Annotated in this window: 43 protein-coding genes, 5 pseudogenes and 1 riboswitch; of the genes and pseudogenes, 34 read left to right on the top strand and 14 right to left on the bottom strand. The window is 40.3% G+C overall.

The window, feature by feature from the left end; genetic code table 11:
* Nucleotides 1-84, top strand: a pseudogene (locus QM959_RS07900) (IS200/IS605 family transposase); the annotation flags it as partial.
* Between the two features lie 460 nt (nt 85-544).
* Here QM959_RS07900 and QM959_RS07905 read toward each other — a convergent pair.
* From QM959_RS07905 to QM959_RS07930, 6 genes and pseudogenes are all read right to left on the bottom strand, one after another.
* Nucleotides 545-1747, bottom strand: coding sequence for an IS110 family transposase (locus tag QM959_RS07905; RefSeq protein WP_414372563.1), 1203 nt, complete (start codon nt 1745-1747; stop codon nt 545-547).
* 154 nt (nt 1748-1901) lie between these two features.
* Nucleotides 1902-3295, bottom strand: a protein-coding gene (locus QM959_RS07910; protein ID WP_414372564.1) for an IS3 family transposase whose coding sequence is annotated in 2 segments (ribosomal slippage) — nt 1902-2854 and nt 2854-3295 — 1395 coding nt in all. Because the reading frame shifts where the segments join, the coding sequence is not laid out codon by codon here.
* 33 nt (nt 3296-3328) lie between these two features.
* Nucleotides 3329-3562, bottom strand: a complete 234-nt coding sequence (locus QM959_RS07915) for a transposase (RefSeq protein WP_414372566.1) — start codon at nt 3560-3562, stop codon at nt 3329-3331.
* A gap of 176 nt (nt 3563-3738) precedes the next feature.
* On the bottom strand, nt 3739-4287 hold the full coding sequence (locus QM959_RS07920) for an IS110 family transposase (protein WP_414372568.1): 549 nt from the start codon (nt 4285-4287) through the stop codon (nt 3739-3741).
* 240 nt (nt 4288-4527) lie between these two features.
* Nucleotides 4528-4992, bottom strand: coding sequence for a DUF3021 domain-containing protein (locus QM959_RS07925; protein WP_414372569.1), 465 nt, complete (start codon nt 4990-4992; stop codon nt 4528-4530).
* A pseudogene (locus QM959_RS07930) lies at nt 4989-5430 on the bottom strand (LytTR family DNA-binding domain-containing protein). Before QM959_RS07930 ends, QM959_RS07925 begins: the two are co-directional and overlap by 4 nt.
* 342 nt (nt 5431-5772) lie before the next feature.
* Between QM959_RS07930 and rpsL the strand changes: the two are divergent.
* The 8 genes from rpsL (at nt 5773) to QM959_RS07970 (ending at nt 15030) form a co-directional block, all read left to right on the top strand.
* Nucleotides 5773-6186: a 30S ribosomal protein S12 gene (rpsL, locus tag QM959_RS07935; RefSeq protein ID WP_001142332.1), complete on the top strand. Its 414-nt coding sequence runs from the start codon at nt 5773-5775 to the stop codon at nt 6184-6186.
* A 19-nt stretch (nt 6187-6205) separates the two neighbouring features.
* Nucleotides 6206-6676 (top strand): 30S ribosomal protein S7, encoded by a 471-nt coding sequence (gene rpsG / locus QM959_RS07940; protein WP_000087873.1) that lies wholly within the window; start codon nt 6206-6208, stop codon nt 6674-6676.
* A 277-nt stretch (nt 6677-6953) separates the two neighbouring features.
* Entirely contained in the window at nt 6954-9035 is a 2082-nt protein-coding gene (fusA, locus tag QM959_RS07945) for an elongation factor G (RefSeq protein WP_414372571.1), read from the top strand.
* Nucleotides 9036-9359: 324 nt separating this feature from the next.
* Nucleotides 9360-11060, top strand: coding sequence for an acetolactate synthase large subunit (locus QM959_RS07950; RefSeq protein WP_414372573.1), 1701 nt, complete (start codon nt 9360-9362; stop codon nt 11058-11060).
* Nucleotides 11053-11529 (top strand): acetolactate synthase small subunit, encoded by a 477-nt coding sequence (ilvN, locus tag QM959_RS07955; RefSeq protein ID WP_001253803.1) that lies wholly within the window; start codon nt 11053-11055, stop codon nt 11527-11529. Before QM959_RS07950 ends, ilvN begins: the two co-directional genes overlap by 8 nt.
* A 65-nt stretch (nt 11530-11594) precedes the next feature.
* Nucleotides 11595-12617 carry a ketol-acid reductoisomerase gene (gene ilvC / locus QM959_RS07960; protein WP_000290683.1) on the top strand — a complete coding sequence of 341 codons (1023 nt, stop codon included), beginning with the start codon at nt 11595-11597 and terminating at the stop codon, nt 12615-12617.
* Nucleotides 12618-12729: 112 nt separating this feature from the next.
* Complete coding sequence (ilvA, locus tag QM959_RS07965; RefSeq protein WP_414372575.1) at nt 12730-13980, top strand: threonine ammonia-lyase IlvA; 1251 nt, start codon at nt 12730-12732, stop codon at nt 13978-13980.
* Between the two features lie 834 nt (nt 13981-14814).
* On the top strand, nt 14815-15030 hold the full coding sequence (locus QM959_RS07970; RefSeq protein WP_001130036.1) for a hypothetical protein: 216 nt from the start codon (nt 14815-14817) through the stop codon (nt 15028-15030).
* 174 nt (nt 15031-15204) lie between these two features.
* On the opposite strand, the gene QM959_RS07975 is transcribed toward QM959_RS07970, so the two are convergent.
* Nucleotides 15205-15969, bottom strand: a complete 765-nt coding sequence (locus tag QM959_RS07975) for an amino acid ABC transporter ATP-binding protein (protein ID WP_414372577.1) — start codon at nt 15967-15969, stop codon at nt 15205-15207.
* Nucleotides 15969-17534: an ABC transporter substrate-binding protein/permease gene (locus QM959_RS07980; protein ID WP_414372579.1), complete on the bottom strand. Its 1566-nt coding sequence runs from the start codon at nt 17532-17534 to the stop codon at nt 15969-15971. Before QM959_RS07980 ends, QM959_RS07975 begins: the two co-directional genes overlap by 1 nt.
* A 138-nt stretch (nt 17535-17672) precedes the next feature.
* Here QM959_RS07980 and QM959_RS07985 point away from each other — a divergent pair, with 138 nt between their 5' ends.
* The gene (locus tag QM959_RS07985) at nt 17673-19562 is read left to right on the top strand and encodes a DUF2207 family protein (RefSeq protein ID WP_414372581.1); all 1890 of its coding nucleotides are present in this window, start codon (nt 17673-17675) and stop codon (nt 19560-19562) included.
* A gap of 60 nt (nt 19563-19622) precedes the next feature.
* A complete protein-coding gene (locus tag QM959_RS07990; protein WP_414372583.1) occupies nt 19623-20468 on the top strand; it encodes an undecaprenyl-diphosphate phosphatase in 846 nt (281 codons plus the stop codon).
* 147 nt (nt 20469-20615) lie between these two features.
* On the opposite strand, the gene dinB is transcribed toward QM959_RS07990, so the two are convergent.
* Nucleotides 20616-21677, bottom strand: coding sequence for a DNA polymerase IV (gene dinB / locus QM959_RS07995; RefSeq protein ID WP_414372584.1), 1062 nt, complete (start codon nt 21675-21677; stop codon nt 20616-20618).
* A gap of 237 nt (nt 21678-21914) precedes the next feature.
* Here dinB and pflB point away from each other — a divergent pair, with 237 nt between their 5' ends.
* Nucleotides 21915-24239: a formate C-acetyltransferase gene (gene pflB / locus QM959_RS08000; RefSeq protein WP_414372586.1), complete on the top strand. Its 2325-nt coding sequence runs from the start codon at nt 21915-21917 to the stop codon at nt 24237-24239.
* A 332-nt stretch (nt 24240-24571) separates the two neighbouring features.
* Here the strand turns inward: pflB and QM959_RS08005 are convergent, their stop codons facing one another.
* Entirely contained in the window at nt 24572-26011 is a 1440-nt protein-coding gene (locus tag QM959_RS08005) for a TrkH family potassium uptake protein (protein WP_414372588.1), read from the bottom strand.
* A 3-nt stretch (nt 26012-26014) separates the two neighbouring features.
* A complete protein-coding gene (gene trkA, locus QM959_RS08010; protein ID WP_414372590.1) occupies nt 26015-27364 on the bottom strand; it encodes a Trk system potassium transporter TrkA in 1350 nt (449 codons plus the stop codon).
* 339 nt (nt 27365-27703) lie between these two features.
* Here trkA and QM959_RS08015 point away from each other — a divergent pair, with 339 nt between their 5' ends.
* The 14 genes from QM959_RS08015 (at nt 27704) to rpsI (ending at nt 41530) form a co-directional block, all read left to right on the top strand.
* A complete protein-coding gene (locus QM959_RS08015; protein ID WP_414372592.1) occupies nt 27704-28552 on the top strand; it encodes an S-adenosyl-l-methionine hydroxide adenosyltransferase family protein in 849 nt (282 codons plus the stop codon).
* Between the two features lie 15 nt (nt 28553-28567).
* Entirely contained in the window at nt 28568-29113 is a 546-nt protein-coding gene (locus QM959_RS08020; RefSeq protein WP_000795927.1) for an ECF-type riboflavin transporter substrate-binding protein, read from the top strand.
* 103 nt (nt 29114-29216) lie between these two features.
* Nucleotides 29217-29453, top strand: a complete 237-nt coding sequence (locus tag QM959_RS08025; protein WP_414372594.1) for a hypothetical protein — start codon at nt 29217-29219, stop codon at nt 29451-29453.
* 70 nt (nt 29454-29523) lie between these two features.
* Complete coding sequence (locus tag QM959_RS08030; RefSeq protein WP_414372596.1) at nt 29524-31206, top strand: ABC transporter ATP-binding protein; 1683 nt, start codon at nt 29524-29526, stop codon at nt 31204-31206.
* Nucleotides 31191-32021, top strand: a complete 831-nt coding sequence (locus tag QM959_RS08035; RefSeq protein ID WP_414372598.1) for an energy-coupling factor transporter transmembrane component T family protein — start codon at nt 31191-31193, stop codon at nt 32019-32021. Before QM959_RS08030 ends, QM959_RS08035 begins: the two co-directional genes overlap by 16 nt.
* A 192-nt stretch (nt 32022-32213) precedes the next feature.
* Nucleotides 32214-32717: a tRNA (cytidine(34)-2'-O)-methyltransferase gene (locus tag QM959_RS08040; protein ID WP_050207395.1), complete on the top strand. Its 504-nt coding sequence runs from the start codon at nt 32214-32216 to the stop codon at nt 32715-32717.
* 53 nt (nt 32718-32770) lie between these two features.
* A riboswitch (FMN riboswitch) is annotated at nt 32771-32908 on the top strand.
* Between the two features lie 154 nt (nt 32909-33062).
* Nucleotides 33063-33626, top strand: a complete 564-nt coding sequence (locus tag QM959_RS08045; protein ID WP_247935478.1) for an ECF transporter S component — start codon at nt 33063-33065, stop codon at nt 33624-33626.
* Nucleotides 33616-34266, top strand: a complete 651-nt coding sequence (locus QM959_RS08050; RefSeq protein WP_247935479.1) for a phosphatase PAP2 family protein — start codon at nt 33616-33618, stop codon at nt 34264-34266. The genes QM959_RS08045 and QM959_RS08050 overlap by 11 nt, the downstream gene beginning before the upstream one ends.
* Before the next feature lie 272 nt (nt 34267-34538).
* The gene (gene pheS, locus QM959_RS08055) at nt 34539-35585 is read left to right on the top strand and encodes a phenylalanine--tRNA ligase subunit alpha (RefSeq protein ID WP_247935480.1); all 1047 of its coding nucleotides are present in this window, start codon (nt 34539-34541) and stop codon (nt 35583-35585) included.
* 131 nt (nt 35586-35716) lie between these two features.
* Nucleotides 35717-38122, top strand: coding sequence for a phenylalanine--tRNA ligase subunit beta (gene pheT, locus QM959_RS08060; protein ID WP_414372607.1), 2406 nt, complete (start codon nt 35717-35719; stop codon nt 38120-38122).
* A gap of 245 nt (nt 38123-38367) precedes the next feature.
* Nucleotides 38368-39261, top strand: a complete 894-nt coding sequence (locus tag QM959_RS08065; protein WP_084925866.1) for an ABC transporter ATP-binding protein — start codon at nt 38368-38370, stop codon at nt 39259-39261.
* Entirely contained in the window at nt 39258-40457 is a 1200-nt protein-coding gene (locus QM959_RS08070; protein ID WP_414372601.1) for an ABC transporter permease, read from the top strand. The genes QM959_RS08065 and QM959_RS08070 overlap by 4 nt, the downstream gene beginning before the upstream one ends.
* A 215-nt stretch (nt 40458-40672) precedes the next feature.
* Nucleotides 40673-41119, top strand: a complete 447-nt coding sequence (rplM, locus tag QM959_RS08075; protein WP_001044624.1) for a 50S ribosomal protein L13 — start codon at nt 40673-40675, stop codon at nt 41117-41119.
* An 18-nt stretch (nt 41120-41137) separates the two neighbouring features.
* Nucleotides 41138-41530: a 30S ribosomal protein S9 gene (gene rpsI, locus QM959_RS08080; protein ID WP_000075973.1), complete on the top strand. Its 393-nt coding sequence runs from the start codon at nt 41138-41140 to the stop codon at nt 41528-41530.
* A gap of 109 nt (nt 41531-41639) precedes the next feature.
* Here the strand turns inward: rpsI and QM959_RS08085 are convergent.
* Nucleotides 41640-41863 (bottom strand): annotated as a pseudogene (locus QM959_RS08085) (tyrosine-type recombinase/integrase); the annotation flags it as partial.
* A 241-nt stretch (nt 41864-42104) separates the two neighbouring features.
* Nucleotides 42105-42713, bottom strand: a complete 609-nt coding sequence (locus QM959_RS08090) for a DUF1269 domain-containing protein (protein ID WP_000429535.1) — start codon at nt 42711-42713, stop codon at nt 42105-42107.
* A gap of 350 nt (nt 42714-43063) precedes the next feature.
* Here QM959_RS08090 and QM959_RS08095 point away from each other — a divergent pair.
* Both QM959_RS08095 and QM959_RS08100 read left to right on the top strand, forming a co-directional pair.
* A pseudogene (locus tag QM959_RS08095) lies at nt 43064-43207 on the top strand (IS982 family transposase); the annotation flags it as partial.
* Nucleotides 43208-43210: 3 nt separating this feature from the next.
* A pseudogene (locus tag QM959_RS08100) lies at nt 43211-43484 on the top strand (diacylglycerol kinase family lipid kinase); the annotation flags it as partial.
* A 376-nt stretch (nt 43485-43860) separates the two neighbouring features.
* Here the strand turns inward: QM959_RS08100 and QM959_RS08105 are convergent.
* The gene (locus QM959_RS08105; protein WP_414372603.1) at nt 43861-44040 is read right to left on the bottom strand and encodes a site-specific integrase; all 180 of its coding nucleotides are present in this window, start codon (nt 44038-44040) and stop codon (nt 43861-43863) included.
* A 125-nt stretch (nt 44041-44165) separates the two neighbouring features.
* Here QM959_RS08105 and QM959_RS08110 point away from each other — a divergent pair, with 125 nt between their 5' ends.
* From QM959_RS08110 to QM959_RS08135, 6 genes are all read left to right on the top strand, one after another.
* Nucleotides 44166-44678 carry a GNAT family N-acetyltransferase gene (locus tag QM959_RS08110; RefSeq protein WP_049473333.1) on the top strand — a complete coding sequence of 171 codons (513 nt, stop codon included), beginning with the start codon at nt 44166-44168 and terminating at the stop codon, nt 44676-44678.
* A gap of 182 nt (nt 44679-44860) precedes the next feature.
* Nucleotides 44861-45451, top strand: coding sequence for a hypothetical protein (locus QM959_RS08115; RefSeq protein WP_021154426.1), 591 nt, complete (start codon nt 44861-44863; stop codon nt 45449-45451).
* Between the two features lie 559 nt (nt 45452-46010).
* The gene (locus QM959_RS08120) at nt 46011-46313 is read left to right on the top strand and encodes a TMEM175 family protein (protein WP_004240734.1); all 303 of its coding nucleotides are present in this window, start codon (nt 46011-46013) and stop codon (nt 46311-46313) included.
* Nucleotides 46238-46579 carry a hypothetical protein gene (locus QM959_RS08125; RefSeq protein ID WP_000397556.1) on the top strand — a complete coding sequence of 114 codons (342 nt, stop codon included), beginning with the start codon at nt 46238-46240 and terminating at the stop codon, nt 46577-46579. The genes QM959_RS08120 and QM959_RS08125 overlap by 76 nt, the downstream gene beginning before the upstream one ends.
* A 13-nt stretch (nt 46580-46592) precedes the next feature.
* Nucleotides 46593-46916, top strand: coding sequence for a potassium channel family protein (locus QM959_RS08130; RefSeq protein WP_001253404.1), 324 nt, complete (start codon nt 46593-46595; stop codon nt 46914-46916).
* A complete protein-coding gene (locus QM959_RS08135) occupies nt 46913-47962 on the top strand; it encodes a TIGR00341 family protein (protein WP_414372605.1) in 1050 nt (349 codons plus the stop codon). Before QM959_RS08130 ends, QM959_RS08135 begins: the two co-directional genes overlap by 4 nt.
* Nucleotides 47963-48507 lie beyond the last annotated feature (545 nt).

Below are 48507 nucleotides of genomic sequence, written 5' to 3' on the forward strand. Positions count from 1 at the left end.
TGAGAACGAGTAAAGCATGATATAGCACTAGATAAATTAAGTGTAAAAGAATATGAGGATCCCTTTAGGGATAGTGGTAAGTAATACCAAAGCCTCTTTGAGAGGCAAGTGACGAGTCAAGAGCAATGAGGCTTGAACAACGTGAAAGCCAGCGTCTTTAGGCGCTGGCTGGTAATTTGGGCTTATAGCCCTGGTTCAAACTACCCGTTAGACGGGTGGTTATGATTGGCTTTGTTGAGCTGTTTGTAGAGGGTTAGGTGAGGGTGTTCTTCCTGAAGGTCATTTATTTGGATTGTACTGACCCCAAAAAGTTAGACAAATAATTATTGAAAGGATTTAGTTCTGTACTGCACAGGACTAAGTCCTTTTCTACCATTTGTCAAGTATATCAAGGTATTTGATGAAAAATAGTTTGATTTCCATAGTCAAACTAAGGAAATTGTCTTTTTCTGAACTAAAGTTTAGTGAAAAAGTGTACACTAAACCAACACCTTATCTGGTGATTTTTTTGATAAAGCGTTACAATAATATGGCATAAACAATTTTACCGATTTTGGGTAGAAGTATAATCGTAAAGTTTGTTATGCGTTATAAGGTAATACATTGTTCTAATGAGACGATGTATAGAGGCAATCGTGTGTGGTTTGGTTGAAGTCACTTGCGATTGTCTTTTCCGTTTCTCATAGAAGTCTGCGATATGACAAGGATTGGTGTGGCTAGCTGAAGCTATGTTATGAATGCACTTAAAGAGAATCTTTCTGGCATAGGGATTCCCACGTTTAGTGATATGTTCCTTGGCTAGAAAGTTTCCAGATTCATAGTGTCTGAGGTCAATGCCGATAAAAGCATTGATTTGATTGGCAGAGTGAAATCGACGAATGTCACCAAGTTCGCCAATAATACTTGTCGCTGTGGTTTCAGCTATTCCAGAAATAGAGAGAAGAATCTCGTATTCTGGCAAAGATTGAGCCAATGCTACCATCTCCTCTAAAACACCTTGTCTGTGTTCAGAAAGCCTAAGTAACTCCCCTGCATAGTATTTGACCTCTTCTATCACTGGAGAGGTTTTTTTGACCGCACAATAAGACTGATTAGCTAGTTTTGTAAGCTTATCTACTAAGTAAGTCACACGTTTTTCAGAGATGCGTTTCGCCGTAGACTGACGGATGATAGCTGTTAATGTGGCGTCATCTGACTCCAGTACAAAACTATTACATGGAAAAGTCATGACCAAGTTCCAATATTGTTCCCCAGTTGGTGCCGACAAGATGTTTTCCAATTCAGGAAAAGTGACCTGTAAAACCTTGTGCAGACGGTTTTTAGTGCAGACGATATCCTCAGTAAGATTCTGATAGAAACGGCTGAGATCGCGTAATTCTTGATAAAGCGCTTCTTGGACATAGCTTGGTTTACGATTGAGGATGAACTGAGACGCAGCTAGTTTTTCAGCGTCAATCCTATCGGTTTTACGTACTCTTAAGCTATCTAGTTGTTTTTTGGATTCTAAGGGATTGAGCCGTGTATAAGCGTAACTATTATCCTCAAAGAAGGCCTGAAGACGACGAGAATAGACACCAGTCGCCTCGAAGACAATCTCTGGCTCGTGAACAGTCTTCAAGTCCCCAAGTAGTCGATTAAATCCGATGGCATCATTGGGTATGGTATAGCCATGTACTTTTTCTCCATTGACCAAGATGGCCACTTCTGAATTTGCTTTACTCACGTCAATTCCAAAAACTACTCGCATGATATTACCTCTTTGTCTTGAATGATTCCTTGCTTTAGTGATGTCATTTTCAATACTCGACGTTTTTCGTCCCACATACTTTGATAACATTCTTCCTAAAACAGGTGTCTTGTCAGTTTTAGTTACGACGTCTAGCGCCAAAGGACTTATCGACTTAACAAGACACCACTACTTTAACATAACGAAAAAGTAGTGAGTACTTTCTCCCGTCGGAGATTTCCTCACTACTAATCTTAGTATGTTTTAGTTTTACCTTAATTCGTTTGTTGTTGTAATAATCAATATAGTCTACAATAGCCTGTTCCAATTGGTTAAGTGATTGGAAGGTCTTCTCATAGCCATAAAACATTTCGGATTTCAAAATGCCAAAGAAAGATTCCATCATGCCATTGTCTGTGCTGTTACCCTTACGTGACATGGATGGCTGAATCCCCCTACTCTCTAAGAACTGATGATAAGAATTGTGTTGGTATTGAAAGCCTTGGTCACTATGGAGAATAGTATTCTCGTAGTATTCCTCTGAGAAGGCTTGTTCTAACATCGTCTTTACTTGTGCTAAGTTCGGTGACCTAGAAAGATTATAGGCGATAATTTCGCTATTAAAGTCATCTAAAACTGGCGATAAATAGAGCTTTTGACTGCTTGATGGAATGGCAAACTCTGTCACATCTGTGTAGCACTTTTCCATTGGTTTAGAGCCTTCAAATTGACGTTGAATGAGGTTATCTGCTTTCTTGCCAACGTCTCCTTTATGAGAAGAATACTTGCGTTTCTGTCGCATTTTAGCTTGTAAATTGAGTACTTTCATCAAGCGTTGAACTCTTTTATGATTGACCAGATAACCACGATTTCTTAGTTCTAAATGAATCCGACGATAACCATAATTTCCCTTGTGTTCGGTAAAAATGGATTGAATTTCATCTTTAAGCTCTTGGTCCTTATCTGGTTTGTTTAGCTGTTTCAAGTGATAGTAGTAGGTAGAACGAGCGAGTTTAATGGCTTTTAGAAGAATATCTAACGAAAAATCAGCGATTAATTCTCGAACAATTTCCGTCTTTCTTCTTTCTCTTTTTCCTCCTTCAATCGGAGTTCTCTCAACTTTTTTAGAATGGCATTCTCCGCTCTTAGGTATTGCAGCTCTTCTTGTAGACGCTCTAACTCTGTCAATTCCTCAGGCTTTTTCTTCGGTTTACGTCCCATTTTAGATGGTCTCCCTCTTGTTTTCTCAACAATAGTATACCCATTTTTCTTATATTGTGCCAGCCAATTTGAAAGTATTCCTTGGTTTGGGAGAGCATAATCAAGGCTGACACTTCTACGTGAACGACCTTCAAGTAAGACTTTATCAATCATTTCTTGTTTTAGTTCTGGAGAATAATAACAATTCTTACCTTTCTTGACAATCTCTATTCCATAACGGTCAATTAATTTCACCATGTACTTTAGCCCAGAAAAATCTACATCAAATCTTTTTGAAAGCTCCTTGAAGCTATGACCTTGATTCCTAAGTGAATAGATCTGAACTTTATCCTCATAAGTTAATTTCATAATAAAATACCCCCAAAGTTAGATTTTTTCTGTCTAACTTTGGGGGTGCAGTTCAGATGTGGAGGATTTTTTAATGCCAGCACTTTCATAAGACCCTGGGCAGAGTCCAGCCCATGATGCTAAGTGTGCATCGGACGGAAAGGATGTAACAGTTGGTCCAATCTCAGCTAGAATAGTGGCAGCACAGTTTTCATTCACACTGGGAATGGTTTGAAGTATCCTATTTTCCTCAGGGGAACTCCTTTTCGATGTAGTGTTGAATCTCATCGGTCAGTTTTTCAATGAGTTCCTGATACATCTGACATTCCTCTAAACTCTGGTCTAAGAGAAAGAGGTCTTCTAATGACAACTTTCCTTCCATCGCTTCAACGAGTTCTTCTGGACTTGCTTTCACTCGCTTTTGGATACAAGGGATAACAGATTCTACATTAATTGTTTCTCCGTTAATGAAATAATTTTAAAAGTCCTTGCCCCGTCTTAGAAAAAATATCAGAAAGATAACTGGTTAGCTTGATATTGGCCCGTTGTAAGAGATTGTGAATTTCATTTTTAACTTGAGTTTGACGTTGTTTATAAGAACGTAGTCTACGAATCAGTAAACGAAGCTGTACCACTTCAGGGGCAGGAATATAGGAAGGTTCAATTAGTCGGCAACGGCCGAGTTGAGCAATCCATTCAGCGTCCTTCATGTCTGTTTTTCGACCAGGCACATTCTTGATATGTTGAGGATTGGCAAGTACTAAGACGAGATTAGAATCTGAAAAGATATTAAAGAGAGGGAGCCAATATTGCCCAGTACTTTCAAAAAAGACATGTGTGACGTGATTTTCTACCATCCAAGCTAAGGCATTTTGAAGAGCTAGAGTAGTTGTCCCAAATTTCTTCTGAATTTTCTTTGGCTTATTGGTATCTAGTGGACCATCTAGAATACAACAAACGATAGACTTTTGGTGGACATCAATTCCACAATATGTTTCAATCATGACTTCCATTATAAAAACCTCCTGTTAACTATTTGAACAATAGAACAAGAGGCTAATTGTAAGATATTTTCATGCTCAAGGCATATTCGAGTTTTCTCATGAATCTTGTTCATCCAGTTTTTTATACAGGCTAAGAAAAGCCCTATTAAACACCACGGATTTGTATTGTTCACCTTCATTATAAGCTAAGCTTCTTTTTCTGCCTGCTTAGAGTTTTTGTAGCTGAGATACTTTTTGTCTCAGACTCTTTTAGATACTATTTTTCTGAGCCAATAGTTGGTTGATGTGGGCCACTTTCTTGGCATCTCTCTTGTAGAGGATAAACCAGATGATCAGGTAGAGGATGACAAATTCGGGGATGAGTTGAAGGATGAAAGTCCAGCTAAGTGGAAACCAACCTGCCAGAATTGCTAGAGGAACAAAACCTAATAGCATGAGGAAGAAGTGAGTGACAGTCGCACGAAGAAGGCTCCAGTCTTTGGCAAAGAGACGGCTACCAAAACTAAAGAGGACTCCGATAGCTGCCCAGATAATCGTAGAGTAGAGCAAGACCAGAGAACCATGGGCTTGATGCTCTCTCATGAATTGACCAACGGGAGATTCAGGGCTGAGAGGTGCGTAGTTGCTTGGTGAATAGATAAAAGAAAAGATGATAGATAGGATGAGGCCGATGAGGATACCAGTTGAGGCATCGTGAAATACTTGTTTTTTCATAGTTCTAATTTCTCCTTAATAGTTTTGAGGTAACGGCGAGATGAGTAGGTGAAACTTTCGTTTTTAAGATAAATTTCAATCAAGCCGTTAGAGGTTAGTTTTAGATGACTAATAGCATCGATATTGACAATTTCCGATTGGGAAATTTGGATAAAGGAAGCAGGTAGAATTTCACTTGCTTGGTAAAGACGAATGTCAAGCGCATAGGTTTGGCTATCCGTTTCAGCTAAAACTTTGCGATTTTCAATAATATATACGTTGAATCTTACTAATCTGAATTAAGTAATCCTGATCTTGAAACTTCCCTTTGATGGTTCCTTTTTGATCCAGGGATTGGACAAAGTCTTGGACTTTTTGAACTCGGGTGGAAAAGGTTGGCGCTCCGATTATGATTTGTTCTTCAGTATGTTGTGCATCAATGTCAAGTCTGACTTTCATATTTTCTCCTTTGTAAAGTTGTAGTAGAGATCTCTTACTTACAAATCTATTAAACACCATTTTTTAGACAATTACAAGAAGCTTTGTCTATGTGGTCGGTTGAAGAGTCTATCTGGTAGGAGAGCGTTTTCAACTAAATTTAAGAGCAAAGAAGTCAAAAAATAAGTAGAAATATATTGACAAAAATAGAAAAAACGTAGTACAATAATAGACGGTACTTTTTACTTTTGGTCTCTCAAGAGTGTACAGGGACGTGCTGACAAATGTTGCAAAAGTACACACAGATGATAGCTGTCACCAAGTGTATCATCACCAAAAATAAAAAAACACAGGAGAATGTAGATGCCTACAATTAACCAATTGGTTCGCAAACCGCGTAAATCAAAAGTAGAAAAATCTAAATCACCAGCTTTGAACGTTGGTTACAACAGTCATAAAAAAGTTCAAACAAACGTTTCTTCACCACAAAAACGTGGTGTTGCAACTCGTGTTGGAACAATGACACCTAAAAAACCTAACTCTGCCCTTCGTAAATTTGCTCGTGTACGTTTGAGCAACCTTATCGAAGTTACTGCCTACATCCCAGGTATCGGACACAACTTGCAAGAGCACAGCGTGGTTCTTCTTCGTGGTGGACGTGTAAAAGACCTTCCAGGGGTACGTTACCATATCGTCCGTGGTGCACTTGATACTGCAGGTGTTAACGATCGTAAACAAGGCCGTTCTAAATACGGTACTAAACGTCCAAAAGCATAAGGAAAGGGGATAAAGAGAAATGAGTCGTAAAAATAGAGCTCCAAAACGTGACGTATTGCCAGATCCGCTTTACAATTCACAACTAGTTACTCGTCTTATCAACCGCGTTATGCTTGATGGTAAACGTGGTACAGCTGCTTCAATCGTTTACGGTGCTTTTGAGCAAATCAAAGAAGCTACTGGAAACGATGCACTTGAAGTATTTGAAACAGCTATGGAAAACATCATGCCTGTACTTGAAGTACGTGCACGTCGTGTTGGTGGTTCTAACTACCAAGTCCCAGTTGAAGTTCGTCCAGAACGTCGTACAACACTTGGACTTCGTTGGTTGGTAACAATCGCTCGTCTTCGTGGTGAACACACAATGCAAGACCGTCTTGCAAAAGAAATCTTGGATGCTGCTAACAACACTGGTGCAGCTGTTAAGAAACGTGAAGACACTCACCGTATGGCTGAAGCTAACCGTGCATTCGCACACTTCCGTTGGTAAAATTATGATGCTAGGAACGGTAAGGATGCAAGGTGAAAATAGGAAACTGACGCAGTATTCGATGAATACAAGGAAGTTTATCTTTTTCACCAGGCATCCCGTTCCAGCTCAAATAGGCTAACTAACATTAGTCTAGGTTCAATTCAACTTCCCATCTCACAAGTTGAAACCAACTAAACAAGATAAGTAATGAGAACGGGTGGGTCCTGCCTATCCGTTTTTATTGAAATCGTGTTATAATAGAATAGAAATAAAAAATATAGGAGAAACAAACCTCATGGCACGCGAATTTTCACTTGAAAAAACTCGTAATATCGGTATCATGGCTCACGTCGATGCTGGTAAAACAACTACAACTGAGCGTATTCTTTACTACACTGGTAAAATCCACAAAATCGGTGAAACTCACGAAGGTGCGTCACAAATGGACTGGATGGAGCAAGAGCAAGAGCGTGGTATCACTATCACATCTGCTGCGACAACAGCTCAATGGAACAACCACCGCGTAAACATCATCGACACACCAGGACACGTGGACTTCACTATTGAAGTACAACGTTCTCTTCGTGTATTGGACGGTGCTGTTACAGTTCTTGACTCACAATCAGGTGTTGAGCCTCAAACTGAAACAGTTTGGCGTCAAGCAACTGAGTACGGAGTTCCACGTATCGTATTTGCCAACAAAATGGACAAAATTGGTGCTGACTTCCTTTACTCAGTAAGCACACTTCACGATCGTCTTCAAGCAAACGCACACCCAATTCAATTGCCAATCGGTTCTGAAGATGACTTCCGTGGGATCATCGACTTGATCAAGATGAAAGCTGAAATCTATACTAACGACCTTGGTACAGATATCCTTGAAGAAGACATTCCAGCTGAATACCTTGAGCAAGCTCAAGAATACCGTGAAAAATTGATCGAAGCAGTTGCTGAAACTGACGAAGAATTGATGATGAAATACCTTGAAGGTGAAGAAATCACTAACGAAGAATTGAAAGCTGGTATCCGTAAAGCGACTATCAACGTTGAATTCTTCCCAGTATTGTGTGGTTCTGCCTTCAAGAACAAAGGTGTTCAATTGATGCTTGATGCGGTTATCGACTACCTTCCAAGCCCACTTGATATCCCAGCAATCAAAGGTATCAACCCAGATACAGAAGAAGAAGAAACTCGTCCAGCATCTGACGAAGAGCCATTTGCAGCTCTTGCCTTCAAGATCATGACTGACCCATTCGTAGGTCGTTTGACATTCTTCCGTGTTTACTCAGGTGTTCTTCAATCAGGTTCTTACGTATTGAACACTTCTAAAGGTAAACGTGAACGTATCGGACGTATCCTTCAAATGCACGCTAACAGCCGTCAAGAAATCGACACTGTTTACTCAGGTGATATCGCTGCTGCCGTTGGTTTGAAAGACACTACAACTGGTGACTCATTGACAGATGAAAAAGCGAAAATCATCCTTGAGTCAATCAACGTTCCAGAACCAGTTATCCAATTGATGGTTGAGCCTAAATCTAAAGCAGACCAAGACAAGATGGGTATCGCCCTTCAAAAATTGGCTGAAGAAGATCCAACATTCCGCGTTGAAACTAACGTTGAAACTGGTGAAACAGTTATCTCTGGTATGGGTGAGCTTCACCTTGACGTCCTTGTTGACCGTATGCGTCGTGAGTTCAAAGTTGAAGCGAACGTAGGTGCTCCTCAAGTATCTTACCGTGAAACATTCCGCGCTTCTACTCAAGCACGTGGATTCTTCAAACGTCAGTCTGGTGGTAAAGGTCAGTTCGGTGATGTATGGATTGAATTTACTCCAAACGAAGAAGGAAAAGGATTCGAATTCGAAAACGCAATCGTCGGTGGTGTGGTTCCTCGTGAATTTATCCCAGCGGTTGAAAAAGGTTTGGTAGAATCTATGGCTAACGGTGTTCTTGCAGGTTACCCAATGGTTGACGTCAAAGCTAAGCTTTACGATGGTTCATACCACGATGTCGACTCATCTGAAACTGCCTTCAAGATCGCGGCTTCACTTGCCCTTAAAGAAGCTGCTAAATCAGCACAACCAGCTATCCTCGAGCCAATGATGCTTGTAACAATCACTGTTCCAGAAGAAAACCTTGGTGATGTTATGGGTCACGTAACTGCTCGTCGTGGACGTGTAGATGGTATGGAAGCACACGGTAACAGCCAAATCGTTCGTGCTTACGTTCCACTTGCTGAAATGTTCGGTTACGCAACAGTTCTTCGTTCTGCATCTCAAGGACGTGGTACATTCATGATGGTATTTGACCACTACGAAGATGTACCTAAGTCAGTACAAGAAGAAATCATTAAGAAAAACAAAGGTGAAGACTAATCAGTCCTAACTCTAGAAGGAAGTCACTTAGTGGCTTCCTTTTTTGTATAGTTCCGATAAATTTTATAGATTCTGAAAATATCTACTCATAAAAATTTCATATAAAAATGAGTTAAAGAAATTTGCGAAAGAAATATATAATATAAATAGAAATAAGTTGAAAAAGAATATAAATTACCTTTTAAAAACTTATAAAAAAAGGAGAATATTCATAAATAAACGTTAAAATAGAAAATTCAGAAAATTTCTTCTTTTCTCTTGAAAAATTTTGAAAAAATGGTATGATAGTAACAAGTTATTTTTAAGAGAAGAGAAAGGGGAACAATGGAGAAAATCAGTTTAGAATCTCCTAAAACGGGTTCGGACCTAGTTTTGGAAACACTTCGTGATTTAGGAATTGATACCATCTTTGGTTATCCTGGTGGTGCAGTCTTGCCTTTTTATGATGCGATATATAATTTTAAAGGCATTCGCCACATTCTAGGGCGCCATGAGCAAGGTTGTTTGCATGAAGCTGAAGGTTATGCCAAATCAACTGGAAAGTTGGGTGTTGCCGTCGTCACTAGCGGACCAGGAGCAACAAATGCCATTACAGGGATTGCGGATGCCATGAGCGACAGTGTTCCCCTTTTGGTCTTTACAGGTCAGGTGGCGCGAGCAGGGATTGGGAAGGATGCCTTTCAGGAGGCAGACATCGTGGGAATCACCATGCCAATCACTAAGTACAATTATCAAGTTCGTGAGACAGCTGATATTCCGCGGATCATTACGGAAGCTGTCCATATCGCAACCACAGGACGTCCAGGACCAGTCGTCATTGACCTACCTAAAGACGTATCTGCTTTGGAAACAGACTTCATCTATTCACCAGAGGTGAACCTACCAAGTTATCAACCAACTCTTGAGCCAAATGATATGCAAATCAAGAAAATCTTGAAGCAATTGTCCAAGGCTAAAAAGCCAGTCCTGCTAGCTGGTGGTGGAATTAGTTATTCCGAGGCTGCGGCAGAACTAAATGAATTTGCAGAACGCTATCAAATTCCAGTGGTAACCAGCCTTTTGGGGCAAGGAACGATTGCAACGAGTCATCCACTTTTCCTTGGAATGGGAGGAATGCACGGGTCATTCGCAGCTAATATTGCCATGACGGAAGCTGACTTTATGATTAGTATTGGTTGCCGTTTCGATGACCGCTTGACTGGGAATCCTAAGACTTTCGCTAAGAATGCTAAGGTTGCCCATATTGATATTGATCCGGCCGAGATTGGCAAGATTATCAGTGCAGATATTCCAGTAGTTGGAGATGCTAAGAAAGCCTTGCAAATGTTGCTGGCAGAACCAACAGTTCATAACAATACTGAAAAATGGATTGAAAAAGTCACTAAAGATAAGAACCGCGTTCGTTCTTATGATAAGAAAGAGCGTGTAGTTCAGCCGCAAGCTGTCATTGAACGAATTGGTGAATTGACGAACGGAGATGCCGTTGTGGTAACAGACGTAGGTCAACACCAAATGTGGACAGCCCAGTATTATCCTTACCAAAATGAACGTCAGTTAGTGACTTCAGGTGGTTTGGGAACGATGGGATTCGGAATTCCAGCAGCAATCGGTGCTAAAATAGCTAACCCAGATAAGGAAGTAGTCTTGTTTGTTGGAGATGGTGGTTTCCAAATGACCAATCAGGAATTGGCTATTTTGAACATTTACAAGGTGCCAATCAAGGTGGTGATGCTGAACAACCACTCGCTTGGAATGGTTCGCCAGTGGCAGGAATCCTTCTATGAAGGTAGAACATCTGAGTCGGTCTTTGATACCCTTCCTGATTTCCAATTGATGGCACAGGCTTATGGCATTAAAAACTATAAGTTTGATAATCCTGAGACCTTGGCTCAAGACCTTGAAGTGATCACTGAGGATGTTCCTATGCTAATCGAGGTAGATATTTCTCGTAAGGAACAGGTGTTACCGATGGTACCAGCTGGTAAGAGTAATCATGAGATGTTGGGGGTGAAGTTCCATGCGTAGAATGTTAACAGCAAAACTACAAAATCGTTCAGGAGTCCTCAATCGATTTACAGGTGTCTTATCTCGTCGTCAGGTTAATATCGAAAGCATCTCTGTTGGAGCAACAGAAGATCCTAATGTGTCGCGTATCACCATTATTATCGATGTGGCTTCACATGATGAAGTGGAGCAAATTATCAAACAACTCAATCGTCAGATTGATGTGATTCGCATTCGTGATATTACAGACAAGCCTCATTTGGAGCGCGAGGTGATTTTGGTTAAGATGTCAGCGCCAGCTGAGAAGCGCGCTGAGATTCTAGCGATTATTCAACCTTTCCGTGCAACGGTGGTGGATGTAGCGCCAAGCTCGATTACCATTCAGATGACAGGGAATGCAGAAAAGAGCGAAGCTCTATTGCGAGTCATTAGACCATACGGTATTCGCAATATTGCTCGAACGGGTGCCACTGGATTTACCCGCGACTAAAAATCCAACTTAAATTTGTTAAACCAGCCAAAAAGGCAATAAATAATAGAAAAGAGAGAAAAACTATGGCAGTTCAAATGGAATACGAAAAAGATGTTAAAGTAGCAGCACTTGACGGTAAAAAAATCGCCGTTATCGGTTATGGTTCGCAAGGACATGCGCATGCTCAAAACTTGCGTGATTCAGGTCGTGATGTCATTATCGGTGTACGTCCAGGTAAATCTTTTGACAAAGCCAAAGAAGATGGATTTGACACTTACACAGTAGCAGAAGCAACTAAATTGGCTGACGTTATCATGATTTTGGCACCAGACGAAATCCAACAAGAATTGTACGAAGCAGAAATCGCTCCAAACTTGGAAGCTGGAAACGCAGTTGGATTTGCTCATGGTTTCAACATTCACTTTGAATTTATCAAAGTACCTGCGGATGTAGATGTTTTCATGTGTGCTCCTAAAGGACCAGGACACTTGGTACGCCGTACTTACGAAGAAGGATTTGGTGTTCCAGCTCTTTACGCAGTATACCAAGATGCAACAGGAAATGCGAAAAACATTGCTATGGACTGGTGTAAAGGTGTCGGAGCAGCCCGTGTAGGTCTTCTTGAAACAACTTACAAAGAAGAAACTGAAGAAGATTTGTTTGGTGAACAAGCTGTACTTTGTGGTGGTTTGACTGCCCTTATCGAAGCAGGTTTCGAAGTCTTGACAGAAGCAGGATATGCTCCAGAATTGGCTTACTTTGAAGTTCTTCACGAAATGAAATTGATTGTTGACTTGATCTATGAAGGTGGATTCAAGAAAATGCGTCAATCAATTTCAAATACTGCTGAGTACGGTGATTATGTATCAGGTCCTCGTGTGATTACTGAGCAAGTTAAAGAAAACATGAAAGCTGTCTTGGCAGACATCCAAAATGGTAAATTTGCAAATGACTTTGTAAATGACTATAAAGCTGGACGTCCAAAATTGACTGCTTACCGTGAACAAGCAGCGAACCTTGAAATTGAAAAAGTTGGTGCAGAATTGCGTAAAGCAATGCCATTCGTTGGTAAAAACGACGATGATGCATTCAAAATCTATAACTAATTGATAGAAATTAAGGTGAAGGCGAGTTGGGGGACTAACTCGCTTTTATAATCAATTCATCTCTTTTTAAAAGATGGATTACGATAAGTATGAAATAGTCTAGGAGAAAAAGATGTTAAGTTCAAAAGATATAATCAAGGCTCATAAGGTCTTGAACGGTGTGGTTGTTAATACACCGCTTGATTATGACCATTATTTATCGGAGAAGTATGGTGCTAAGATTTATTTGAAAAAGGAAAATGCTCAACGTGTTCGCTCTTTTAAAATTCGTGGTGCCTATTATGCCATTTCCCAGCTCAGCAAGGAAGAGCGTGAGCGTGGGGTAGTCTGTGCTTCTGCAGGGAATCATGCGCAGGGAGTAGCCTATACTTGTAATGAAATGAAAATCCCTGCAACTATTTTCATGCCCATTACTACTCCGCAACAAAAGATTGGACAAGTTCGCTTTTTTGGTGGGGATTTCGTAACCATTAAATTAGTTGGAGATACTTTTGATGCCTCAGCCAAAGCAGCTCAAGAATTTACAATCTCTGAAAACCGTACCTTTATTGATCCTTTTGATGATGCCCATGTTCAAGCAGGTCAAGGAACTGTCGCTTATGAGATTTTAGAAGAAGCTCGAAAAGAATCGATTGATTTTGATGCGGTTTTGGTTCCTGTTGGTGGCGGCGGTCTCATTGCTGGGGTTTCTACTTATATCAAGGAAACAAGTCCAGAGATTGAAGTCATTGGGGTGGAGGCTAATGGAGCGCGTTCCATGAAGGCTGCTTTTGAAGCTGGTGGTCCAGTCAAACTCAAGGAAATTGACAAATTTGCGGATGGGATTGCTGTGCAAAAGGTAGGTCAGTTGACCTATGAAGCAACTCGTCAACATGTTCAAACTTTGGTAGGTGTTGATGAGGGATTGATTTCTGAAACCTTGATTGACCTTTATTCTAAGCAAGGGATTGTCGCAGAACCTGCTGGAGCGGCTAGTATCGCCTCTTTAGAGGTTTTGGCTGAATATATCAAAGGGAAAACCATTTGTTGTATCATTTCTGGGGGAAATAATGATATAAACCGTATGCCAGAAATGGAAGAGCGTGCCTTGATTTATGATGGCATCAAGCATTACTTTGTGGTCAATTTTCCACAGCGTCCAGGAGCTTTGCGTGAATTTGTAAATGATATCCTGGGACCAAATGATGATATCACACGTTTTGAGTATATCAAACGAGCTAGCAAGGGAACAGGGCCAGTATTGATTGGGATTGCTTTGGCAGATAAGCATGATTATGCAGGTTTAATTCGTCGAATGGAATGTTTTGATCCATCTTATATTAACTTAAATGGTAATGAAACGCTCTATAATATGCTTGTCTGAGGACTAATAAAAAAATATCATATTATTTGCACAACTGATGTATAGGTGCTATAATGAGGGTGAAGAAAGGGGGCGATTCCTATGGACTTAGGAAATCGATTACGCTATTTCTATCACAAGTCATTATAGTACCTATTATTTTTTGATTCAGTTTATAGTAAGGGAGTAAAATTACTTGTTATATAGAAGGAGTTTTTTGGAATCTACTATTTTATATATAGCTAATCTGAGATTTGGCTAAATATAATAGGAATTAGAAAAAATAATCAATACTAATGGGATGCCTATACTGAGGTTGCTGAGAAGAGTGATGGGATACTGAGAAGATAAAAACAGTGGAAACTGTTGGAAGGTAGGATACTATTGTTTCCTAACTACTCATCTTTTTATAGGTTTGAAGAAATAAAAAATCTTGATAAAGTAAATAAATAGTACCAGTTGAGCAAGTGAAAAGTTCTTATGCAGACAGGAAGAAAATCAAAGAAGGAGAAAGAATAGATAGTAATAGTGTGGAGAGAAAGTCGTCCGCTATTAGAAATATCATTTTAAAGTTAGATAAATAGAATAAAGTTGAAGATAAAACCTGTCTAATCTATCAAGGGTTGCTATTTGTAAGGTATGAATATTTTTACAAACAAAAGAGTTAATAATGCAATTATTTTAAAGGTATTTACTAATGGTTTATAGTAAGTAAAAACCTATATATTATAAGCTTTAATAAGATAGTAACAGAAAAATAAATCATTAATTTTATTGAATATATGTTTTTTTATTGACAAAAAGCATAAAAACGTATACAATTAAATATCGTAAAGAAGAAAATAGGAGAAGGACATGGCTAAGTCAAACTTTGAAAAAGTAGAATCAGTTGTTGGCTGGGTTCGTGATAAGAAGATCACAGGCTACCGTATCTCTAAAGAAACGAATGCGCGTGAAATGTCTATCATTGCTCTAGCGCAGGGTCGTGCAAAAGTAAAAAATATTTCATTTGAAACAGCTCTAGGTTTAATTGATTTCTATGAAAAAAATCATGAAAAATTTGAAGATTAATCTTTGGATAATGGCGGATTCTTGAATTGGGTCTGCCTTTTCATTTTTAGGACAGCAAAAAGACTGCACAAAGTTGATGCAGCCTTTTCTTTTTATTTGATACTCTTCGAAAATCAAATTCAAACCACGTCAACGTCGCCTTGCCGTACTCGAGTACAGCCTGCAGCTAGTTTCCTAGTTTGCTCTTTGATTTTCATTGAGTATGAGATAACGTTGAAGGAATTCTTTTGTTCGGTCTTCTTTAGGATTGGTGAAGAGGTCTTCTGGTTTGCCTTCTTCAGCAATCACACCTTTATCCATAAAGATAACACGGTGAGAGACATCACGGGCGAATTCCATTTCGTGGGTCACGACAATCATAGTCAAGCCTTCCTGAGCCAGATCCTGCATGATTTTGAGGACTTCTCCAACCATTTCTGGATCGAGAGCTGATGTTGGCTCATCAAAGAGAATAGCGTCAGGATTCATGGAGAGGGCACGAGCGATGGCCACACGCTGTTTTTGACCACCTGAGAGTTGTTTAGGTTTGGCTTGCCAGTAGCGTTCTCCCATGCCGACTTTTTCCAAGTTTTCTTTGGCAACCTTTTCAGCTTCTGTACGTTCGCGTTTAAGGACAGTTGTCTGAGCGACGATTGTGTTTTCAAGCACGTTGAGATTTTCAAAGAGGTTAAAGGATTGGAACACCATTCCTAACTTTTCACGGTATTGCGTGAGATCATAGCCTTTTTCGAGGACATTTTGTCCATGATAAAGGATTTGTCCATCAGTTGGTGTTTCGAGTAGGTTAATGGAGCGTAGGAAGGTCGATTTTCCACTTCCAGAGCTTCCGATGATAGAGATTACCTCTCCCTTGTGAACAGTCAGAGAAATGTCTTTTAGCACTTCGTTTTGTCCATAGGATTTTTTGAGGTGTTTAATTTCAAGGATTGCTTGTGTCATTATTTCAAATCCTCCGTTTGCATTTGGTTAGCACCTGTAGTATAGGTATCCATATCCATGCGGCGTTCGATGAAGCGTAGGATACGTGTTACGGTGAAGGTGAGGACAAAGTAAATCACGGCGATGATTGTAAATGTCTGGAAGTATTGATAGGTTTGAGTTGCTACGGTATTTCCTGAGAAATAAAGTTCGACAACAGAGATAACGTTCAATACAGATGTATCTTTGATATTGATGACAAATTCATTACCAGTTGCTGGTAGGATATTACGGACTACCTGAGGGAGGACAATCTTACGCATGGTTTGGTTATGAGTCATACCAAGAGCAGTCGCAGCTTCAAATTGTCCCTTATCAACCGCTAGGATACCACCACGGACGATTTCAGTCATGTAGGCACCAGTGTTGATTGAAACGATGAAGATAGCAGCCAGTGTGCGGTCAAGGTTGATACCGAAAGCTTGGGCAGTTCCGTAGTAGATAACCATCGATTGAACGATCATTGGGGTACCACGGAAAATTTCGATATAGACATTGAGAATCCAGCCGACTAGTTTTTGTAGGCCATAAATGGCTTTGTTTTCAGAGAGAGGAGCAGTACGGAAAACACCAATGGCAAGTCCAATAATGAGACCTGTGATAGTTCCGACAATAGAGATTAAAAGAGTGATACCAGCACCACGCAAGAGTTGTTGCCAGTTTTCAGAAAGAATTTTAGCGACTTGGCTAAAGAAACTACTACTAGTCTCTTCAGTTGTTGTAGCTTCGGCAGGTTGTTCCTTGATCATACGATCCATTAAGGCAACTTGGTCGTCTTTTGAAATGGTTTCAATGCTGGCATTGATTTGGCTAATACGATTGTCATCTTTACGAAGTCCAATAGCGATAGCTGTATCTTCTTCTCCAGTTTTGAAACCTGGTTCTACTTGAACCATCTTGAACTTAGAGTTGGCAGCTTCGGCAGTCAGTGCTTCAGGGCGTTCAGAAACATAGGCATCAATGACACCAGCCTCAAGAGCTTGGCGCATTTGAGCGAAGTCTCCCATGGCAGTTTCTTTTTTAGCGCCTGAGATTTGTGCAATCAAGTCGTAGAGGTAAACACCTTGTTGAGAAGTGATTTTCGCACCATTAAAGTCATCTAAAGATTTGGCATTTGCGTAGGTAGAATCTTTTTTGACAAGTAGAACGGGTTCGCTAGTGTAGTAACTGCTTGAAAAGGCAATTTCTTGTTTGCGTTCTGCAGTTGGACTCATACCTGCGATAATCATGTCAATCTTACCAGAAGTAAGGGCAGGGACTAGGCCTTCCCACTTTGTTTTAACAACCAAAGGTTCTTTACCTAAGTCCTTAGCGATTTTCTTGGCGATTTGGACATCGTATCCATTGGCATACTGGTTAGTCCCATCGATTTTGACAGCTCCATTGCTATCATCATCCTGAGTCCAGTTAAAGGGAGCATATGCTGCTTCCATCCCGATGCGTAAATATTCATCAGCTTGAGCAACATTGACAAGTCCCAGCATCAGCAAGAGACTTGTGAAAATAGATAAGTATATTTTTCTCATGATTTCTCCTATTTCTAATCTATTAAAAAATAACTGTCTCCTATTTTATCGAAAAAAACTCTATTTTTCAATATAGGTAAACCCTTACTTACGAAAAAATGATATAATGATAGCAAAGATAAAAAGGGGGCTTAGTTGATGAAAAAAACTTTTTTCTTACTAGTGTTAGGCTTATTTTTCCTTCTACCACTCTCTGTTTTTGCCATTGATTTCAAGATAAACTCCTATCAAGGGGATTTGTATATTCATGCAGATAATACAGCAGAATTTAGACAGAAGATAGTTTATCAGTTTGAGGAGGACTTTAAGGGCCAAATCGTGGGACTTGGACGTGCTGGCAAGATGCCTAGCGGATTTGACATTGATTCTCATCCAAAAGTTCAGGCATCGAAAAATGGTGCTGAACTAGCAGACGTTACTAGCGAAGTGATAGAAGAAGCGAATGGTTATACTGTGAAAGTTTATAATCCAGGTCAGGAAGGCGACACAGTTGAAGTTGATGTCACTTGGAACTTAAAAAATTTGCTTTTCCTATATGATGATATCGCTGAATTAAATTGGCAACCTTTAACAGATAGTTCAGGGGCTATTGGAAAGTTTGAATTTCATGTAAGGGGAGACAAGGGGGCTGAAAAACTCTTTTTCCATACAGGGAAACTTTTTAGAGAGGGAGCGATTGAAAAGAGTAACCTTGATTATACGATTCGTTTAGACAATCTTCCGGCTAAGCGTGGAGTTGAATTGCATGCCTATTGGCCTAGGGCCGATTTTGCTAGCGCTAGGGATCAGGGCTTGAAAGGAAATCGTTTAGAGGAGTTTAATAAGATAGAAGACTCGATTGTTAAAGAAAAAGAGCAAAGTAAACAACTTGTTACTTGGATTTTCCCTTCCCTACTTTCTATCTCCTTGTTATTGAGTGCCTGTTTCTATTTTATCTATAGAAGAAAGACCACTCCTTCAATTAAATATGCCAAAAATCATCGTCTCTATGAACCACCAATGGAATTAGAGCCTATGGTTTTATCAGAGGCTGTCTACTCGACCTCCTTGGAGGAAGTGAGTCCTCTAACAAAAGGAGCTGGCAAATTCACCTTTGACCAACTTATTCAAGCTACCTTGCTAGATGTGATAGACCGTGGGAATGTCTCTATTATTTCAGAAGGAGATGCAGTTGGGTTAAGGCTGGTAAAAGAAGATGGTTTGTCAAGTTTTGAGAAAGACTGCTTAAATCTGGCCTTTTCAGGAAAAAAAGAAGCAACTCTTTCCGATTTGTTTGCGGATTACAAGGTATCTGATAGTCTTTATCGTAGAGCAAAAGTCTCTGATGAAAAACGCATTCGAGCAAGAGGGCTTCAGCTCAAATCTTCTTTTGAAGAAGTATTAAAAGAGATGCAAGAAGGAGTGAGAAAGCGAGTTTCCTTCTGGGGACTCCCAGATTACTATCGTCCTTTAACTGGTGGGGAAAAGGCCTTGCAAGTGGGTATGGGTGTCTTGACTATCTTGCCTCTATTTATCGGATTTGGTTTGTTCTTGTACAGTTTGGACGTTTATGGCTATCTTTACCTCCCCTTGCCAATACTTGGTTTTCTAGGTTTGGTTTTGGCTGTTTTCTATTATTGGAAGCTTCGACTAGATAATCGTGATGGTGTCCTAAATGAATCAGGAGCAGAAGTCTACTATCTCTGGACTAGTTTTGAAAATATGTTGCGTGAGATTGCGAGATTGGATCAGGCTGAACTGGAAAGTATTGTAGTCTGGAATCGCCTCTTGGTCTATGCGACCTTATTTGGCTATGCGGACAAGGTCAGTCATTTGATGAAGGTTCATCATATTCAAGTGGAAAATCCAGATATTAATCTCTATGTAGCTTATGGCTGGCACAGTATGTTTTATCATTCAAGTGCGCAAATGAGCCATTATGCTAGTGTCGCAAATACAGCAAGTACCTACTCCGTATCTTCTGGAAGTGGAAGTTCGGGCGGTGGCTTCTCTGGAGGCGGAGGTGGCGGCAGTATCGGTGCCTTTTAAAGAGAGCTATCACAGGCTGAAAAAATATGCTATAATGGAAGATAGAAAAAGGAGTAATCTATGTATCTTATTGAAATTTTAAAATCTATCTTCTTCGGGATTGTTGAAGGAATTACGGAATGGCTACCGATTTCCAGTACAGGTCACTTGATTTTAGCAGAGGAATTTATCCAATACCAAAACCAAAATGAAGCCTTTATGTCCATGTTTAATGTCGTGATTCAGCTGGGTGCGATTTTAGCGGTTATGGTCATTTACTTTAATAAGCTCAATCCCTTTAAACTGACTAAGGACAAGCAGGAAGTTCGTAAGACTTGGAGACTATGGTTGAAGGTCTTGATTGCTACTTTACCTTTGCTTGCTGTCTTTAAATTTGACGATTGGTTTGATACCCACTTCCATAACATGGTTTCAGTTGCTCTCATGTTGATTATCTATGGAATTGCATTTATCTATTTGGAAAAGCGCAATAAAGCGCGTGCTATCGAGCCAAGTGTGACAGAATTGGATAAGCTTCCTTATACGACAGCCTTCTATATCGGACTCTTCCAAGTTCTTGCTCTTTTACCAGGAACCAGTCGTTCTGGAGCAACGATTGTTGGTGGTTTGTTAAATGGAACCAGTCGTTCTGTTGTAACAGAATTTACCTTCTATCTTGGAATTCCAGTTATGTTTGGAGCTAGTGCCTTAAAGATTTTCAAATTTGTAAAAGCAGGACAGCTCTTGAGCTTTGGGCAATTGTTCTTGCTCTTGGTTGCCATGGGAGTTGCCTTTGCAGTTAGCATGGTGGCTATTCGTTTCTTGACCAGCTATGTTAAAAAACACGACTTCACTCTTTTCGGTAAATACCGTATCGTGCTTGGTAGTATCTTGTTGCTTTACAGTTTTGTCCGTTTATTTGTATAATAAAAGCCTTGAAGAGCCAGCTCTTCAAGGTTTTATACTCAATGAAAATCAAAGAGCAAACTAGGAAGCTAGCTGCAGGCTGCTCAAAACACTGTTTTGAGATTGCAGATGGAAGCTGACGTGGTTTGAAGAGATTTTCGAAGAGTATTAAAAACCAGTCACGGTAATCCCCAACAGGCGGACACCTCTTTCTTTCTCGCTTAATTCTTCATAGAGTTGCAGGGCTATTTGGCTTATCTGACTAGCATCCTGTGTTTTTTGAGCAAGACTTTTTCGTTTAGTAAGAGTTGAAAAGTCCTCATAGCGAATCTTCAAAATGACAATCTTTCCAGCTTTTTCTTGTTGATGTAGATTGAGAGCGACTCTTTCTGATAGGAGAGTCAGCTCTTTTTTGATGTCTTCCTCGGCACGAAGAATCTTTCCATAGGTTTTCTCCTTCCCGATTGATTTACGGATACGATTGGATTTAACTGGAGAATTGTGAATGCCACGAGCCTTTCGATAAAGGTCATAGCCTAGTCTTCCAAAACGGTCTATTAGGGTCACTTCGGGAACTTCAAGTAGGTCAGCGCCAGTAAAAATACCCATTTGATGAAGACGTTCCACTGTCTTTTTTCCTACTCCATGAAACTTGGAAATATCCATTTGTTTGAGAAAATCCTCAGCTTGGTCAGGTAGAATCACTGTCAGACCATGTGGTTTTTGATAATCGCTGGCCATTTTAGCTAAGAACTTGTTGTAAGAAACACCGGCAGAAGCAGTTAGATGAAGTTCTTGCCAGATATCCTCTTGAATGAGACGAGCGATTTTGACTGCCGACTTAATCCCGAGTTTATTTTCTGTTACATCCAAATAGGCTTCGTCGATGCTCATGGGTTCAATCAAATCTGTATAGCGCTTAAAAATAGCTCGAATCTGGAGGCCCACAGCTTTATATTTTTCATAATTCCCTGAGATAAAGACAGCCTGGGGACATCGTTCATAGGCTTCCTTGGAACTCATAGCAGAATGAACACCAAAAGCTCGTGCCTCATAGCTGCAGGTCGAAACGACTCCCCGTCCACCTGTTTGTCGAGGGTCGCTTCCTATAATGACGGGTTTTCCTCTGAGTTTAGGATTATCCCTGATTTCCACCGCAGCAAAAAAGGCATCCATGTCAATATGGATGATTTTTCTTGACAAGTCATTTAATAAGGGGAAAATCAACATGCCTAGCACCTTTTTACTGCTTATTTTCTTTTATTATACCCTTTTTTCTGAAAAAAAGAAAAAAGGACTTTATTTTTTCAAAAATATAATACAGTTCAGGACAAAATATAGACTGTTTTAGAAAAGAAAGTGTAAAAATAGGGGTTTTCCACTTGTTGAAATCGTTTACTGTGTGGTATACTGAATACATGAATGTAACAGATGACTGTTACTAGAAAGATAAAAGAGGACATTAACATGGTTGTTAAGACAGTTGTTGAAGCACAGGACATTTTTGACAAAGCCTGGGAAGGCTTTAAAGGTGTTGACTGGAAAGAAAAAGCAAGTGTATCACGCTTTGTACAAGCTAACTACACACCTTATGATGGAGATGAAAGCTTCCTTGCAGGACCAACAGAGCGTTCACTTCACATTAAAAAAATCGTAGAAGAAACTAAAGCACACTACGAAGAAACTCGTTTCCCAATGGACACTCGTCCAACATCTATCGCTGATATCCCTGCAGGATTCATCGACAAAGAAAACGAAGTTATTTATGGTATCCAAAATGATGAACTCTTCAAATTGAACTTCATGCCAAAAGGTGGTATCCGTATGGCTGAAACTACTTTGAAGGAAAATGGATATGAACCAGACCCAGCTGTTCACGAAATTTTCACTAAATACGTAACAACTGTTAATGATGGTATCTTCCGTGCTTACACTTCAAACATCCGTCGTGCTCGCCACGCTCACACTGTAACTGGTCTTCCAGATGCATACTCACGTGGACGTATCATCGGTGTTTATGCACGTCTTGCGCTTTACGGTGCAGACTACTTGATGCAAGAAAAAGTTAACGACTGGAACTCAATCGAAGAAATCGATGAAGAAACAATCCGTCTTCGTGAAGAAATCAACCTTCAATATCAAGCATTGCAACAAGTTGTTCGCTTGGGTGATCTTTACGGAGTTGATGTTCGCAAACCAGCGATGAACGTTAAAGAAGCTATCCAATGGGTAAACATTGCCTTTATGGCTGTCTGCCGTGTTATCAACGGTGCAGCTACATCTCTAGGACGTGTGCCAATCGTGTTAGATATCTACGCAGAACGTGACCTTGCTCGTGGAACATTTACTGAATCAGAAATTCAAGAATTTGTTGATGATTTCGTTATGAAACTTCGTACAGTTAAATTTGCTCGTACAAAAGCTTACGACCAATTGTACTCAGGTGACCCAACCTTCATCACAACTTCTATGGCTGGTATGGGTAACGACGGTCGTCACCGCGTTACTAAGATGGACTACCGTTTCTTGAACACTCTTGATAACATCGGTAACTCACCAGAACCAAACTTGACAGTTCTTTGGACTGACAAATTGCCATACAACTTCCGTCGCTACTGTATGCACATGAGCCACAAACACTCTTCTATCCAATACGAAGGTGTAACAACAATGGCTAAAGATGGATATGGTGAAATGAGCTGTATTTCATGCTGTGTGTCTCCACTTGACCCAGAAAATGAAGAACAACGCCACAACATCCAATACTTCGGTGCTCGTGTAAACGTGTTGAAAGCCCTTCTTACTGGTTTGAACGGTGGTTACGACGATGTTCACAAAGACTACAAAGTATTTGATATCGAACCAATCCGTGACGAAGTTCTTGAATTTGAATCAGTTAAAGCTAACTTTGAAAAATCTCTTGACTGGTTGACTGACACTTACGTAGATGCTTTGAACATCATCCACTACATGACAGATAAGTACAACTACGAAGCTGTTCAAATGGCCTTCTTGCCAACTAAACAACGTGCTAACATGGGATTCGGTATCTGTGGATTTGCCAATACTGTTGACACATTGTCAGCTATCAAATACGCTACAGTTAAACCAATCCGTGATGAAAATGGCTACATCTACGATTACGAAACAATCGGTGAATACCCACGTTGGGGTGAAGATGACCCACGTTCAAATGAATTGGCAGAATGGTTGATTGAAGCTTACACAACTCGTCTACGTAGCCATAAACTTTACAAAGACGCTGAAGCTACAGTATCACTTTTGACAATCACATCTAACGTTGCTTACTCTAAACAAACTGGTAACTCACCAGTTCACAAAGGTGTATACCTCAACGAAGATGGTTCTGTGAACTTGTCTAAACTTGAATTCTTCTCACCAGGTGCTAACCCATCTAACAAAGCTAAAGGTGGATGGTTGCAAAACTTGAACTCACTTGCTAGCCTTGACTTTGGTTATGCAGCTGATGGTATCTCATTGACAACTCAAGTTTCACCACGTGCTCTTGGTAAAACTCGTGACGAACAAGTTGATAACTTGGTAACAATCCTTGATGGTTACTTCGAAAACGGTGGACAACACGTTAACTTAAACGTTATGGACTTGAACGATGTTTACGAAAAGATCATGTCAGGTGAAGACGTAATCGTACGTATCTCTGGATACTGTGTAAACACTAAATACCTTACTCCAGAACAAAAAACTGAATTGACACAACGTGTCTTCCACGAAGTTCTTTCAATGGATGATGCCTTGGACGCATTGAGCTAATCAAGTTCTTGAATAATGAAATAAGTAACCCTCGGTCAGTCGACTGAGGGTTGTTTTTGGTGTTGAAATTCCATAAGTCAAGCACTGAAATGTCTGACCAGGATTCAAAGATACTTCTTGAGTTAGGGGAGTATTTAATACTCTTCGAAAATCTCTTCAAAGCATGCTAGTTTTATCTGCTGACTTAAAGCAGGTGTTTTGAGAACTCTGTGGCTTGCTTCCTAGTTTGCTCTTTGATTTTCATTGAGTATTAAAAAGAGTTCGTTTCATTCTGGAAGGTGGTCTGAAATAAAAACACCACACTTTGTGAGGAAACAAGGTGTGGTTGTATTTTATCTCTTAGACCAAGTTCTCTTCATAAAGAGAAGGAGGATTGGGTAAATCTCCAAGCGGCCTGCAATCATTGCAAAGGAGAGGAGAATTTTTGAGATAGGACTAAAGATTGAGAAGCTAGAAGTGGTTCCTAGAATAGGTCCGATATTATTGAAACAGCTAAAGACAGCACTGGTCACAATCAGGAAATCATTGCTATCTAGGCTGACAATAAAGATAAGTGCTAGCAAAATCATAGCATAGATGACAAAGTACTTGAGAATCTTATGCTGGGTATCCTTGTCAATCACCGTTTTATTCACATGGAGGGTCAAAACACGGTGGGGAGATAAGATTGATAAAATTTGATTTTTAGCAATTTTTGAAAGGATGAGGCCTCGAATAACCTTGAGTCCACCTGCTGTTGATCCAGCAGAACCACCGATTGCCATGAGGAAGAGGAGGATAAACTGGGAGAAGAGGGGCCAGTTGGTAATATCTCCATATCCAAAACCAGTTGTTGTAATGATGTTAGAAACTTGGAAAAATGCCATTTCAAAACTCTTTGAAAATCCCGGGTAGAGGTAGAGGGTGTTGAGGCTGATCAATCCTGTAGAAATTAGAACGATGACCAAGTAAGCCCTAAGCTCTTCATCTCCAAAAAAGGCCTTGACGCGACGGAGCATGAGGTAGTAGTAGAGGTTGAAATTTACCCCAAAAACCAGAACCCCGATACTAACTAGATAGGTAATCAGTGAGCTACCATATTGGGCAATTCCGTCGTTATAGACGGTAAATCCTCCTGTACCTGCTGTACCCATAGCGATAACAAAACTATCGTAGAGAGGCATACCTGCTAGATAGTAGATAATCACAAAAAGAGAAAAGAGAGCTAGATAAAGGAGATAGAGAATCTGGGCAGTGTTTTTTAGTTTGGATACAACCTTACCAAAGACAGGGCCAGGAACCTCAGCCTTCATCACCTCTAGGTGGCTATTCTTGGCATTGTCCATAATAGCAAGTGCAAAAACAAGCACTCCCATCCCTCCAATCAAGTGGGTAAAACTTCGCCAGAAGAGGAGAGAACGACTAAGAACCGAAACGTCGTTCAGAATAGTTGCTCCAGTAGTTGTAAAGCCAGAACTGATTTCAAAAAAGGCATCGATAACGCTGGGAATTTGGCCAGCGAAGACAAAGGGGAGACCCCCAAAGAAAGACCAAAGGATCCAACAAAGGGCAACAATCAAGATTCCCTCCTTGGCATAAATCCGTTGATTTTTTGGCTTTTGTAAAATACCTGAACCACCTAGTAATACGAGAATTCCAATCGTTGTAAAGAGGGCTGTAAATACTTGACTCGATTCATGGTAATAGACAGCGATAGCCACAGGAACCAAGAGGAGAACGGCTTCAATCAAAAGTAATTTTGAAAGGAGGTAACGAATCATACTTTTATTCATCTCTTACCTCGCAATCAAGTCATAAATCTTGGTGATGTTTGGCAACAAGGTTGTTACTAGGAGCTTATCTCCAACTTCCAGCATATCCTCTCCAGTAGGGAAAATAGTCTTGCCTTTTCGAATGATAGCTGCAATCAGGACCCCTTTTTTCAATTTCAGTTGAGAAAGAGGTTTGGCAGTCATTTTATTGGCTTCCTTGATATGGAATTGCAGGGTTTCAATTTGACCGTTGGCTAGATGGTGCATGGCTTGAAGGTCTGAATATTGGGCATTAACACGACCACGAATAAAGTGCATAATCGTATCTACAGCAATGCTTTTAGGTGTGATGATACTTGAAAAATCAGGCGCATTGATAATCTCGAGGAGACTGGTACGATTGACCTTAGTGATGTTTTTCTGTACACCTACGCTGTCAAGGAACATAGAAGTAATCAGATTTTCCTCATCGACTCCTGTTAGAGTCGCAACGGCATCATAGTTTTGAGCACTTTCTTCCAGCAGGATATCTTTTGCGGTACCATCTCCTTGAACGATGTAGAGATTTGGGAATTTCTCGCTAAAGAAGCTGGCGATTTCAGGATTGATTTCAATAACCTTGGTATCGATACGACTGTCTTTGAGAATACCCAGTAGATAATAGGCAATTCTACCTGCTCCAACAATGAGAAGGCTCTTCACAGCACGAGATTTGAAATAATTATGGAAAAGCATCATATCAACACGGTTACCAGTGACAAAGATTCTATCTTTATCCTGTATGGTCATGTCACCACTTGGGATGATAATTTGATGATCCCTCTCTATCGCACAGACAATGATGTTGCCAAATTTTTTCCGAAAATCAGAAATGGGCATTTGACAAAGACCGCTAGTGGACTTGACGACAAATTCCATCAGGCTAACGCGCCCACCAGCAAAGCGTTCGACAGATAGGGCGTTGGGGAAGTCAATGATATTGGCGATAGCACGAGCAGCCAAAAGTTCAGGGTTGACGATAAGAGAAAAACCAAGAATATTCTTTTCTTTGAAATAAGAGTTAGAGTATTCAGGATTTCGTACCCGAACGATGGTTTCTTTAGCCCCCATTTTCTTAGCTAGAACAGCTGCAATCATGTTTACTTCATCGTACTCAGTCAAGGCGATAAAGATATCACAATCCTGGACACTGGCTTGCTCAAGGATGGCAAAATCAGCTCCGTTACCAAGGATACCCATGATATCAAAACGACTGACGATATGATTGAGGACGGCTTCGTCTTGTTCAATCAGCAAAACATCGTGCTTTTCTGCAACCAAGGAGCGACAGAGGGCAAAACCAACTTTTCCCCCTCCGACAAGGATAATTTTCATATTAAAACCTACTTTTTCATGATGTAACTATCATACCCTTTTTCAAGAAAAAATGCACCTACTAGCTAATAAGCAGAGCTTTTAGTAGAAATTTGCTATAAGGTAAAACTATACCCTAAGCAATTAAAATAGCTATTAGCACCTTTCTCTGAAATATGGTATGATAAAGAATATGTACTACTCAATAAAAATCAAAGAGCAAACTAGAAAGCTAGCCGCAGGCTGCTCAAAACACTGTTTTGAGGTTGCAGATAGAACTGACGAAGTCAGTAACATCTATACGGCAAGGCGAAGCTGACGTGGTTTGAATTTGATTTTCGAAGAGTATAAGGAGATAAAATGAATAATAATTTACTAGTATTACAATCAGACTTTGGTCTGGTTGATGGTGCGGTATCGGCTATGATTGGAGTGGCTTTAGAAGAGTCTCCAACCTTAAAAATTCATCATTTGACGCACGATATCACGCCTTATAATATTTTTGAGGGGAGCTACCGTCTCTTTCAGACGGTGGCTTACTGGCCTGAGGGAACTACTTTTGTATCGGTTGTCGATCCAGGTGTCGGCTCGAAACGTAAGAGTGTGGTTGCCAAGACTGCAAAAAATCAATACATTGTCACGCCAGACAATGGGACGCTTTCTTTTATCAAGAAACACGTTGGTATTGTAGCCATTCGTGAGATTTCTGAAGTGGCCAATAGACGTCAAAATACAGAGCATTCTTATACCTTCCACGGTCGTGATGTTTATGCCTATACTGGTGCTAAATTAGCCAGTGGTCACATTACTTTTGAGGAAGTGGGACCAGAGCTCAGTGTGGAGCAGATTGTGGAGCTTCCAGTCGTAGAGACCATCATAGAAGATCATCTGGTGAAGGGAGCCATTGATATTCTGGATGTGCGTTTTGGTTCACTTTGGACCTCTATCACGCGAGAAGAATTTTACAAGCTGGAACCAGCATTCGGTGACCGTTTTGAGGTGACTATCTATCATGCAGATATGCTGGTCTATCAAAATCAGGTTGTCTATGGCAAATCATTTGCAGATGTGAGAATTGGGCAGCCAATCCTTTACATTAACTCTCTCTATCGTTTGGGTCTGGCTATCAACCAAGGTTCCTTTGCCAAGGCCTATAATGTGGGTGTCGGTTCATCTTGGACCATTGAAATAAAGAAAATAGAATCATAAAATAGGAGAATATAGATGAAAAATCAATCAATTAAACAAGTTGTTGCTATCGGTGTTGGAGCTGCGCTCTTTGTTGTCATCGGGATGATCAGCATTCCGACCCCTGTTCCAAATACAAGCATCCAGCTTCAGTATGCGGTACAGAGCCTCTTATCTATCATTTTTGGCCCTCTAGTGGGATTACTTGTTGGTTTAATTGGGCATGCAGTGAAGGACTCTCTTGCTGGCTACGGTCTTTGGTGGACGTGGATTATTGCTAGTGGGCTCTTTGGTCTAGCTGTAGGACTCTTTAGAAAATACATTCGAGTAACACAGGGTGTTTTTGAGTTGAAGGATATTGTCTTCTTTAACCTCATTCAGATTGTCGCAAATGCTCTGGTTTGGGGTGTTTTGGCACCACTTGGAGATGTTGTGATTTATCAAGAAGCGGCAGAAAAAGTATTTGCTCAAGGGATTGTTGCGGGAATTGCTAACGCTGTAACTATAGCTATCGCAGGTACCCTTCTCTTGCTAGCTTATTCACGTACGCAGACTCGTTCAGGAAGTTTGAAAAAGGACTAACATAAAGGAAAAGGCTGGTGAACCGGTCTTTTTCGATGTTTATAGACTAGTTAGGCAAGCAAGCTAGGATTGGAAGCTTGTTGGCGCTACGATTTTATACTCAATGAAAATCAAAAAGCAAACTAGGAAGCTAGCTGCAAGCTGCTCAAAACACTGTTTTGAGGTTGCAGATAGAACTGACGAAGTCAGCTCAAAACACCGTTTTGAGGTTGTAGATAAGACTGACGAAGTCAGCTCAAAACACCGTTTTGAGGTTGTAGATAAGACTGACGAAGTCAGTAACCATACCTACGACAAGGCGACGCTGACGAGGTTTGAAGAGATTTTCGAAGAGTATTAAGAGAAGTGTCTGCAAGAAGGGGTTAATTTATGATAAAATAGAAGTCTAAGAAGCGAATGAAGAGAGTAAGATGAAAGAAGCTATAATTGAGTGGAAGGATTTCTCTTTCCAGTATGAAACACAACAAGAACCTACCTTGCAAGGGGTGGACTTAACCATTTACAAGGGAGAGAAAGTCTTAATTGTTGGGCCATCTGGGTCAGGTAAGTCTACCTTGGGTCAGTGTTTGAATGGAATTATTCCCAATATCTATAAAGGTCAGACATCTGGAGAATTTTTGATAAAGGGGCAAGCTACCTTTGATATGAGCATTTATGACAAATCTCATTTAGTTAGTACAGTCTTGCAAGATACAGATGGACAATTTATTGGTTTATCCGTGGCAGAAGATTTGGCTTTTGCTCTGGAAAATGATGTGACAGATCTAGAAGAGATGAAAAGTCGTGTTCATAGGTGGGCAGAAAAGTTGGACCTTATTTCTTTACTGAATCAGCGTCCTCAGGATTTGTCAGGTGGACAAAAGCAGCGGGTCAGTCTGGCTGGTGTCTTGATTGATGAAAGTCCGATTCTCTTGTTTGATGAGCCACTCGCCAATCTGGATCCCAAGTCAGGTCAGGACATTATCGAGTTGATTGACCAGATTCATAAGGAAGAGGGGACGACGACCCTTATTATTGAGCACCGTTTGGAGGATGTTCTGCATCGGTCTGTGGATCGGATTGTCTTGATAAACGATGGTCGTATCCTCTTTAATGGGAGTCCTGACCAGTTACTAGCGACTGATTTATTGACTCAAAATGGAATTCGAGAACCCCTTTATCTGACCACTCTCCGTCAATTGGGTGTGGATTTAGTCAAGGAAGAACAATTAGCAGATCTGGATAACTTGTCTATCTCAAAAGGTCAGGTTCAGTTGCAGACTGAACTTTCAAAAGAGAGACCAGAATTGAAGTCACTCTTTCGACTTGAAGATGTATCTTTCGCTTACGATGATAGACCGATTTTAAAATCCATTGATTTGGATATTAAAAAGGGTGAAAAGATTGCCATTGTCGGAAAAAATGGAGCAGGGAAGTCAACTCTAGCCAAGGCCTTAAGTAGCTTTATCCAGACTGAAGGCCGCTATCTTTGGGAAGGACAGGATATAAAAGAAGATTCTGTTGCAGAGCGGGCGGAACGAGTAGGCTATGTACTGCAAAATCCCAATCAAATGATTTCAACCAATATGATTTTTGATGAGGTGGCTCTAGGACTTCGTTTGCGAGGTGTGAACGATCAGGAAATTGAAACGAGAGTCTATGAAACCTTGAAAATCTGTGGTCTCTATGAATTCCGTAATTGGCCCATTTCTGCTCTGTCATTTGGTCAGAAAAAACGTGTGACTATTGCCTCGATTTTGGTCTTGGGAGCTGAAATTATCCTCTTAGATGAACCGACAGCAGGTCAAGACCAGAAGAACTACACTGAAATTATGGAGTTTCTAGAAGAACTGCATCAAAAAGGTCATACCATTGTCATGATTACCCATGATATGCAATTGATGCTGGATTATTCAGACCGAGCTCTTGTCATGGTGGATGGGGAACTGATTGCCGATACTGATCCAGCTAGTCTGTTGAGCAATCCTGAGCTGTTAGTAAAAGCCAATCTAAAAGAAACCTCTATCTTTAACTTGGCCAAGAAACTGGGTGTAGATCCACTTGCTTTAACGGCATTTTACAAAGAAAGGAGAGAAGGATGCAAGCTAAATTAATCGGTTACCAGCATAGAAATACTGTGATTCATCGCTTGTCAGGAGCTGGAAAACTTCTCTTTTTCATTCTGGTCTCATTGGCGGCCATGATTAGCTATGATACCAGACTGCTTGTTCTGATTGCCATCTTTTCGGTCTTTCTCCTCTATTTTTCAGAGATCCGCTTTAAAGATGTTTCCTTTGTGGCCGTTTTTGCGACGGTATTTGCCGTTTTAAACGTCTTGATGGTCTATCTCTTTTCTCCCGAGTATGGGGTTGGACTTTACGGAGAGAGAAGCGTGATTTGGCAGGGAATCGGTGCCTACACTTTGACCAGCCAGGAGCTCTTTTATCTGCTAAATCTGGCCATTAAGTACCTCTGCACCATTCCTCTGGCTATTATCTTTTTGATGACAACTCATCCTAGTCAGTTTGCTTCCAGTTTAAATCAAATTGGTGTGCCCTACAAGATTGCCTATTCTGTCAGCCTGACCTTGCGTTATATTCCAGATTTGCAGGAAGAATTCTTTACTATCAAGATGTCTCAGGAAGCGCGTGGGATGGAATTATCCAAGAAAGCTTCTCTCATGCAACGAATCAAAGGCAATCTCCGCATTATTACGCCCTTGATTTTTAGCTCGCTAGAACGCATTGATACCATCGCGACAGCCATGGAGCTTCGTCGCTTTGGGAAAGAGAAAAAGCGGACTTGGTATAGTTATCAGGCTTTGAAAAAAGGAGATTATCTTACCTTGCTCTTGGCAGCTGTGTTTTTAGTAGCTAGTTTACTACTTATCTTGCAGAATCACGGACGATTTTACAACCCTTGGAAATAGCTTGAAAAAATTGAAAAAATCAAGTCGTTTCTATTGACAATGATTCTGAAAGTGTTATACTAAGAAAGTAGTTTCGCTGATTTACTTCAAACCTGTTGTGAGGTAAGTTAACGATGCCTTAACCACGCTGTTTGCTGAGCTTGACTCCGGGCAGTGTGGCTATTTTTTTGCAATGGTGAAAGGAAGCAAGTCATGACAAATCACATTGTATTATTTGAACCTCAGATTCCACAAAATACAGGCAATATTGCGCGTACTTGCGCTGCGACCAATTCTCCCCTCCACATCATCAAGCCAATGGGCTTTCCTATTGATGACCGCAAGATGAAGAGAGCTGGATTGGATTATTGGGATAAACTAGAGATTTATTTTTACGACAGTTTAGAAGACTTCATGTCTCAGATGAAGGGCAAACTCTATCTGATTTCGAAATTTGCTGAAAAAGTATATTCTGAAGTGGATTTATCGACTGACGAAGACCATTATTTTCTCTTTGGACGTGAAGACAAGGGCTTGCCTGAAGACTTTATGCGAGAACATCCTGAAAAGGCTCTCCGTATTCCCATGAATGATGAACATGTCCGCAGTCTCAATGTGTCAAATACCGTCTGCATGATTGTCTATGAAGCGCTCCGTCAGCAGAACTTTGCAGGTCTTGAGCTTGTTCATACCTATGAAGTGGATAAATTGAAATAAAAAATGAAAACGAACAAAATGCTTGCGCTTGCAAGCGTTTTTTGTTATGATAAAAGAGTCTTCAGGGCAGGGTGAAATTCCCGACCGGCGGTAAATTTGACTATCTATTTTAGCCAAATAAGTCCGCGAGCGCAAGCTGATGTGGTGAGATTCCACAACCGACAGTATAGTCTGGATGGGAGAAGACGAAAGAATAGCTTTGTCTGTTCTGATGGATTTATAGCCAAACTGTAACCGCTTGCTCTGGTAGAGTGAGAGGGAACTTTTGCGATATAAAAAGTGAGAATAGATAGAGGAATCCTTTCCAACTTCTTCTGATTTTATAGAAAATTGGAGGAACCTGTTATGACAAACACACGTCGACTTTCGACCATTGCAATTCTATCAGCCATTTCATTTGTGCTGATGTACTTTGATTTTCCGCTCTTGCCAGCGGCGTCCTTCCTCAAGATCGAATTTAGTATCTTGCCAGTCCTTGTGGGCTTGGTGATCATGGATTTGCCTGCTGCTCTAGGAGTTCTCTTGCTTCGCTCACTCTTGAAACTGCTTCTTAATAGTCAGGGAGTGAATACTTACATTGGCTTGCCAATGAATATCGTAGCTTTGGGAGTTTTTGTCATCGTCTTTGCTTTGATTTGGAAAAAGGAACGGACAACCCTTCGTTTCCTACTAGGCTCTCTAGCTGGGACTATTGGTTTAACCGTGGCTATGTTGGTTCTCAACTATGTTTACGCTGTTCCTTTGTACGCTAAGTTTGCTAACTTTGATATTGGAAAAATTTTGGGACTTTCCAACTACCTAATGACCATGGTATTACCTTTTAACTTGATTGAGGGTGTAATCTTTTCCGTTTCATTCTGGTTGTTGTACGTTCTCTTGAAACCAACCTTAAAACATTATGAAAGATAAACAAACATTTTTAATGAAGGGCAGTTTTGCCCTTTTACTTTTCGTCCTTCTTGGCTATATGGTCAAGTTTTATCCCGAAACGCTGGTCGGTTTTGACCAACCGATTCAGACAGCTATTCGTGGGGATTTGCCAGATTATTTGACTGTTCTTTTCCGAGCCATCACACGCCTGATTGATATTCCAGTGATTATCACTTGGGTTGCCATCGCAGCCTTTATCTTTTATCGTAAGCAGTGGAAGATAGAAAGCTACTTCATGGCGGGTAATCTAGCCTTAGCCGGTCTTTTGATTGTGACCTTTAAAAATATTTACCAGCGCCCACGACCAGTTATCTTACACCTAGTCGAGGAGAAGGGATTTTCCTTCCCAAGCGGGCATTCTCTGGCTGTAACCTTGATGGTAGGTACTTTGATTGTCATTCTCAGTCAACGAATTAAAGATCCAGTATGGAAAAAAATCGTACAAATCGTGCTAGGTCTATACCTAGTCAGTGTGCTGGTATCAAGGATCTATCTAGGAGTTCACTACCCATCAGATGTTCTTGCCAGTCTCTGTGTGGGTTTGGGAGTCTTGTTTATCGAATTTCCTTTCTATGACAAACTTCGCTTCCAATGGCGATTTAAAGGCAAGCAGAAGTGAGATAGGTCTTGCAAGAATGGTAAAAATCTGATAAACTAAGTAGTAATTGAATAGGAATCCGCAAGACTAGTAACTCAAGGGAAGTATATCAGGGAGGAGAGCCGTGACTGCAAGCTCTCTATATGAAAGCTGGGTGAATTCACTTGCGCATGGATTTAGAAATGAAGGTCTGGCTTGTCAGATGAAAACGGATGGTACCGCGTGTCAACGCTCCGAGTGGAGTTTTTGATATGTGGTTTTCTTTTTATCTACGAGAGACTGATGGAGGAATTATGTCAACTATTGAAGAACAATTAAAAGCGCTTCGCGAAGAAACGCTGGCTAGCTTGAAGCAGATTTCTGCTGAAAATGAAAAAGAGATGCAAGATTTGCGTGTCTCTGTCCTTGGTAAAAAGGGTTCGCTTACTGAAATCCTCAAAGGGATGAAAGATGTCTCTGCTGAGATGCGTCCAATTATAGGAAAACACGTCAATGAAGCTCGTGATGTCTTGACAGCTGCTTTTGAAGAAACAGCTAAGCTCTTGGAAGAAAAGAAAGTCGCAGCTCAACTTGCTAGCGAGAGTATCGATGTGACACTTCCAGGTCGTCCAGTTGCGACGGGGCACCGTCACGTTTTGACACAAACCAGTGAAGAAATCGAAGATATTTTCATCGGTATGGGTTACCAAGTCGTGGATGGTTTTGAAGTGGAGCAAGACTACTATAACTTTGAACGTATGAACCTTCCAAAAGACCACCCAGCCCGTGATATGCAGGACACTTTCTACATCACAGAAGAAATCTTGCTCCGTACCCACACGTCTCCAGTTCAGGCGCGTGCTATGGATGCCCATGATTTTTCTAAAGGTCCTTTGAAGATGATCTCGCCAGGGCGTGTCTTCCGTCGTGATACGGATGATGCGACTCACAGTCACCAGTTCCACCAAATCGAAGGCTTGGTTGTTGGGAAAAATATCTCTATGGCTGACCTTCAAGGAACGCTTCAGTTGATTGTGCAGAAAATGTTTGGTGAAGAGCGTCAGATTCGTCTGCGTCCATCTTACTTCCCATTCACAGAGCCATCTGTTGAGGTGGATGTTTCCTGCTTCAAGTGTGGTGGAGATGGCTGTAATGTATGTAAGAAAACAGGTTGGATCGAAATTATGGGTGCCGGTATGGTTCACCCACGAGTCCTTGAGATGAGTGGTATCGATGCGACTGTTTACTCTGGATTTGCCTTTGGTCTTGGACAAGAACGTGTAGCTATGCTCCGTTATGGAATCAACGATATTCGTGGATTCTACCAAGGAGATGTACGCTTCTCAGAACAGTTTAAATAAGATTGAAATCTGAAACACAATCCTAAACAGTCGTTCTCGTCTTCACATTGTCTAGAAATTGAAACGACTGACTCGAAGAAAAAGAAAGGAATTGAAAAGGTCTCACTTATTGAGATCTTATGCTCAGAATTATGTTAGTATCATACAAATGGTTAAAAGAATTGGTGGACATTGATGTGCCATCACAAGAGTTGGCTGAAAAAATGTCAACTACAGGGATTGAGGTAGAAGGTGTGGAATCACCTGCTGCTGGTCTCTCAAAAATTGTCGTCGGTGAGGTCTTGTCTTGCGAAGATGTGCCAGAAACTCACCTCCATGTTTGTCAAGTTAACGTTGGCGAAGAAGAAGCACGTCAAATTGTTTGTGGTGCACCGAATGTGCGTGCTGGTATCAAGGTTATGGTGGCACTTCCGGGAGCTCGCATCGCTGACAACTACAAAATCAAAAAGGGAAAAATCCGTGGTTTAGAGTCACTTGGGATGATCTGTTCACTTGGTGAATTGGGCATTTCTGACTCAGTTGTGCCTAAGGAATTCGCAGATGGCATCCAAATTTTGCCTGAAGACGCCGTTCCAGGTGAGGAAGTCTTCTCATATCTAGACTTGGATGATGAAATCATCGAACTTTCAATCACCCCTAACCGTGCGGACGCCCTTTCTATGCGTGGGGTGGCTCACGAAGTGGCAGCCATCTATGACAAGGCGGTCAACTTTAAAGAATTTACTCTAACAGAAACAAATGAAGCTACGGCAGATGTTCTTTCTGTCAGCATTGAAACAAACAAGGCATCTTACTATGCAGCTCGTATCTTGGACAATGTGACCATCGCACCAAGTCCACAATGGTTGCAAAACCTCCTCATGAACGAAGGAATCCGTCCTATCAATAACGTTGTGGACGTGACAAACTACATCTTGCTTTACTTTGGTCAACCTATGCATGCATTTGACTTGGACACTTTTGAAGGAACTGACATCCGTGTGCGTGAAGCGCGTGCTGGTGAGAAATTGGTGACCTTGGATGGTGAAGAGCGTGAGTTGGACGTGAATGACTTAGTCATTACTGTCGCAGACAAGCCAGTAGCCCTTGCAGGTGTCATGGGCGGACAAGCGACAGAAATCTCTGAAAAATCTAGTCGTGTCGTTCTTGAAGCTGCTGTCTTCAATGGTAAATTTATCCGTAAGACAAGCGGTCGCCTGAATCTTCGTTCAGAATCATCTTCTCGTTTTGAAAAAGGCATTAATGTGGCAACAGTCAATGAGGCTCTTGATGCAGCAGCTAGTATGATTGCTGAACTTGCAAGTGCGACGGTCCGTAAAGGTATTGTTTCAGCGGGGGAACTTGATACTTCTGATGTGGAAGTTTCTTCAACCCTTGCAGACGTTAACCGTGTCCTTGGAACTGAGCTTTCTTATGCTGATGTAGAAGACGTCTTCCGTCGTCTTGGATTTGGTCTTTCTGGCAATGCAGAGAGCTTTACCGTCAGCGTTCCTCGTCGTCGTTGGGATATCACTATCGAGGCAGACCTCTTTGAAGAAATCGCTCGTATCTATGGATATGATCGCTTGCCAACTAGTCTTCCAAAAGACGATGGTACAGCTGGTGAATTGACAGCCACACAAAAACTTCGCCGTCAAGTTCGTACGATCGCTGAAGGAGCAGGTTTGACAGAAATCATCACCTACGCTCTGACAACTCCTGAAAAAGCAGTTGAGTTTACGGCTCAACCAAGTAACCTTACTGAACTTATGTGGCCAATGACAGTGGACCGTTCTGTCCTCCGTCAAAATATGATCTCAGGTATCCTAGATACAGTTGCTTACAACGTGGCTCGTAAGAATAAAAACTTGGCTCTTTACGAGATTGGAAAAGTTTTCGAGCAAACAGGAAATCCAAAAGAAGAATTGCCAAATGAAATCAATAGCTTTGCCTTTGCCTTGACAGGCTTGGTTGCTGAAAAAGATTTCCAAACAGCAGCAGTTCCAGTTGACTTCTTCTATGCTAAAGGAATCCTTGAAGCCCTCTTTGCTCGTTTGGGACTAGAAGTGACCTATACAGCTACAGCTGAAATTGCAAGCCTACACCCAGGCCGTACAGCTGTGATTTCACTGGATGACAAAGTTCTTGGTTTCCTTGGACAAGTGCATCCAGTCACTGCTAAGGCTTATGATATTCCAGAAACTTATGTAGCTGAACTTAACCTCTCAGCCATCGAAGCTGCGCTCCAACCTGCTGCTCCATTTGTGGAAATCACGAAATTCCCAGCAGTTAGCCGTGATGTTGCCCTTCTCCTCAATGCAGAAGTGACTCATCAAGGAGTTGTAGATGCTATCCAAGCTGCCGGCGTGAAACGTTTGACAGATATCAAACTCTTCGACGTCTTCTCAGGTGAGAAATTGGGACTTGGTATGAAGTCAATGGCTTATAGCTTGACTTTCCAAAATCCAGAAGACAGCTTAACGGATGAAGAAGTCGCACGCTATATGGAAAAAATCCAAGCATCACTTGAGGAAAAAGTGAACGCAGAAGTGCGTTAAAGTATCAATCCATCCTTCGGGGTGGATTTTTTTTCATTGAGTATCAAGTAACAATTCAGGATCAAAAATAGACAGTTGAGGAGCAGAGGAGATAAATTGGAGTTTACCACTGTATAATGGATTTATCACTAAAAGTGCTCCAGATCATATTTTACATAGCAATAGTCTTCTAAAAATGGACAGAAGTCATTGTAAAGGCTATCAAAAAGGTGTATAATGGGTGAAAGAAATTTCGGAGGTGAAAGATGCTAGAAGTAAGAAGTCTAGAGAAAAGTTTTGGATCCAAGCAAGTTTTGTTTGGTATTGACTTTCAAGCGCGACCAGGTCGTATTTTGGGACTAGTCGGAAAAAACGGTGCTGGGAAGACAACGATTTTCCATAGTATTTTGAAATTTTTAGAATACCAAGGAGAAATCAGTCTGGATGGTCAGGATATTCGCCAGGAGACCTATGCTCGGATTGGTTATCTGCCTGAAGAACGCAGTCTGATGCCTAAATTGACTGTACTTGAACAAGTTCGCTACTTGGCGACTCTAAAAGGTATGGATGCTAAGGAAATCAAGGAAAAACTCCCTCAATGGATGAAGAGGTTGGAAGTAAAAGGAAAGCTGACTGATAAAATCAAGAGTCTGTCAAAAGGAAATCAGCAGAAGATTCAGCTCATTATTACTTTGATTCATGAACCAGACTTAATTATCTTGGATGAGCCTTTCAGTGGATTGGACCCAGTCAATACTGAATTGCTCAAACAAGTCATTTTTCAGGAAAAAGAGCGTGGAGCAACCATTATCTTTTCTGACCATGTCATGACCAACGTCGAGGAACTTTGTGACGATATTCTGATGATTCGAGATGGCCGTGTGGTCTTGCATGGTCCGGTTCAGGATGTCCGCAATCAATACGGAAAAACGCGTCTCTTTGTTTCAAGTGAACGAAGCAAGGAAGAATTGGAAAACCTTCCTCATGTCAAACAGGTGAGCTTGACTAAACAAGGCAGTTGGAAATTGATTTTGGAAGACGAGAGTGCTGGAAGGGAACTCTTCCCAATCTTGACTCAAGGGCAATATATCGCAACCTTTGACCAACAAGCGCCAACAATCGATGAAATCTTTAAACTAGAATCAGGAGTGGAAGTATGAGAAATATGTGGGTAGTTATTAAAGAAACTTATCTGCGACATGTCAAGTCCTGGAGTTTCTTCTTTATGGTGATTTCGCCCTTCCTCTTTTTAGGTTTGTCTGTAGGAATCGGCTATCTCCAAGGGTCGTCTATGGCTAAAAATAGCAAGGTGGCAGTGGTGACGACTGTACCATCTGTGGCAGAAGGGCTCAGGGATACCAATGGTATTAACTTTGACTATCAGGATGAAGCCAGTGCCCAAGCTGCTATCAAGGATGAAAAAATCAAGGGTTATCTAACTATTGATCAAGAGGATAGTGTCATCAAGGCCGTTTATCATGGTGAAACCTCGCTTGAAACAGGTATCAAGCTAGCAGTAACCAATAAACTCAATGAGCTTCAAGATCAACTCAATCGCTCGGCAGCTAATTTGTCCCAAGAGCAGGAAAAACGCCTGGCTCAAACTGTTGACTTTACTGAGAAGATTGACGAATCCAAGGAAAATAAAAAGCTGGTCCAAACCATTGCGGCTGCAGGGCTTGGTTTCTTCCTTTATATGATCTTGATTACTTATGCTAGTGTCACTGCTCAGGAAGTGGCTAGTGAGAAAGGGACTAAAATCATGGAGGTGGTCTTCTCCAGCATTCGAGCTAGCCATTATTTCTATGCTCGTATGCTTGCCTTGTTACTTGTGATTTTGACTCATATCGGCATCTATGTCGTGGGTGGTGTCGCTGCCATTCTGCTATTTAAAGATTTGCCATTATTAGCTCAGTTTGGTATTTTGAACCATTTGGGAGATGCTTTCTCTCTGAATACCTTGCTCTTTATTTTGGTCAGTCTCTTTATGTACGTAGTTTTGGCGGCCTTCCTAGGTTCCATGGTTTCTCGTCCTGAGGACGCAGGAAAAGCCTTGTCGCCTTTGATGATTTTGATTATAGGTGGTTTTTTTGGCGTTACTGCTCTAGGCGCTGCAGGGGATAATTTGGTTTTGAAAATTGGTTCCTACATACCCTTCATTTCAACCTTCTTTATGCCATTTAGAGCCATTAATGGTTATGCAAATGGCCTAGAAGCTTGGATTTCTCTTGCAATCACGATTGCTTTTGCAGTAACTGCAACAGTCTTTATCGGGCGCATGTACGCCAGTCTAGTTCTACAAACAGATGATTTAGGTCCTTGGAAAACCTTTAAACGTGCCTTATCTTATAAATAGAAGAGCCTCGCGAAAGCGAGGTTTTCTAGAGAAAAAAAGAGTGGAATTTAGAAAAATATTTTTCATATCTATTGACTTTTAGGGGTGAAATTTGGTATGATAGTAGGCGGTATTGTTTACCCCATTTGAAAGGCCCCGGAACCTTCCAAATACTTTTCGATGGGAAGGAACACCCATCACCGTAAACAAAAATCGAACTATATATAGGAGAAATCATGAACAAAACAACATTTATGGCTAAACCAGGCCAAGTTGAACGTAAATGGTACGTAGTTGATGCAACTGATGTACCACTTGGACGTCTTTCTGCAGTAGTTGCTAGCGTACTTCGCGGAAAAAACAAACCAACATTTACACCACACACTGATACAGGTGACTTTGTGATTGTTATCAATGCTGAAAAAGTTAAATTGACTGGTAAAAAAGCAACTGATAAAATCTACTACACTCACTCAAACCACCCAGGTGGATTGAAACAAATCTCTGCAGGTGAACTTCGTTCTAAAAATGCAGTACGTTTGATCGAGAAATCAGTTAAAGGTATGCTTCCACACAATACTCTTGGCCGCGCTCAAGGTATGAAATTGAAAGTATTCGTTGGAGCTGAGCACACTCACGCTGCACAACAACCAGAAGTTCTTGATATTTCAGGACTTATCTAAGGAAAGGAACAATAAAGTATGTCACAAGCACAATATGCAGGTACTGGACGTCGTAAAAACGCTGTTGCACGCGTTCGCCTTGTTCCAGGAACTGGTAAAATCACTGTTAACAAAAAAGATGTTGAAGAGTACATCCCACACGCTGACCTTCGTCTTGTCATCAACCAACCATTCGCAGTTACTTCAACTGTAGGTTCATACGACGTTTTCGTTAACGTTGTAGGTGGTGGATACGCAGGTCAATCAGGAGCTATCCGTCATGGTATCGCTCGTGCCCTTCTTCAAGTAGACCCAGACTTCCGCGATTCATTGAAACGCGCAGGACTTCTTACACGTGACTCACGTAAAGTTGAACGTAAGAAACCAGGTCTTAAGAAAGCTCGTAAAGCATCACAATTCTCAAAACGTTAATCAATACGATTATATCAACGTTTACAGACATTCAAGAATTATCTCTTGGATGTCTTTTTTGTTTCAAAAAATCAAAGTTCACCCCAAAATTCACCCCATATTCACCCCATCAATTTTTTAAACTACGAAAAGCAATATCACCTACAGTCTGATTGACTTTATCTTTGATATTAACGTAAGTTTTTGTAATCTCTTTATCACTATGAGTAAGAGCTTCTGAGAAGGCTTCAAGAGAAACCCCAGCTTGTTTTGCGAGTGTCGCACCAGTATGTCTTAGTTGTGTGGGGAAGCTGGTGCTAGTTCAGGGTGCCTGCGTCTGACTGATTTCATCTTGATAAAACTTAAAATCTTTCTAATTATAACAAAGCATAGTCAAAAAGCTATGACCTCTATATTCACAAAAAAATCCAGACCAATACTAGTCCAGATTTCTTGTCTATTAAACACTCTTTTCAAAGAATGGAAGAACGGCTGTAACGGATTTGTCAACGCAATTATTTAACTGTGAGAATCCGACGCACATAAATTTTAAATGGTGTCTCAGTCACATTTAAATTTATGAGACGCTTAGACGTTAGGCTTTCAATTTATCAAATTTTGATTTGATGTTTGCCTTGAACTCTTCAAGTTTGGCCTTGCGATCTGCTTTACGTTCAGCCTTCATTTGCGCACGCGCTTGGTTGTAGAGGTCTTCTTGGACTTGCAGGGCTGCTTCAACTTCAGCTACGACGGTTGCTACATCCCAACGCACGATTTGGGTGTCGTACTTGGTGAAGTAAGCATCGATGACTGCTTCGTTGTTTTCTTGCACCAAGGCGACAACGGCTGTTTCGCCGTCGATCAATTTTTGAGACACAACGTCAATCAAGCCAGCTTCTGCCGTATCAACGGTATCACCAGCAGCCAAACCATAGAGGCTGCCAATACCATAACCAAACAAGACGCCGATAGGACCACCCAAAAGCCCGATAACTGCACCGAGCAAGCCACCTTCTAGGGTTGCATCCGTCGTTGAATCTTCAAAGTCATAGCGTTCTTTTTCAACGATGTGACCGTTTTCATTTTTGACCAAGGCGATTTGAGCAACCTTGGTCGTCTGAGTTTGGCGGAAAGCCTTCAAATCCGCAAAGGACTGATAAGCTTCGCTTTCAGTGTTAAAGACTGAAACTACTAGGTTTTCCATAGTTAGTACCTCTTTTCTAAATATACACATTCATTATAATACAGTTTCAATCATTTTTCAATCATTTTAGTGCGACATTTTAATTGATATGTCGCGTTTATCAGCGTTAAAGAACAGTTTCAGGCAGCGGTATATCTTTGCCATATCCCAGCCCAGACACTCTGGAGACTCTGAGTGACTATCAAGAAAGATGTCCATCAGATTCTTAAAGCCTCCCGTGCAAAAAGTAAATAAATAGTGTTTTTCCTGTATGCCTGTCACACGGCTAAAAGACCGCTTGACCAAATCTTCCAGAAAATTATAGCAGATATTATGTACCAGCTCTGTGTAGCGAGTCTGATGAGCGTGCCGAATCACATCGACGCTTTTATAGAATCTGCCAACTGTTTCCTTATGGTCGAATCCTTGAAAGAAGTCGCTTTATTCGTCGGTCAAGACAATTAATTTGGCTGGTGCAACTGATTCGCCAAGCTATGAATAAGCAATTATTACCTTTTGAAAGCGAAAATGGCAATTATGAAGGTGAATCTACTCAGGTCTTAGTTCTTCTATCTAATTACTATGCAGACAAAAAACTATTTGATGAAAATACAGATGGATATGGAAATATCTTGATTTTAAAGGATTCATCCATCATTTCTAAATTATCGGTTATCCCAGATTTATTAAAAAGGGGATCTAGTAGGTAACAATAATATCGAATATATCAAAGCACGCAATATTTGGATTTCTTCAGAGGTTGAGTTAGAGTCAGATATTGATGGGGATAAGTAGGATAATCTGCCAGTAGATATAAAAATACTAGAAAACAGGCTTGAAAAAGGCTCGTAAAGCTAGCCAGTTCTCTAAACGTTAATTCGTTGCTGGACAGCAGAATACAAACGAAAACACTTTGCATCTTGCAAGGTGTTTTTTTCTATGAGAACTGGCGGTGCGCAATTAGGATAGCTCTAGCGACTTTAGTCGCATAGAGATATGCTATGCACAGTTGCCCCAAGAAAACAAGCGAAGCGATGTTTGATTGGATGGCAACCACTGCACTCAAAACGTTAATCAACACGATTATATCAACGTTTACAGACATTCAAGAATTATTTCTTGGATGTCTTTTTTTGTTCAAAAAACTAAAGTTCACCCCAAGTTCACCCTATTGCTTTTTGAGACTTCTAAAGGCTATTTCTCCTGCTGTTTGATTTACTGTTTCAGTAGTATTGACATAAGTCTTCGTTATTTTGATGTCACTATGAGTAAGTGCTTCTGAAATAGCTTTGATAGATATTCTAGCCTGTTTGGCTGGTGTGGCGCCTTGAATATTATGCTTATCCATAGTATTTTGTGTTATAATGTAGAAACAATACAGAAAATAAAAGAATCTTTTTAAATTCTGTAAATTTCACTTTGTGTAAACATGAGAAAATGTTGAATGTAGATAATGATGGGGGAGGCTTTGAAATGATCAGTTTAGAGTTGTTGTCTGAAGCAAATAGTTTAGATGTCTATTCTTTTGAAAAAGAAAATCGAGAGTATTTTGAACGAAATTTACCTCCTAGACCAGCTAACTATTTTGATTTAGAAGGTTTTAAAGAAATTACAAGGGAGTTGTTAACGGAACAAAGGAATCGTGATGTCTATATGCATCTTATTAGAGATTCGCAAGGCGTTATGGTCGGGAGAATCAATTTAAGTGTCTTAGATGGTGATCGGAAAACAGCAGAACTTGGGTATAGAATTGGGGAAAATGTTACCAATTTAGGTTATGCAAGCGAAGCGGTTAGACTCGTTTTAGACAAAGCGTTTACTACTTATGGTTTTAATAGAATCATTGCAGGAACAGCAAGAGATAATCTAGCTTCTCAGAGAGTGCTTTTAAAAAATGGCTTCACCTTTAGTAGAATGATAGAAAATGACTTACAAATTCATAATGAGTGGGTTCATACAGCAGTATTTGAGGTAAGGAGACCATAATATCATCATTTCCAGTCTATTAACAAGGTTAATGGAGTTATATTCTTTCCAGACATTCAAGAATTTTCTCTTGGATGTCTTTTTTTGTCTATCTTAATTTTACAAAATGGGAACTATGTTATAATAAGTAATATGATTACAGACTGAAAATTGTAGATTATCACTTGGAACGGAGGCAACTAATGAGAAATAAGGTTGCTAAAATAATTGCTATTGTACTCATTCTTATATTTGGAGGAACATATATATATAACAAGCTGACTAAACCAAATCTAGGCCCGAAAACAACCAAACTCTATCAGCATGGTTTTCGTTTGCTAGAAGAGCAAATAGGAACCTACATCAAAGAACACTATAGAGGTATTGAAAAGATTGAATTTTCCCCAATATACATTACTGAGGAAGGGTCAACATTCTCAAATGCGTACGTGCGTCCAACTATTTATGATAAGTATGGAAATAAGGCTACTCTAGGAACTCCAATTAATAACTTTAATCCAAGCAGTTTTGGTATCGTTTCTGATGTTCTTCTCAATTTTGATGGAGGCGGGAATGAAGCTATAGATTTAAAGGACTCCAATGGAAATAATATCGATGTTTCTAAAGCACAGCACTTGCCAGATGAAGCAAAACTCACGAAGGCTAGAAGTACAGATGAAAATATTTCTTTATTGGTTCAAGACAATCAGCTAAAGGATGTTGTTAAGGATGAAAAAGGAAGTCCTGAAGCTGAAATCATTTATAATGTTGAGCTAAGCAAAGGAAAAGAATGATATGACATTATCTGATCAGGAAGTTCGAAGATTACAATAACTATTCCCCTATTTAAAAAATATTGATTCAAATTTTATGAAATAAATCAGTAGATATCGTTCTGAAAAGCCTTGATATGTCGTTGTTTTTAGTCCAACTGAAATTCATACTTTCCAAACCAGGCTTGAAAAAAGCTCGTAAAGCATCACAATTTAGTAAACGTTAAAACTTATTTAAACTTATTGAAAGCATTTCGTATCAAAAATACGGGATGCTTTTTCTGTTCACCCCAAATTTTTGTAACTAGGTGATACTTGAAATTAATACAAATTTGGTTGTTTTTGATAAATCTAAGCAACACTAAATGATGAAGTGAAAGGGGATGAATCTTTGATAGTAGTCATTTATTGTGAAATATGATATATTTATTAATTAGATGGATGAATACTTCTAGAGTTAAATATAGCATAATAGGGACAGACTTTTTGGTTTATTTTTGTTTGTAGTCGGATTATGAAAGAATATCCAATATTATGCGATAAGATAGAATGTTACAAAAAAGAAAGGGGATGCAATCCGATGAAGAAAGACAGATTAATTGTATTGACAGATGCTGTTCTAGCAATTATTATGACCATCTTGATTTTAGAGTTAGAAAAACCAACAACACCAAGTCTTGAAGCTTTTTGGGATTTACGGCAAAATTTCTTTGCTTGTTTTCTTTCCTTTTTCTGGTTGGGATCGTTATGGATGGCACTAAACACATTATGGGAAAAGGTTGAGAAAATTTCCTCAGAAATTATTTGGTGGAATTTGTTTCTACTCTTGGAGCGGCAGGAGTTCTCTTTGGAGAATTTCATGCCATCCAAGATACCAGTCTGAATGATGTGGTGGACCGGATCTATATAAATGTCAAGGATTTACCGTTTCAGTCCTTGGGAGCTTTAGCTAATATCCTGTCTGATGTTAAGAAGGGACTGATTCAAGACAGTCATATCTGGTCTTTCTTCCAGTCATTTTTCAAACAATATCAGTTGATAATCAGCTTAAATCAGATCTATCAGTTTGTCTATCTTTCTCTGATGGAGATCATGTCCTATCTTCACTTTGATTATTGGAAAAAACGGCTCGGTCAGGAGCTAGTATGAATAAGGAGAACAAATGAGACGTTTAAAAATGTTATGGCATATTATACAGGTTACGGGTTTTACTCGGTTTGCTCTGAGTTTTGTGACCTTTGTTTTTGGGTCAGGAGGCGTGCTTTTCCTAGTTGAACCTGCTATCACAAATTACGGAGACGGTCTTTGGTATGCTTTTGTGACTTCGACGACTGTCGGCTACGGGGATCTCCTAGCTGTGACCTTGATTGGAAGGATTACCAGTGTCTTCTTGACGATTTATGGGCTCATATTTTTTGGCTGTTTATCAGCTGTTATTATTAATTATTATACCGATTTAAATAAGGAAAGAGGAGAGGACAAATGACTGCCAATTATTCAACACGGGAATACCGTGAGAAATTATACGATGACCTTCATGTTCGATTGAGAGATACAGCGATTTTGATGTGTGCAATTTTTATTGCCTCTATCGGTCTAAATATGAATTCAACAGCTGTTATTATTGGAGCCATGTTAATTTCACCTCTCATGACACCGATTGTTGGACTGGGATTCGGTTTAGCTATTTTTGATACGCGTTTAATCAAGCAATCTCTAGAGGTTTTATTGACTCAAGTGTTGGTCAGTTTGCTTGTCTCGACTCTGTATTTCTGGATTTCTCCCTTATCTTATGCAAGTAGCGAGTTGATTGCACGAACCTCTCCAACCATTTGGGATGTTCTCATTGCTATCGCGGGTGGGATAGCAGGTTTCATTGGTTCAAGGAAAAAAGAAGCAAACAATATCGTACCAGGAGTAGCCATCGCAACAGCTCTGATGCCACCTATCTGCACTGCAGGATATGGTTTAGCTAATGGAAATGTACGATTTTTATTTGGGGCTCTTTATCTTTTCTTGATCAACTGTGTCTTTATCATGCTAACCAATATTGTTGGAACAAGAATTTTAATGAGAAAATCTCCTTTAAGTTCATTTAAAGAGCTAAACATGAAAATGAAAATTGGGTTGATATCCTTGATTGTATTATTGGTCCTTCCAGCCAGCTATTCAGCAGTCACTCTGACGATGGATCAAGCGCGAAAAGAAGGGATCAAACAGTTTGTAGGAAAAGAGTTCGCCAATCATACGATCATTAATCAAGTCTACAAGTCAAGTAGCAATGAATTGGTCTTGACAGTTGTTGGAGATCCGATTTCAGAAGAAAAATTAGAAACCATTCGCCAAAAGCAGGCCTCTTACGGTATTCAATCTGTTCAATTGAAAGTCAATCAAGTCCATAATTCGACAAAATTAGATAGTGAGACGACCAAGGAATTTTACGAAAACATTGACAAGTATATCGATCAAAAACTCTCTGAAAAAGATTCACAAAACGATCTCGTAAAAGAAAATGAAGCAGACAAGGATTGAGGACAATGAACTGAATCGGTTTTTACGCCGTGTTTTTCTTGTATCTTCCTCTTTCTTACTTATAGCAGGTTGTTTTTGCTTGAATAAGAAATAAATTAGAAGTTCTATCATCTAAGAAAAATGATGAAAAAAATCATTTAACTAATGGTGTGAACGTTTAGTGTTTATCAGCTCCATTCTCTGTAATTTTGGGGGTAAAATCCACACCATTTAGATAAAATTAGTTGAATTTGATTGGAAAAACGCTTTTATAAAAGCGGAGAAAAGTCTTGATATTACGCTGTTTTTAGTCCAACTGAAATTCATACTTTCCAAACCAGGCTTGAAAAAGGCCCGTAAAGCGTCACAATTTAGTAAACGTTAAAACTTATTTACATTTATTAAAAGCATTTCGTATCAAAAATACGAGATGCTTTTTTCGGCTCTTTGTCAACTGTAGTGGGTTGAAAAAAGCTAACATCTGGAGAGGACGATCGTCGTTCTCTCCATTTTTATATTCAGAGCGATAAAAATTCGTTTCTTAAAGTTTTCAAAGTTCCGAAAAC

Source organism: Streptococcus mitis, from assembly GCF_047459985.1.
GTDB classification, from domain to species: Bacteria; Bacillota; Bacilli; order Lactobacillales; family Streptococcaceae; genus Streptococcus; species Streptococcus mitis_DZ.

What these genes read in the sequence shown, in the direction of transcription:
- QM959_RS07905 (WP_414372563.1), bottom strand. Translation starts at nt 1,747, where the DNA reads ATGCGAGTAGTTTTTGGAATTGACGTGAGTAAAGCAAATTCAGAAGTG.
- QM959_RS07915 (WP_414372566.1), bottom strand. Translation starts at nt 3,562, where the DNA reads ATGAGATTCAACACTACATCGAAAAGGAGTTCCCCTGAGGAAAATAGG.
- QM959_RS07920 (WP_414372568.1), bottom strand. Translation starts at nt 4,287, where the DNA reads ATGGAAGTCATGATTGAAACATATTGTGGAATTGATGTCCACCAAAAG.
- QM959_RS07925 (WP_414372569.1), bottom strand. Translation starts at nt 4,992, where the DNA reads ATGAAAAAACAAGTATTTCACGATGCCTCAACTGGTATCCTCATCGGC.
- rpsL (WP_001142332.1), top strand. Translation starts at nt 5,773, where the DNA reads ATGCCTACAATTAACCAATTGGTTCGCAAACCGCGTAAATCAAAAGTA.
- rpsG (WP_000087873.1), top strand. Translation starts at nt 6,206, where the DNA reads ATGAGTCGTAAAAATAGAGCTCCAAAACGTGACGTATTGCCAGATCCG.
- fusA (WP_414372571.1), top strand. Translation starts at nt 6,954, where the DNA reads ATGGCACGCGAATTTTCACTTGAAAAAACTCGTAATATCGGTATCATG.
- QM959_RS07950 (WP_414372573.1), top strand. Translation starts at nt 9,360, where the DNA reads ATGGAGAAAATCAGTTTAGAATCTCCTAAAACGGGTTCGGACCTAGTT.
- ilvN (WP_001253803.1), top strand. Translation starts at nt 11,053, where the DNA reads ATGCGTAGAATGTTAACAGCAAAACTACAAAATCGTTCAGGAGTCCTC.
- ilvC (WP_000290683.1), top strand. Translation starts at nt 11,595, where the DNA reads ATGGCAGTTCAAATGGAATACGAAAAAGATGTTAAAGTAGCAGCACTT.
- ilvA (WP_414372575.1), top strand. Translation starts at nt 12,730, where the DNA reads ATGTTAAGTTCAAAAGATATAATCAAGGCTCATAAGGTCTTGAACGGT.
- QM959_RS07970 (WP_001130036.1), top strand. Translation starts at nt 14,815, where the DNA reads ATGGCTAAGTCAAACTTTGAAAAAGTAGAATCAGTTGTTGGCTGGGTT.
- QM959_RS07975 (WP_414372577.1), bottom strand. Translation starts at nt 15,969, where the DNA reads ATGACACAAGCAATCCTTGAAATTAAACACCTCAAAAAATCCTATGGA.
- QM959_RS07980 (WP_414372579.1), bottom strand. Translation starts at nt 17,534, where the DNA reads ATGAGAAAAATATACTTATCTATTTTCACAAGTCTCTTGCTGATGCTG.
- QM959_RS07985 (WP_414372581.1), top strand. Translation starts at nt 17,673, where the DNA reads ATGAAAAAAACTTTTTTCTTACTAGTGTTAGGCTTATTTTTCCTTCTA.
- QM959_RS07990 (WP_414372583.1), top strand. Translation starts at nt 19,623, where the DNA reads ATGTATCTTATTGAAATTTTAAAATCTATCTTCTTCGGGATTGTTGAA.
- dinB (WP_414372584.1), bottom strand. Translation starts at nt 21,677, where the DNA reads ATGTTGATTTTCCCCTTATTAAATGACTTGTCAAGAAAAATCATCCAT.
- pflB (WP_414372586.1), top strand. Translation starts at nt 21,915, where the DNA reads ATGGTTGTTAAGACAGTTGTTGAAGCACAGGACATTTTTGACAAAGCC.
- QM959_RS08005 (WP_414372588.1), bottom strand. Translation starts at nt 26,011, where the DNA reads ATGAATAAAAGTATGATTCGTTACCTCCTTTCAAAATTACTTTTGATT.
- trkA (WP_414372590.1), bottom strand. Translation starts at nt 27,364, where the DNA reads ATGAAAATTATCCTTGTCGGAGGGGGAAAAGTTGGTTTTGCCCTCTGT.
- QM959_RS08015 (WP_414372592.1), top strand. Translation starts at nt 27,704, where the DNA reads ATGAATAATAATTTACTAGTATTACAATCAGACTTTGGTCTGGTTGAT.
- QM959_RS08020 (WP_000795927.1), top strand. Translation starts at nt 28,568, where the DNA reads ATGAAAAATCAATCAATTAAACAAGTTGTTGCTATCGGTGTTGGAGCT.
- QM959_RS08025 (WP_414372594.1), top strand. Translation starts at nt 29,217, where the DNA reads ATGAAAATCAAAAAGCAAACTAGGAAGCTAGCTGCAAGCTGCTCAAAA.
- QM959_RS08030 (WP_414372596.1), top strand. Translation starts at nt 29,524, where the DNA reads ATGAAAGAAGCTATAATTGAGTGGAAGGATTTCTCTTTCCAGTATGAA.
- QM959_RS08035 (WP_414372598.1), top strand. Translation starts at nt 31,191, where the DNA reads ATGCAAGCTAAATTAATCGGTTACCAGCATAGAAATACTGTGATTCAT.
- QM959_RS08040 (WP_050207395.1), top strand. Translation starts at nt 32,214, where the DNA reads ATGACAAATCACATTGTATTATTTGAACCTCAGATTCCACAAAATACA.
- QM959_RS08045 (WP_247935478.1), top strand. Translation starts at nt 33,063, where the DNA reads ATGACAAACACACGTCGACTTTCGACCATTGCAATTCTATCAGCCATT.
- QM959_RS08050 (WP_247935479.1), top strand. Translation starts at nt 33,616, where the DNA reads ATGAAAGATAAACAAACATTTTTAATGAAGGGCAGTTTTGCCCTTTTA.
- pheS (WP_247935480.1), top strand. Translation starts at nt 34,539, where the DNA reads ATGTCAACTATTGAAGAACAATTAAAAGCGCTTCGCGAAGAAACGCTG.
- pheT (WP_414372607.1), top strand. Translation starts at nt 35,717, where the DNA reads ATGTTAGTATCATACAAATGGTTAAAAGAATTGGTGGACATTGATGTG.
- QM959_RS08065 (WP_084925866.1), top strand. Translation starts at nt 38,368, where the DNA reads ATGCTAGAAGTAAGAAGTCTAGAGAAAAGTTTTGGATCCAAGCAAGTT.
- QM959_RS08070 (WP_414372601.1), top strand. Translation starts at nt 39,258, where the DNA reads ATGAGAAATATGTGGGTAGTTATTAAAGAAACTTATCTGCGACATGTC.
- rplM (WP_001044624.1), top strand. Translation starts at nt 40,673, where the DNA reads ATGAACAAAACAACATTTATGGCTAAACCAGGCCAAGTTGAACGTAAA.
- rpsI (WP_000075973.1), top strand. Translation starts at nt 41,138, where the DNA reads ATGTCACAAGCACAATATGCAGGTACTGGACGTCGTAAAAACGCTGTT.
- QM959_RS08090 (WP_000429535.1), bottom strand. Translation starts at nt 42,713, where the DNA reads ATGGAAAACCTAGTAGTTTCAGTCTTTAACACTGAAAGCGAAGCTTAT.
- QM959_RS08105 (WP_414372603.1), bottom strand. Translation starts at nt 44,040, where the DNA reads ATGGATAAGCATAATATTCAAGGCGCCACACCAGCCAAACAGGCTAGA.
- QM959_RS08110 (WP_049473333.1), top strand. Translation starts at nt 44,166, where the DNA reads ATGATCAGTTTAGAGTTGTTGTCTGAAGCAAATAGTTTAGATGTCTAT.
- QM959_RS08115 (WP_021154426.1), top strand. Translation starts at nt 44,861, where the DNA reads ATGAGAAATAAGGTTGCTAAAATAATTGCTATTGTACTCATTCTTATA.
- QM959_RS08120 (WP_004240734.1), top strand. Translation starts at nt 46,011, where the DNA reads ATGAAGAAAGACAGATTAATTGTATTGACAGATGCTGTTCTAGCAATT.
- QM959_RS08130 (WP_001253404.1), top strand. Translation starts at nt 46,593, where the DNA reads ATGAGACGTTTAAAAATGTTATGGCATATTATACAGGTTACGGGTTTT.
- QM959_RS08135 (WP_414372605.1), top strand. Translation starts at nt 46,913, where the DNA reads ATGACTGCCAATTATTCAACACGGGAATACCGTGAGAAATTATACGAT.